This window comes from Pantoea sp. EABMAA-21 (assembly GCF_030053335.1).
In the GTDB taxonomy this organism is placed as follows: Bacteria; Pseudomonadota; Gammaproteobacteria; order Enterobacterales; family Enterobacteriaceae; genus Pantoea; species Pantoea communis.
Map to the genome: position 1 here is coordinate 57,672 of NZ_JASGBX010000021.1, position 42,607 is coordinate 100,278.

38 protein-coding genes and 3 pseudogenes (1 of these 41 running past the window's edge) are annotated in these 42,607 nt (G+C 50.3%); 19 read left to right on the plus strand and 22 right to left on the minus strand.

The annotated features are described in order from the left end of the window. The 7 genes and pseudogenes from QMZ65_RS22720 to QMZ65_RS22750 form a co-directional block, all read right to left on the minus strand. Positions 1 to 3 carry the 5' end (the start) of a sensor domain-containing diguanylate cyclase gene (locus tag QMZ65_RS22720; RefSeq protein ID WP_349306771.1) on the minus strand. The gene continues 1,569 nt to the left of window position 1, outside the view, so the window shows 3 of its 1,572 coding nt (coding positions 1–3); its start codon is at positions 1 to 3; its stop codon lies off the left edge, out of view. Positions 4 to 424: 421 nt separating this feature from the next. After that, entirely contained in the window at positions 425 to 589 is a 165-nt protein-coding gene (locus QMZ65_RS22725; protein ID WP_283216770.1) for a hypothetical protein, read from the minus strand. 90 nt (positions 590 to 679) lie between these two features. After that, positions 680 to 1,090, minus strand: a pseudogene (locus tag QMZ65_RS22730) (ATP-binding cassette domain-containing protein); the annotation flags it as partial. Between the two features lie 159 nt (positions 1,091 to 1,249). Then, positions 1,250 to 2,053: an ABC transporter ATP-binding protein gene (locus QMZ65_RS22735; protein WP_283216747.1), complete on the minus strand. Its 804-nt coding sequence runs from the start codon at positions 2,051 to 2,053 to the stop codon at positions 1,250 to 1,252. Between the two features lie 1,285 nt (positions 2,054 to 3,338). Beyond that, positions 3,339 to 4,391 carry a RepB family plasmid replication initiator protein gene (locus QMZ65_RS22740; RefSeq protein ID WP_283216748.1) on the minus strand — a complete coding sequence of 351 codons (1,053 nt, stop codon included), beginning with the start codon at positions 4,389 to 4,391 and terminating at the stop codon, positions 3,339 to 3,341. A 943-nt stretch (positions 4,392 to 5,334) separates the two neighbouring features. Then, positions 5,335 to 6,270, minus strand: coding sequence for a ParB family protein (locus QMZ65_RS22745; protein ID WP_283216769.1), 936 nt, complete (start codon positions 6,268 to 6,270; stop codon positions 5,335 to 5,337). 35 nt (positions 6,271 to 6,305) lie between these two features. Continuing rightward, positions 6,306 to 7,508: an AAA family ATPase gene (locus QMZ65_RS22750; RefSeq protein ID WP_097119789.1), complete on the minus strand. Its 1,203-nt coding sequence runs from the start codon at positions 7,506 to 7,508 to the stop codon at positions 6,306 to 6,308. A gap of 2,320 nt (positions 7,509 to 9,828) precedes the next feature. Between QMZ65_RS22750 and QMZ65_RS22755 the strand changes: the two genes are divergently transcribed. Next, a complete protein-coding gene (locus QMZ65_RS22755) occupies positions 9,829 to 11,361 on the plus strand; it encodes an FAD-dependent oxidoreductase (protein ID WP_283216749.1) in 1,533 nt (510 codons plus the stop codon). Between the two features lie 76 nt (positions 11,362 to 11,437). Here the strand turns inward: QMZ65_RS22755 and QMZ65_RS22760 are convergent, their stop codons facing one another. Both QMZ65_RS22760 and QMZ65_RS22765 read right to left on the minus strand, forming a co-directional pair. Next, on the minus strand, positions 11,438 to 12,748 hold the full coding sequence (locus QMZ65_RS22760) for a c-type cytochrome (RefSeq protein ID WP_283216750.1): 1,311 nt from the start codon (positions 12,746 to 12,748) through the stop codon (positions 11,438 to 11,440). A 10-nt stretch (positions 12,749 to 12,758) separates the two neighbouring features. Further along, positions 12,759 to 12,986, minus strand: a pseudogene (locus QMZ65_RS22765) (GMC oxidoreductase); the annotation flags it as partial. Between the two features lie 240 nt (positions 12,987 to 13,226). On the opposite strand from QMZ65_RS22765, the gene QMZ65_RS22770 reads away from it, so the two are divergent. The 9 genes from QMZ65_RS22770 (at position 13,227) to QMZ65_RS22810 (ending at position 20,285) form a co-directional block, all read left to right on the plus strand. Continuing rightward, complete coding sequence (locus QMZ65_RS22770; RefSeq protein WP_255253307.1) at positions 13,227 to 13,358, plus strand: hypothetical protein; 132 nt, start codon at positions 13,227 to 13,229, stop codon at positions 13,356 to 13,358. Positions 13,359 to 13,630: 272 nt separating this feature from the next. Continuing rightward, positions 13,631 to 14,374 carry a DeoR/GlpR family DNA-binding transcription regulator gene (locus QMZ65_RS22775; RefSeq protein ID WP_097119716.1) on the plus strand — a complete coding sequence of 248 codons (744 nt, stop codon included), beginning with the start codon at positions 13,631 to 13,633 and terminating at the stop codon, positions 14,372 to 14,374. An 18-nt stretch (positions 14,375 to 14,392) separates the two neighbouring features. After that, a complete protein-coding gene (locus QMZ65_RS22780) occupies positions 14,393 to 15,469 on the plus strand; it encodes an oxidoreductase (protein WP_283216751.1) in 1,077 nt (358 codons plus the stop codon). Positions 15,470 to 15,801: 332 nt separating this feature from the next. Further along, positions 15,802 to 16,005, plus strand: a complete 204-nt coding sequence (locus QMZ65_RS22785) for a type II toxin-antitoxin system VapB family antitoxin (RefSeq protein WP_034830833.1) — start codon at positions 15,802 to 15,804, stop codon at positions 16,003 to 16,005. Then, positions 16,005 to 16,382, plus strand: a complete 378-nt coding sequence (locus tag QMZ65_RS22790; protein ID WP_097119718.1) for a type II toxin-antitoxin system VapC family toxin — start codon at positions 16,005 to 16,007, stop codon at positions 16,380 to 16,382. The genes QMZ65_RS22785 and QMZ65_RS22790 overlap by 1 nt, the downstream gene beginning before the upstream one ends. A 46-nt stretch (positions 16,383 to 16,428) precedes the next feature. Continuing rightward, positions 16,429 to 16,914, plus strand: a complete 486-nt coding sequence (locus tag QMZ65_RS22795; RefSeq protein WP_283216752.1) for a hypothetical protein — start codon at positions 16,429 to 16,431, stop codon at positions 16,912 to 16,914. Further along, a complete protein-coding gene (locus QMZ65_RS22800; protein WP_283216753.1) occupies positions 16,901 to 17,809 on the plus strand; it encodes a TonB-dependent receptor domain-containing protein in 909 nt (302 codons plus the stop codon). Before QMZ65_RS22795 ends, QMZ65_RS22800 begins: the two co-directional genes overlap by 14 nt. A 178-nt stretch (positions 17,810 to 17,987) precedes the next feature. Continuing rightward, a complete protein-coding gene (locus QMZ65_RS22805; protein WP_283216754.1) occupies positions 17,988 to 18,575 on the plus strand; it encodes a PNPOx family protein in 588 nt (195 codons plus the stop codon). A 258-nt stretch (positions 18,576 to 18,833) separates the two neighbouring features. After that, positions 18,834 to 20,285 carry a sugar porter family MFS transporter gene (locus QMZ65_RS22810; RefSeq protein ID WP_283216755.1) on the plus strand — a complete coding sequence of 484 codons (1,452 nt, stop codon included), beginning with the start codon at positions 18,834 to 18,836 and terminating at the stop codon, positions 20,283 to 20,285. A 14-nt stretch (positions 20,286 to 20,299) separates the two neighbouring features. On the opposite strand, the gene QMZ65_RS22815 is transcribed toward QMZ65_RS22810, so the two are convergent. After that, on the minus strand, positions 20,300 to 20,470 hold the full coding sequence (locus QMZ65_RS22815) for a DUF2256 domain-containing protein (RefSeq protein ID WP_097119721.1): 171 nt from the start codon (positions 20,468 to 20,470) through the stop codon (positions 20,300 to 20,302). Positions 20,471 to 20,876: 406 nt separating this feature from the next. Here QMZ65_RS22815 and QMZ65_RS22820 point away from each other — a divergent pair, with 406 nt between their 5' ends. Continuing rightward, complete coding sequence (locus QMZ65_RS22820) at positions 20,877 to 21,968, plus strand: NADH:flavin oxidoreductase/NADH oxidase (protein WP_283216756.1); 1,092 nt, start codon at positions 20,877 to 20,879, stop codon at positions 21,966 to 21,968. A 389-nt stretch (positions 21,969 to 22,357) separates the two neighbouring features. Here the strand turns inward: QMZ65_RS22820 and QMZ65_RS22825 are convergent. Then, a pseudogene (locus QMZ65_RS22825) lies at positions 22,358 to 22,577 on the minus strand (winged helix-turn-helix domain-containing protein); the annotation flags it as partial. A 96-nt stretch (positions 22,578 to 22,673) separates the two neighbouring features. Between QMZ65_RS22825 and QMZ65_RS22830 the strand changes: the two are divergent. Next, complete coding sequence (locus QMZ65_RS22830; protein WP_283216758.1) at positions 22,674 to 23,444, plus strand: arylamine N-acetyltransferase family protein; 771 nt, start codon at positions 22,674 to 22,676, stop codon at positions 23,442 to 23,444. Positions 23,445 to 23,685: 241 nt separating this feature from the next. On the opposite strand, the gene QMZ65_RS22835 is transcribed toward QMZ65_RS22830, so the two are convergent. Continuing rightward, entirely contained in the window at positions 23,686 to 24,801 is a 1,116-nt protein-coding gene (locus QMZ65_RS22835) for a metallophosphoesterase (protein ID WP_283216759.1), read from the minus strand. A 257-nt stretch (positions 24,802 to 25,058) separates the two neighbouring features. Here QMZ65_RS22835 and QMZ65_RS22840 point away from each other — a divergent pair, with 257 nt between their 5' ends. The 3 genes from QMZ65_RS22840 to QMZ65_RS22850 are packed head-to-tail and all read left to right on the plus strand — an operon-like array spanning position 25,059 to position 28,207. Then, positions 25,059 to 26,588, plus strand: a complete 1,530-nt coding sequence (locus QMZ65_RS22840) for a Fic family protein (protein WP_097119725.1) — start codon at positions 25,059 to 25,061, stop codon at positions 26,586 to 26,588. Between the two features lie 54 nt (positions 26,589 to 26,642). Continuing rightward, on the plus strand, positions 26,643 to 27,638 hold the full coding sequence (locus tag QMZ65_RS22845) for an XdhC family protein (protein WP_097119726.1): 996 nt from the start codon (positions 26,643 to 26,645) through the stop codon (positions 27,636 to 27,638). Continuing rightward, positions 27,635 to 28,207 carry a nucleotidyltransferase family protein gene (locus QMZ65_RS22850; protein ID WP_283216760.1) on the plus strand — a complete coding sequence of 191 codons (573 nt, stop codon included), beginning with the start codon at positions 27,635 to 27,637 and terminating at the stop codon, positions 28,205 to 28,207. Before QMZ65_RS22845 ends, QMZ65_RS22850 begins: the two co-directional genes overlap by 4 nt. 69 nt (positions 28,208 to 28,276) lie before the next feature. On the opposite strand, the gene paoC is transcribed toward QMZ65_RS22850, so the two are convergent. The 10 genes from paoC to QMZ65_RS22900 form a co-directional block, all read right to left on the minus strand. After that, positions 28,277 to 30,475, minus strand: a complete 2,199-nt coding sequence (gene paoC / locus QMZ65_RS22855) for an aldehyde oxidoreductase molybdenum-binding subunit PaoC (protein WP_097119728.1) — start codon at positions 30,473 to 30,475, stop codon at positions 28,277 to 28,279. Further along, positions 30,472 to 31,428 (minus strand): FAD binding domain-containing protein, encoded by a 957-nt coding sequence (locus tag QMZ65_RS22860; RefSeq protein WP_097119729.1) that lies wholly within the window; start codon positions 31,426 to 31,428, stop codon positions 30,472 to 30,474. Before QMZ65_RS22860 ends, paoC begins: the two co-directional genes overlap by 4 nt. Continuing rightward, complete coding sequence (gene paoA, locus QMZ65_RS22865; protein WP_097119730.1) at positions 31,425 to 32,063, minus strand: aldehyde dehydrogenase iron-sulfur subunit PaoA; 639 nt, start codon at positions 32,061 to 32,063, stop codon at positions 31,425 to 31,427. The genes QMZ65_RS22860 and paoA overlap by 4 nt, the downstream gene beginning before the upstream one ends. A 287-nt stretch (positions 32,064 to 32,350) precedes the next feature. Continuing rightward, positions 32,351 to 33,046, minus strand: coding sequence for a VIT1/CCC1 transporter family protein (locus QMZ65_RS22870; protein ID WP_283216761.1), 696 nt, complete (start codon positions 33,044 to 33,046; stop codon positions 32,351 to 32,353). A 46-nt stretch (positions 33,047 to 33,092) separates the two neighbouring features. Next, the gene (locus tag QMZ65_RS22875) at positions 33,093 to 33,716 is read right to left on the minus strand and encodes a tetratricopeptide repeat protein (protein WP_283216762.1); all 624 of its coding nucleotides are present in this window, start codon (positions 33,714 to 33,716) and stop codon (positions 33,093 to 33,095) included. Beyond that, positions 33,717 to 34,523: an SDR family oxidoreductase gene (locus QMZ65_RS22880; RefSeq protein WP_211729787.1), complete on the minus strand. Its 807-nt coding sequence runs from the start codon at positions 34,521 to 34,523 to the stop codon at positions 33,717 to 33,719. It lies immediately after the preceding gene. Further along, positions 34,510 to 35,175, minus strand: coding sequence for an iron-containing redox enzyme family protein (locus QMZ65_RS22885; protein WP_283216763.1), 666 nt, complete (start codon positions 35,173 to 35,175; stop codon positions 34,510 to 34,512). Before QMZ65_RS22885 ends, QMZ65_RS22880 begins: the two co-directional genes overlap by 14 nt. Beyond that, entirely contained in the window at positions 35,176 to 36,609 is a 1,434-nt protein-coding gene (locus QMZ65_RS22890) for an AMP-binding protein (protein WP_283216764.1), read from the minus strand. Beyond that, positions 36,599 to 37,246: a thermostable hemolysin gene (locus QMZ65_RS22895; RefSeq protein WP_097119735.1), complete on the minus strand. Its 648-nt coding sequence runs from the start codon at positions 37,244 to 37,246 to the stop codon at positions 36,599 to 36,601. Before QMZ65_RS22895 ends, QMZ65_RS22890 begins: the two co-directional genes overlap by 11 nt. A gap of 49 nt (positions 37,247 to 37,295) precedes the next feature. Next, on the minus strand, positions 37,296 to 37,853 hold the full coding sequence (locus tag QMZ65_RS22900; protein ID WP_211729784.1) for a cytochrome b/b6 domain-containing protein: 558 nt from the start codon (positions 37,851 to 37,853) through the stop codon (positions 37,296 to 37,298). 189 nt (positions 37,854 to 38,042) lie between these two features. Here QMZ65_RS22900 and QMZ65_RS22905 point away from each other — a divergent pair, with 189 nt between their 5' ends. From QMZ65_RS22905 to QMZ65_RS22920, 4 genes are all read left to right on the plus strand, one after another. Then, the gene (locus tag QMZ65_RS22905) at positions 38,043 to 38,381 is read left to right on the plus strand and encodes an ArsR/SmtB family transcription factor (protein WP_249221823.1); all 339 of its coding nucleotides are present in this window, start codon (positions 38,043 to 38,045) and stop codon (positions 38,379 to 38,381) included. Continuing rightward, on the plus strand, positions 38,353 to 38,880 hold the full coding sequence (locus tag QMZ65_RS22910) for a rhodanese family protein (RefSeq protein WP_097119737.1): 528 nt from the start codon (positions 38,353 to 38,355) through the stop codon (positions 38,878 to 38,880). The genes QMZ65_RS22905 and QMZ65_RS22910 overlap by 29 nt, the downstream gene beginning before the upstream one ends. A gap of 357 nt (positions 38,881 to 39,237) precedes the next feature. Continuing rightward, positions 39,238 to 40,200: a ferrochelatase gene (gene hemH / locus QMZ65_RS22915; protein ID WP_097119738.1), complete on the plus strand. Its 963-nt coding sequence runs from the start codon at positions 39,238 to 39,240 to the stop codon at positions 40,198 to 40,200. Positions 40,201 to 40,666: 466 nt separating this feature from the next. Then, the gene (locus QMZ65_RS22920) at positions 40,667 to 42,211 is read left to right on the plus strand and encodes a methyl-accepting chemotaxis protein (protein ID WP_283216765.1); all 1,545 of its coding nucleotides are present in this window, start codon (positions 40,667 to 40,669) and stop codon (positions 42,209 to 42,211) included. Positions 42,212 to 42,607 lie beyond the last annotated feature (396 nt).

A 42,607-nucleotide genomic window follows, 5' to 3' on the forward strand; every position in this document is an offset into this window, starting at 1 on the left:
CACCCTTATCCCCATCATCTTTATCCAGCATTCAGTTAAGCAGATAAAGAGAAATGCGAAAGCTTGCCTGGCATTACCCGCTAAAAAGGCTGAACTATAGGATATTTCTTGCTGCCTGGTGTTGATAACGCTCAGGAATGATTACCATTGATATTAGTAAAAATGACGAAGGGAGTTAAACAATAACGTCTGAATAAAGATATGGATTTCTGTGATGATTTTTAGAATGCCATAATCAAATTTCTTTTATAGACGCCATGTTGAAACTGACCTGCCTGACAGGCCAGTTTCTATCGATGACAGGTTTTAAATATTTAATCCAGTGCGCCATTATGATTCAACCTTCTGAAGAAAGCATTTTGATGGCGCACCGGATTAACAGCATGAACTGGCGTCTCTCTCAAATCAGTTCCCGACGATTGCATTACGCCGATTCAGCAATGACCGATTTAAACTGAGCGTGCCACATATTATAAAACTTGCCCTGTTTACCCATCAACAGAGCAAAACTTCCGTTTTCGATCACTTTTCCCTCCGCCATGACCACGATTCTGTCGAACTCTTTGATATTTCCCTGACGTTGAGTCACGGCGATAACCGTCGTGTCGAGTGAAAGGATTTCATTAAACAGGCGATGTTCAGTTTCTGGATCGAGCGAGGATGAAAACTCATCAAAGATGAACAGATTGGCTTTACGGTATAACGCACGCGCGATCGCCAGCCTTTGCCACTGCCCGATTGAAAGTTCATCACCGCCAAACTGTTTACCCAGTCGGGTCTGCTGCGGATGAGGAAACGCGACTTTATTGAGTAAATCGTCAACCTGAGTGGAATGCGCTTATGTGTCATACTGACTCAGTGCGATATTCTCACCGACGGTAAATTCATACTTGCCGTAGTCCTGAAACACAGTTGCCACCTGCTGGCGGTAACCGTCAATCTCCAGACTTTGTAGTGGAACACCGGATACGCTGATATCACCCTGTTCATAGGCATACATCCGCAGCAGCATTTTAATCAGCGTGGTTTTACCACTTCCGTTATCCCCCAGAATCGCCACTTTCTCACCTGCCCTAATCACAAGATCAATGCCGTCTAAGGCCTTCTTGCTCCGGCCTTAATAACCAAAGCTAAGATGCTTAATACTGAGTGAGAACGGCGTGTTATCGGGGAGTAATTTTTGGACGTTGGTAACGGGCTCAATCTCCTCGGTCATAAAGGAGTGGTAACTATGAAAAAAGCTGCCCATTTATGTCAGATTGGCACCGTAATTCGCAATTTCATCCAAATGCGATTTCATCATCACAATGGACTGAAACACCATCACTAACGCGCCCACCGCGATATCACTGCTGCGCAGATTGCTCAGGAAAAGATACACCCCGGCAAATAGCATCACCAGGCTAAGCAGCATGGCGGGAATGGGCGTTATCAGCGCCCTGACGCGTTGCTGGTGCATACGTTGATAGGTATTAAATGCTGACCCTGAGAACTTTTTTAGCAGATAACTACCCAGCCCATAGAGTCGAATTTCCTGTAAAAAGCTTTTACCCATACTGACGCCATAGACGTAACGCATTGCAATTGCGTCCTTAGCGTTTTTGAATAACTCGTGCACATATTTTTTCTGGATATGGATATTAATGATAATCATCGGTAATATGGACAATGCGCAAATGGCCGCCCCAATCCCTGAATACGCTATTAGCACCAGTAGCAAGCTTCCAGCCATCACGGCGGCTCTGAAGGCGTAAATAATGCAAATGATGAAATTAAGCGGTCGATAGGCTGCTTCTTTTTTCAAAAATTCCAGCTGCTCGTAACGCTCCTTGTTATCAAACAGGCTCAGAGTAAAAGATTCATTCATTCTCCGCATAATATTTGCGCTGAAATGGCTGGTCGAAATTTCCGTCACATCACCCTGAATGAGATTCACCAGCGGGGTCATCAGTTGAATACCCAGCAAAGACAGACACCAGATGGCAACACTGAACATCAGTGCATGATCATTGATTTGAAGCGTATGGAGTGTGTTAATTATCTTTCCTGTCATGAAGACATTAAGCGCCGGTATCAGGCCCTAAAGAAGGACGATGGCGATAAGTGCAGTAATACGAGATACTCCCCCCTCATATTGACGCAGGCCAAAGCGCTCACTGAGTCTATCTATTGCCAGCCAGTCATGATGAGCGAGCGCAAACGTGAAATGAAGGGGATCTACACCTGATCAGGATCGCGTGGAGCGAGTCGATCTTGTGGAACAACCACTTTAGAGAGCAAACCACTCCTCCATACCCTAACGCGCTGCAATGATGACAATTATCCGTTCCTGTGCACTCGCGCTCATCACCTTTATGTTAGTAATTACCAACACCAGTATTGGCAAGCCTTGCGAGGTTAGTAATCACCAGGGGGGTAGATTAAACATAACCACTATAGTGAGTAGTTACTCTCTATAGTGGTTGCTTCTACTCTCTATAGTGGATGTTTGATCCTCTGCCCTGCAAATCAACGATCTTGCGATCGATATGGGATCTTCAAGTTCTTCCGATATGTGCATTGCTTAAAAGTTTACTCTCTATAGCGGTTAGCCAAAAAATCAAACATCAAAAATAAATCCTATAAATCAAACAGTTAATATAATTAAACGAAACCAAATAACCGCTATAGAGAGCAAAGTCACTCTCTATAGCGGTTATTGCAGGATGCGAAAATCCCGCAATTGAGTGCGTGTTAGCAGGATCTCAGGCTAAGCCACTCATCAATGCCATCAGCAGCGCTATCCACTGTAGTGAGTAACTCCTTCCTATAGTGGATATACAGAGAAGGAAAAGCAGTTCCCGGCAGTGAAAGAGAATAACCCTATGATAATAAAACAATAAGAGTTGAGTTTTAGGCGGTATTGAACATAAATCACACTGTTATCTGAACAAATATCCCTCAATAATCATCAAATAACTCAAAAAGATAGAAGTGATAACGTCACTTCCGTCGAATAACCACTATAGAGAGCACATACCTACTCTCTATAGTGGTTGTTAAATCTGGGGACGATCCTGGATCATTCCATGACGACTCACCACAAGCAGTCCCCTCTTCTATCACACTGAAAGCAGTCACATTGCGGGTTTTAGCTGAGAATGGTGCAAATTGTGAGCGACTTCCAGATAACCACTATAGAGAGTACAAGCCTACTCTCTATAGTGGTTACTGGGTCACAAATGTCTTGATAGCAGTGAATGTGGGAGGTGAACGACGTGGACTGCAGCAGCAAATAACCGCTATAGAGAGTAAGTGCTCTCTATAGCGGTTATCAAACGGAGGGCTAATTTAGAAGGCTACTTCACTTTAACTTTGCGGATTTCCTCGAGGATCTTCAGCTCCGCTTTTGACAACATCACCATTTCACCCTGCGGTTCGCTCGCTGCATTAACATCATTGGTCTCGATAGGATCATCCAGCTCCAGCTCATCTTCGAGAATATCCGGCAGCTTGAGTGGCAGCTCTGCAGGTTTAAGCTTTGGCCGACGATAATGAATGTGGAATACCACGGAGCTACCGCGTTTTAGCTCAGTGTAATCAAGGTAACCAATGTCTTTGAGCTGCTCCATCGCCCTGCGCACGGTCGCATTCTGCGTGATGGGACGAGAAGTCAGATTCAGACGTTGTCGCAGGCGCGCCATGGAGATGGGCGCCGGATTAGGAGGCAGGCTTTCGATGAAGGTATAAAGCGCCTGAGCGGACTCCTTACGAGCCAGTGCGTTTATGGCGCGCAGCTGCAGCAATACCTTGCGGTCAAACTGATACAGCTCGAACAGCTTTGGATCGGCCTGAAGCTCCACCGTATCCTTTTTGACACTGTATTTTGCGGATTGCACCAGATGCGTGACATAGAGTTCATCTTTGTCAGCAGTACCGAACTGGATGGTATTGGATGCAATGCGGATCAGCGAAGCTTCCAATCGCTCCCTCAGCTTGGCTGAAGATCTTGAAGAAGGAATGCCGCACAGTTTGACGAACTCGACGAAGGGTAAAACCACCTTGTCATTCGTCACGTTATACTTCGCAAACGCGTGAATGATCCCTACCCAAGTCTTAAAATCATTGTCCATATCGAGTCGCTGGCCAATGATCCTGATCCTTTCATAACCTTCTGATTTAACGAGCGACAGTAACTTAAGTTCGTTCGTGACATCAGTAACGGCTGTCGTGTCGTTTTTACGGTTATTAGTCGATTTTAACGTAGGAACGAACAGTCCCAATCGCATTAAAGCAACCGGTTGAACAGTGTTATCTCTGTTGGGGGTAAGTACAACCAGTTCGCCAGTTCGTTTATCTGTTTCTGAAAAGGCTTCAACTATCTTGTTGTTTTTTAGCTCATTTTCCGACATTTTCGAGGATCCGGTTTATACACAGGGACATCGCGCGTTTACTCTCTATAGCGGATACTAGCACTCACTTCATCGGTTAGACTACTCTCTATAGAGGATAATTTACTCTCTATAGCGGTTAGTTTACTCATTATAGCGGTTACCGATATCTCCTCAGGGCATGTGGCACAAGGCTTTAACCGTAGTGGGGATCTATTAGGAACTTATATGATCTTATGTGGATCTGTTCTTGGATCGGGTCAGTGAATAATGGGGATAACCTTTACGGGATAACGGCCGCTGAAATTCAGTCAATCGCGTCACTGGAAATCAAAGTTATGCACAGCGGGATCAGTTACACACAGCTTGCATCCTTGCCTGCTCACTACAGCGGTTATCAGTCACTCTCTTCATCGGTTGTTTCACTCATTTCATCGGTTATTTTCCTCTCCACAGCGGTTAGTTTACTCCTTATAGCGGTTATTAAGGTCCTTTCAGACCAGTCATATCAAGGCCTGCAGCGATCCGGGATCTTCTTTGATCTCAATGGGATCTCATTATGATCGAATAATTGGATCTACCCTGTGGATAAAGGGGATAAAAATCAGCGTTAAATGAGGCTGTTAAGCAGGTTTCAGCCGGAATACGGTGATTTCGTTCAATTCTGAATGTCGATCCCGAGAAAAGATCTACTTGTATAACTTGTTGGCCTGGATGAGCCCAGGTTTTGGTATAAACACAATCATCAATCAGATGTTCGTAAATTCAGCCTGTACAGGGTCTTTTGGCGGGTTGAGAGGATTAGGCTTGCCAGATACGATAATTGAACTTAAATGGCTTAGAAGGCTGCTGAAGCGCTTAGAAGCACAGATTCAAACGAGCGTGGGTTACTGAAAAGTGAGAACAATAAAAAGGACGTGAAAATCACGTCCATTTTGGATTTGCGTTGTATGAAGGAGCCGGATCAAGACTTAGAAAGGATCGCCTTAATTGCAATATCGATCTCTTCCAGCGTATTGGCAGGCAAACGGTGGAATTCATACTGTACATGGCGCTTTTCTGCGTTAGTTTTGCGCTTAGCGTAAGCGGTACGATCTGAGAAATGTCCAAACTTCTCAGTGGTGACACTCTTGTTTTTCACCGGCTTAACCAGCTGCTTTTTAGCAGTGGTGAAAAACGACAGGATCCGGGTTTTCTGATCATCGGAGGCCAGTTTGTGCAGCGCCTGATCGTCATCCATTCGCGCTTTGACCTGAGCCACAACCTCTTTAACCGCCACACCCTCTGCTTTCGCTTCTTCTGCCACATCCAGCAGTAATTTGTAGTCCGGAATGCTGAGGTCGGAAACAACCGGTATTAACTCGATAAATTCAGCAGGAACCCACGCAGCCTGAAATGCACGCGTCACTTTGGCGTTTGAGATCCCTTCTGCTTTCGCAATCTCGGTCTTGTTCATGCCCTGCGCTTCCATCATCAGGAAACGTTGACCCAGTTCACGCAGATTGTGCTCTTTTGCTGTCTGAATATCCGCAGCCAGCTGGCGGGCATCACTGATATCAATTTCATCCTCGGTCACCAGAACTTCGAGACCCGTACCGGCAAACAGACAAGCGGCACGACGACGAGAACCATCCATAATTTCAATGCGGCCATCCACCAGGCGGCCAATTGCCGGAAAGAACTGCTGCAACTCAATGGTGCGCGTAATGTCTTTTACTGATTCTTCAGTGAGCGCTGACTGGTCTCGCCCATTCACCTGCGCGTCAACAAAGGTTTTGGTTTCCACTTCACCGCTGGGAATGAGCTGGCGGCTGAATGTCGCTGTGTTACCCGACTTCAGAGTGAATACGCGTGACTGATTGCCGCTGTTGATAAAGCTCGACATCTGGGATTGGCCCATGGTGCGGCCAATTCTTTTGAGTGATTTGGGTTCGGTCACTTGGTACTCCTGATATATTCAATGCGGTCAAATACAGCGCGTGAAAAATTCTCGGCTTCCTGTTTCGCCTTTCTGAGTGCATCGGCACTGCCTGGATACGAAGTCGGATTTGCGCTGATCACCGTGTCAAATGACTCACCACAGCGCTCAAAACCATCTAAACGGGGTAATACCGCATCCAGCATCGATTTTGTGAACACCTCACGTGCATAGCTATGAGACGTAATGTGGTCATGTTTGGTGGTCATCTTCGACATAAAGCCAATATTTGCTTTCAATCTTGGCTCTATCCCCTCGTTCTCAATGCGCTCAAGCATTTCCGGCAGTCGCGTCAGGTATTTCATCGTTGAGTGAAAATCAACCTGTGCTGGCGGTGTCGGCGTAAGCAGTAAGTCACTGGCGGCAATGGCATTGAGCATAAATGCATCAAGATGCGGACCGGTGTCGATAAAGATGAAATCGTAATCTTCAGCCAGACGATCAATGACGTTGCGGCGCAGAACTTCAGAGGGTGCGATCCCAGGTAGATTCTCAGCAACCAGTGCATCCCAGTCGCTGGCGACAAAACCATCATCGATCGAAGCGGGCATCACATCAACGCCTGGCATCACAGTGGGTTTCACAAACTGCTCACGCAGCTGCTCAGTGCTGACATCGTTCAGCATCGCCTGTGCAGCCGTTTCCAGCACCGAACCGACACTGTTGGTATGGCTGAGGAACATGGTGCTGGAGGCCTGCGGATCCAAATCAATCACCAGAATTCGCAGATCATTATGCAGCAAGCCTGGGTGAGCACGTAAACCGTGTGCCAGGGTAACGGTCGTGACGGTTTTGGACACGCCACCTTTGAGATTTACAACAAAAACGACGAAGGGATCTTTATGTTTGTCGCGATATTTGGGCACCTTGCGATGCTTATAGATATCGACGACGTTTTGAATGCTCATTGCATATTGAGAAGTGCTGCCCGTCTGCTTTCTGCCGAATTCATAACCCGCCTCTTCCATCTCACTGATGGCGGCGGCAACCGCGTGTTTACTCAACAGCGGTAAGTTGGCGACGGCATTACGAGTAAAGGTATGGTAGTAGCCTTGCTGGTTAAATTCCTGACGCTGCTGCTCGATATGGCTGCTGAGTCCGTGCAGCATGCCATTCGCACGGTTGGCGATGTCAAACACGTCACCGTAATCACGCTTCATAAGCACCTCAATAATAATGATTTGTTGTATTGTACTAAAAAAGCTTCCGCATGCCAGTTTTTAGGTAAAAATCAATAAAAGTGGATTTTTTAATGATTGAGTGATTTTCGCCTTTTATAAATATTATTTAATTAAATCAATAGGTTATGTAGTTAAGGCTTTCACCCAACCAATCAATTCATGAAAGTCATGTTTCAATCAATTCCCCTACCCTATCGTACTTAGCACGATATTTAAACAAAAGGTGTTCAGCCGAGTTATTGAAAAAAACAGGGTTGATGGTCAAGCTGATTGATGAAATGGTTGGCCGGCGTTTTCATCGGCAAGATGAAGTTGACAATATGAGGCTGCACGAGCTTTGGTATAAAAATGGTTGTAGAGGCTACAGTGATTTTGCGTATTATCACCCACATGCGATTGTCATACAAAATACGCCTTCCCTTCCCTTCCCTTCCCTTCCCTTCCCTTCCTATAATTCGTTTAAATAATGACATTTAACGCTGTTCATTAAAATTATGCGCTACAAGCTGTGACCGCACTTTTAAAAAAGTAGCTAATGTTGGTACGCAGTCATTTTCACTAATTTATTCACTCGCCAAACACTGAATGAATTTTAAAAACATTATAATTTCAAAGTACATCTACTACACATTTAGCTCACATCAATGATGTGAACTTCTTCTCCGCATCATGTTTTCAAACACGCTCCTCAGAATAATTCAGTGTATGAACGTTCTAACTCATGATCTGATTAATCCAAGTAACAATAAAAATTTATTGGGTTGTGGCGTTATTATTGCCACCATTGTGGTAACGTGTGTTTCAATGTACACCACACCACACCACACCACACCACACCACACCACACCACACCACACCACGCCTTGTATGAATTAAAATCTGTCGATAAGGCTCGAGGCTTTTATTATTCGAGTTCGCGTTGATTTTGCGGTGTACAAAATAATTTGCGCACAACATTACGTAAGTACATCTAGAACTCGATTTTCAGAATCAGAAATGTTCTGTTGGTTCAAACTGGGATTGCCTTACGGTTAACTTTAATAGGATTTGATTGAAGACTTTTATCAACCCTGACACCTGACACCTGACACCTGACACCTGAATCTGAGAAGTATAATGCACGTAATCTAATTGAGAGAAGAACTGTAATAGTGAACATTTATCTAAGAATGTAGATAATTTTAGATATTTAGGTGTTAACAATTAGCTCTCGAAACTTCTGAGCTGCATGTAGCATTGAGCACGTAAAAGATATCAACCTTAGATTAGGTTGAAGCCAAGGTAGTAACACACACTATGCAGGAAAATGTTTAAATTTGGCTAACTGGATGGTGATTTTCAGCCTGAAAAAGTGTAATTATTTGTTATTATTCAACATCTTAAGTTGATTTTTCGGTGGTGTGAAAATCATTAAATTGAAGGGTTTTTACTTCACTTTAGGTTATTAATGGTAATACTGCATTGTCCAGCGTCCAGCGTCCAGCGTCCAGCGTCCAGCGTCCAGCGTCCAGCGTCCAGCGTCCAGCGTCCAGCGTCTTACTTTTGACAAATTCATCCTTTTTCAACACCCCTGACAATTCGACAAAATTTACCTATTTGACACATTTTCATTGCAGCTTTACGTGCCGGTCATCGAACCAATGTGCAACTGACTCTTACATGTAGTTATCAGATGCCATTAATCACACCTACTGGTGATATAAACGAGGAGAAATCTGGAGAAGGCTTAAATGCTGGTTTTAGCATAAAAGTCGCATTGCGCGGAAATTGGAGGATAACGAATTACCTACTGTCGCTTAGGTGTAATCGTTATCCTGGAGTTCTACCAGAATCAGCTTCAATGAGATGAACGACACGAAATGCGTTATGCAGAAATACCATCGTCATAACTCACTTGGGCATATGAAAATAGCGTCCAGACCATCCTAAGCGCCATCACTATCACTGCCTTCACCACCAATCAATAATTCATGGTGATTTTCAGCCTGAAAATTTCAGAAAATTTCTTTTAATACACTACCTTATAGCGTTTTCAGGACGGTGAAAAATCCACTTGAAAGGTGACAATGTCATTCCAAGCTTAAAGCATCAACACTCATGACAGCGAGCCCGGAAGGGCAGAGCGCCCCTCTACTGCCGGTAAGAATGCTTTACTCAGTGCGTGCGGAAGACAGTGAGCAAAAGCACGCCTAGTTCAATCAAGCACAATTATACTTTGCATTGAGCTGTGTAAATCACACTAACCTTACGCGTTCACCATGACGTTCCTTTTTAACTCACCCCACAGTCGGATAGTCCTATGAACAATATCGACGTACTCATCGTTGGAGCAGGGCCAACTGGTTTGGTGCTGGCACTCTGGCTCACCCGACAAGGCGTGTCAGTTCGAATCATCGATAAGAGTCAGGGACCGGGTGAGACATCACGAGCAATGGCCGTTCAGGCACGCACGCTGGAACTTTATCGACAGTTGGATATGGCTGAAGAGACCATCGAAGCAGGCTACAAAATGCCAGCAATGAATATGTGGGCGAAGGGAAAAACGAGGGCGCGCATTCCCCTGGATAATGCCGGAAAGGACATTTCTCCGTATCCGTTCGTGCTTGTCTTACCCCAGGACAGACATGAAAAACTGCTGGTCACCCGTCTGGAAACTGCAGGTGTTGTCGTCGAACGACAAACAGAATTCATGTCGTTCAGGGAAGAAGGCGAACAGATTGTTGCCACGATCAAAACACCTACAGGGCAAACAGAAACCTGTACTGCCACCTATCTTGCAGGCTGTGATGGTGCGCATTCCCCGGTGCGCCATCAGATTGGTAGTGACTTCGAAGGCGGTACTTACAACCATCTCTTTTACGTTGCAGATGTACTGGCCAGTGGAGTGACACCCGCGAATGAGGGACACATTGCCTTCGACAAGTCGGATTTTGTTCTGGTGATGCCCTATGGGCCGGAGCATCAATATCGTTTGATCGGCACTGTTGAAAGTGAGGAAGGGGATAAGCAGCAACACTCTTTTGACGATGTCAGCCAAAGGGCCATCAGCGGATTAGGGCTCAGTATCAAACAGGTAAACTGGTTTTCTACCTACCGTGTCCATCACAGGGTAACCAATCATTTTCGACATGGTCGTGCATTTCTGCTGGGGGATGCAGCACACGTCCATAGCCCGGCGGGAGGGCAGGGGATGAATACCGGCATTGCCGATGCGATAAACCTTGCGTGGAAATTGTCTGCGGTAATTAAAGCGCAGGCCCCTGAAACCTTGCTAGATAGTTATGAGGCGGAGCGAAAAGGCTTCGCTCACCAACTGGTAAAAACCACAGACCGGGTCTTCACTTTCATCACTGCCGCTGGCGGGTTTGCAGATTTCGTGCGCACACACATTGCACCGTCGATCGCCAGTCAGACCTATCGATATGAACGTGTACGCGAATACCTTTTCCGCGTCATCTCACAAACGACGATGAGCTATCCGGACAGTCCTTTAAGTGAGGGAAAAGCGGGAGAGATAAGTGCGGGCGATCGCTTACCGTATATCGCTATGGGTGAGACAGACAATTATGCATTACTGAGAAAGATAGTCTGGCAATTACACATCTACGGTACAGCCACTGAAGAAGTCAGGAACTGGTGCGATCGCCATGGCGTGGAATGGCATGTCTTCCCCTGGCAGGATGTATTTGAGAAAAAAGGATTTAAACAGGACACCGCTTACCTGATTCGACCGGATGGCTATATCGGCCTGGTGGTCACTGAAAGACATGCGGAGCGTCTTTCAGCTTATGTCAGTCGCACTGGAATACAGCGAGCCCTGTTATTGAGATGATGATCATTATCACCCAGCGATTTATAGACCATATTCCAAAAAAAACGCCTTGCCATAACATGGCAAGGCGTTGGTATTACTGCGACTGACTTCCTCCTGCCCATGATTTAGCCTGCAAATTCGCTCGTGCCTTCGCCACCATATCACTGGTGACTGGCGCGGCAGCATTGCCCCAGCTATTGCGGGTGTAAGTCATCACATCGGGAATATTGCTGTCTGACAACTTCCAGGCAAAGTCCGGCATCCCGGCGGCCGTTGGATTGGCATGGGTCAGCGGTCCCTGACTCCCTTTAAGCACAACATTCAGCAGGCTGGAGGGATCAGCAGAATTCATCTGCGGATTATTCGCCAGTGTCGGAATCATTTTTCGGATGCCTGAGCCATTGGAAACGTGGCAGGCATTGCACTGCGATTCATATACCTTTTTGCCGACGATCATTGCAGTATCAGATGCTGCAACAGGAGCGGGTTGCACACCTGATGATGCTGGCAAGGATTGCAGATAACTGGCAATCGCTCGGAGATCATCATCGGTCATGTACTGAGTGGAGTTTTCAACCGCTTCCGTCATTGGACCGGATGAAGCGGTGAAACGGTTCGTACCGGATTTCAGATAGCTGACGATATCACCTTGATTCCAGCTGCCCAGGCCGACATGCGGATTGGGCGTCAGATCAGGCGCATGCCAGCCTTCCAGCGTGCCGCCTTGCAAGTAACTGTTGCTATCGCCGCCGAGCAGATTCTTAGACGTATGGCAAGCGGCACAGTGTCCCGGGCCATCAACCAGATAGGCACCCCGATTAATTTCCGCACTTTTATTAAGTGTAGGTTTAAACACGGCATCATCAAATAACATCAGATTCCAACCCGCCAGCGTCCAGCGTTGGTTGAATGGGAAGGGCAGTTGGTTCTTGACCACCTCGTTCTTCACTGCCGGAATCGTGCGGATGTAAGCCCACAGGTCTGTCAGATCGCGATCGGTTAATTTCGCATAGGCGTTGTAAGGCATCGCGGCGTACAGATATCCATGCGACCCCACCCCATGACGAACCGCCCGATCAAACTGTTCCTGCGTCCAGTTGCCGATACCGGTTTCTTTATCCAAAGTGATGTTAGATGAAAGAATGGCACCAAACAGTGTTTCAAGTCGATAGCCTCCGGCAAAAGCCTGACCACCTTGTGCAGTATGGCATGCTGTGCAGTCGGATAAGCGTGCAACATATTCCCCGCGTTTAATTTGATCCTGTAAAGCCGCGCCACTCTCTGGCTGCAATGCCTGCGGATACGATTTATGCAGTCCATACTGCACCAGCGCGGTATAGCCGATAGCGCCCATAACTACGATAGCGCCAAGCGTTAATCCGGCACGACGTAATGTTTTTGCCATGATTTTCTCCTTAGCGTACCAGTGAACCTGGATTTTTCAGGTAGTCATTGACGATGGCGTGCGCGGTCCACAGCGTTAACGCACTCAAGGTGATAGTGGCGTTATAGCCGCCGTTGTTGGGATACGACGATGCACCCAGTACAAACAGGTTGTGCGCGTCCCAGTGTTGCTGTTAGCGGTTAAGCACCGACGTATTTGGGTCGAGCCCCATGACAGCACCACCGATAGTGTGTGAGCTGTCATAGGCGCGGAACGGGGAGTTGTGTTTATCCGGGAAGGCTTCGGTCTCCCAGCTTTTGGCACCCGTAAAACGGTAATGATGGCGAATGGGCATCTGGTATGCATTCAGAGACGGGTGCAAGAGTGACCGAATCCGGCGTTTGGTCGTGCGTTCTCGTTGCATGAAGTGGCGCTCGGCGCGCTGCACCAGCATGGTAATGCACAGCAATGGCAAAGACTCACGCGGCAGGGAGAACAGATGCTGAGGCAGATTGCGCAGGGCACATTGCAAAGCGAGTCGTTACTGCACTTCGCATGCGAACAGCTACCGGCGCAACTGCTGGCTCTGCAGCATCGCAATTTCAGTGGTAAGCAGGTCATTCTGCTTTAGTTGAGAAAAGCGAAAATACACTCGCTTGTCTGCACAATATCGATAGCCGGATTATGTCACTCGTAACACGGCTAATTGTTTTTAATCATTTCTCACGGCAGTGGAAGACATTACAGCATCCTAACATCCCCCCTGTCGGGTGCTATATCTCGGCACCGTTCTTCAGTTCAGGTAATGCATTGCTTGTATCCACTCAAAGAAAGCGGTATTCATTGCACCCGTCATGCTGTATTATGCTGCATATTGCAATATTTTGCGGCTTTGAGACCGACATGCATAAAACAGCCAGACAAAAATTATTGATGGAATTGCTGCTTGAACAAGGGCAGGTGGGAATTGGGCAGCTTGTTGAAAAGTTGCAGGTTTCTGCGGATACCGTGCGTCGCGACCTGGCCGATCTGGAAAAACAGGGTCTGGCGCAGAAAAACCATGGTGGAGCCGTGGCACTGGATCTGTCAGTGATGAATCGCCACCAGCGCAGCGCACTGATTCCCGATGTCAAAATTGAACTTGGCAGGCAGGTAGCGGAAAAAATACCGGCAGGTGCCACGCTGTTTCTGGATGCGGGCAGCACAGTGCTGGCGGTCGCCACGTTGCTAAAAGGCCCAGCAACGGTCATCACTACGTCACTGGATATTGCCCATCACCTCAGTGATAAGCCGGATGTCGAACTCATTCTTCTGGGCGGCAAATGGGACAAGCAACAACGGCTTTTTTCCGGCAGCGCCACGCTATCTCTGCTTGAAAAGTATCGTGCCGACATCGCCATTCTGGGGGCTTGTGCGCTGCATGCCCGGTTTGGATTGAGTGCCAGCCAGGAGGGTGACGCTGAGGTAAAGCGCGCCATGCTGGCGGCAAGCAGCGAACACTGGGTGGTGGCCGATCATATGAAGCTCAACCGTTGTGAACCCTATCTGGTCGCACCGCTCACCGATATCCATCAACTTTTCCTTGATGCGCCCTGGAGCGAGTTTGACGTCACCGATGCTACACAGGTCAACATCACACATTCTTAATGGCAAGAGGAGTCAGAAATGAGTATTCAGAAAGAGATTCGCGTCGCCCTCATCGGCTACGGATTTGTCGGTAAAACATTTCATGCACCTTTAATTCAATCCGTTCCCGGTTTGAAGCTGCATGTTGTTTCGTCTGGCAGTGAGGAGAAGGTCAAAAAGGACCTGCCTGACGTCATCGTTCTCGACTCCCCGGAAGCGGCCATCCAGCATGCTGATATTGATTTGGTGGTGATCGCCTCGCCCAATGCGACTCATGCACCTCTGGCGAAGCTGGCGCTGAATGCCGGTAAGCATGTGGTGGTGGATAAACCCTTTACGCTGGATTTGGCAGAGGCCAGAGAACTGGCGGCACTGGCCAGCGAGAAGAGATTACTGCTCTCAGTATTTCAGAACCGCCGCTGGGATACCGATTACCTGGGGGTGAAAAAGGTCATCGATTCTGGCGCAATCGGCCATGTCAAACATTTCGAGTCTCATATAGACCGATTCCGCCCGGAAGTGCGCGACCGCTGGAGAGAACACGATATTCCTGGCAGCGGCTTATGGTTCGACATTGGGCCTCATATCATCGATCAGGTTCTGCAACTTTTCGGACTGCCAGAAACCGTTTCTGGTGACATCGCCGTTCTGCGTCATGGTGGGAAAAGCAATGACTGGGCACACGTCACGCTCAGCTACCCGGAGCATAAAGTGATCCTGCATGCCAGCATGCTCGCCGCGGGTGGCGTGTCACGCTTTACCGTTCACGGGGACAAAGGCAGCGTGGTTAAACCCAAAGCCGACCAGCAGGAAGCGCAACTGATTGCTGGCATCGAACCGGGTTACGCGACCTGGGGCGAAGATCAGGATGATTTGATGGTGTTTGACAGTAATCTGCAGGTCACGTCACTCAAAACGCCAAAAGGCGACCAGCGTCAGTACTACATCCAGGTGCGTGATGCGCTGGCGGGCAAGCAGGCTAATCCAGTTTCTCCCGCTCAGGCGATTGCCGTCATGGCGGTGATTGAAGCGGCAGTGCGCTCATCAGAGACCGGTACGGTGCAGAAACTCGCGCTGAGTGAAGCCGAAGCTGGTGCGTTTTATCAACGGAGTTAGCCGGCCGGGGCGGACAAGCTTTTATACGCTGGTAGAAGCCTGCCAGCGGATTAGAAGCCTCTGGCAAGCCTGTCATACATGGAATCAATCGTGCCGCAATGGAATCTCACATCTCCGATAGCAGCGCGATTGATGTCCTGATCGTCTTCGCAAGATTTTATCCAGGGCAATGAAGGATGAAATTTGGTGAAATGCATGCACGCTTAGCTACGATCATCATTGCCATCGATGTTGCTCGCTTCTTACCCAAGTCATCATCGCGGTGAGAAATTGACCTGATTCATATTTTGATGCATGATGACATCAGTTTGTGAATCATATGAGGTGGCGAGATGCGTACTACAGTGACGATTGATGATGTGCTGTATGCTCAGGCTCTGGATATGGCCGATCCAGATATGGACAAGGCTGATATTTTCCGTGAAGCGATGAAAACGTTTGTTCGGGTACAAGCGGCAAAGCGCCTTGCTTCATTGGGTGGCGCCGCGCCTGAAATGGAAAGCATTCCCCGCCGTCGCGAGGAACCGTCTGCATAATGTCCATTCTGGTTGATACATCTGTCTGGGTAGATCATTTCAAAAAAAGAAATGAAGAGTTAGTGCGGTTACTGAGCGGGGACCTGGTATTGATTCATCCAATGGTGATTGGAGAACTTGCCTGCGGCACTCCGCCAGCGCCCCGCGTGCGCACACTCCGTGACCTGAATCTGTTACCGCAATGCCACCAAGCCAGCATGAGTGAGGTAATGGCCTTTATTGAAAATAAAATGCTGTACGGACACGGGTGTGGCCTGGTGGATATCACCTTGCTTGCATCTGCTCTCATTACCCCCGGAGCAACGCTCTGGACGCTTGATAAACGGCTCGTCAAGTTAGCCAATCATCTTAATGTAGGTTATCAGCCTGTTCACTAACGTTAACTTCATCGTTAAGTTATCCCGCCCGCACAATCATAGCGAGATGAACCCGCCTTCGGCGTCGCTAACAACATCATATCCAACACCAACCAAACGCGTTCCGATAGACTCCCGCAGTACCAACCTCGCACCTGATTGGGCCTACAACAACAGCGATTCCAAAAAGGTGTTCGCCAGCCTGAAGCAGACGTTTAATAACGGCTGGGAGCTGAACCTGAGCGGCTCGCACACTGAAGCCATCATGGACAGTAAGTTGCTGTATATCGACGGTTACTTTGATAAATCGACCGGTATCGGTATCGGTATCGGCCCTCATGAGGGCTATGACTTGTTAGGCGGCACCGGCTACAACACCGCAAAACGCAAAGAAGATACCGCAGACGCCTATGTCACCGGTCCGTATGAGCGGTTTGGCCGCCAGCATGAGTTAATGGCGGGTGTCACTTATATCTGCCAGCACGATCGCTACGTCAGTGCCTCCACCAGCTTCACCTCGTCAGACGTGGGTGATTTCAATGACTGGGGGTAATTATCCAGAACCGGATTGGGACGATCAGGCGCTGTCGCAGGATAATGTGATCCGTCAGAAATCCGCTTACTTAGCCACGCGCATTTCACTGGCCGATCCGCTGCATCTGATCCTTGGCGCGCGTTACACGCAATACAACGCCAACACGCTGACGCAGAATATGGAGAAGAACAACATCACGCCGTATGCAGGCCTGGTGTATGACATCAACGATACCTACTCCGCCTACGCCAGCTATACCTCGATTTTCAAACCGCAGACCTATCGTAATGCGCAGGGTGCTTATCTCTCTCCTGTCACCGGTAAAAGCTATGAAACCGGGATCAAGGGCGACTGGATGAACAGCCGCATCACCGCATCGCTGGCGGTGTTCCGTATCGAGCAGGATCACCTGGGCGCGACGGATTATGCGCTGGTGCCAGGCAGTACCGATTACGCTTACTACGAGCAGAACGGCACGGTGAGTAAAGGTGTTGAATTTGAAATCAACGGTGCGGTGACCGATAACCTGCAGATGACCTTGGGTGCAACGCGCTATGTGGCGAAAGATGGCGAAGATGCCGCGCTGAACCCAACCCAGCCGCGTACTTCACTGAAGCTGTTCACCAGCTATCGCCTGCCGATGCTGCAGGATCTTACTGTGGGCGGCGGTGTGAACTGGCAGACGCACACCTGGGATAACGTAGCGGGACCTGGCGGAACTTCAACGCTGTATGCAGAGCAGGGCAGCTACGCGCTGGTGGATCTGTTCGGTCGTTATCAGGTCACCAAACAACTCTCCGTGCAGGCCAACCTGAACAACCTGTTCGACAAGATGTATAACATCAATGTGGGCAGAAACACGGTGTACGGCGAACCGCGTAACGTTTCTATCTCCTCGAACTACCGATTCTGATTTGGCTGAATTCTCCACGGAGAAAGGCCCTGTCATAATCTGATTGCTGGAACCTTCACGCCTGGTGTGCGGAGGTTCCAGCGTCACACCCTTCAGGTAAAGTTAATCCCGCAACACCTCAATGAATAATCACAAGTCTCTATACTTAACGTCATTCGTTACATTGAGGGCGTAAGTTTTGACACCAGAATCTGAACATATTGATGCCATGGCCTGGCAGGAACTGCATAACGCAGCAAACGACCCTCACGCCGGGTTTCGTTATCTGAACGTTTGCACTATCGACACTGAATCAAAGCCACAGGCTCGCATGATGGTGTTAAGACGAACGGACAGTGCCCAGCGGCTTTTGGAGTTTCACACCGATATCCGCAGTGCAAAATGGCAGGAGTTAGCCATCAACCCCGCCGCAATGGTATTGGGTTTTTGCTCGCAATCGCGCCTGCAATTACGCTTGCAGGGGTATTTTAAACGACATGATCCGGCAAGCGCTCTCGCCGGGCAAACGTGGCAAGGGCTGTCAGTCTGGACGCGCAGGAGTTATTCAGGCGGGCCGCCGGGAGAAGAATTGTTATTTCCGCACGATCAAAACCGGGATGCTGAAAGCGAGGAGAGCGGAGAAGGCGGTCAGCGCCATTTTGGTGTGCTGGTTTTTCAGGCTGAGTCGCTCGACTGGTTTCAACTTCAGCGCAATGACAACCGCAGGGCACGACTGATTTATTCCGCAACGGGAAGTCTGACTTCATTCTCCTGGGTTAACCCTTAACGGTCCTGTATCGTTTTATTCCAGCGTAATAACAGCCCCGTTTTACTCCTTGTGCACCGAAAATAATACTTTGCAATTAATGAGGATGCCTGTGAAGGCAGACCTACGATATGAATTCGACAATCATAAGACTGCTGCACGAACCTCTCAGGCCCAACGAATTACCGTGACCCAGATCTCATTCTTCAAATCCTGACTATACTCCTACCTTTCTTTACACAGTTTTGGCTGTGTTTTTAGCAACCCATGGAAGATCAAATGCAAAACTCTTCTCCGGCCCCATCGGATGATGGCGCCTCGCTCAATTTAACCGTGCAGCAACGTCTGTTCTTTGTGGTGTTGGTGGCCACCATGGGCGCGCTGGCGTTCGGTTATGACACGGGCATCATTTCCGGGGCGCTGCCCTACATGACACTGCCGACCTCGCAAGGCGGACTTGACCTCACCCCCTTTACTGAAGGGCTGGTCACTTCTGCGCTCACATTCGGTTCAGCATTCGGAGCCTTCGTTAGCGGGTTTGTCTCAGATCGCTTTGGCCGCCGAATCACGCTGCGCAGCCTGGCCGTGTTATTTGTTGCTGGCGCGTTAGGCACTACCATCGCGCCGAATCTTGAAATTATGGTGGTGATGCGATTTATCCTCGGATTCGCCGTGGGTGGGGGATCTTCCACGGTGCCAGTGTTCATCGCTGAGATTGCGGGGCCGAATCGTCGCGCACCCTTGGTCAGCCGCAACGAGTTAATGATTGTGTCAGGCCAGTTGCTGGCTTACATCGTCAGTGCGGCCATGAGTCTGTTACTGCATGATCCGAGTATGTGGCGCTATATGCTGTCGCTGGCGATGATTCCGGGCGTGCTGCTGTTTATTGGCACCTTTTTTGTGCCGGCCTCACCGCACTGGATGGTGGCCGAAGGGCGCATAAACGAGGCGTTACGTATTCTGCGTAAATTGCGTGAGAATCCGCGCGAAATCAAAAAAGAGATGGCAGAGATGCGCCAGAACGCACGAGAAGCCCGTCAGGGGCCGCCCGCTCGTGAGCTGCTGAAGGAAAAATGGGTAGTACGATTGCTGCTGCTGGGCTGCGGTATGGGGATCGTGGCGCAGTTCACCGGTGTGAATGCCTTTATGTATTACACGCCCATCATTCTGAAAAGTACCGGTCTCGGAACCAGCGCGTCGATCGCCGCCACGATAGGCAACGGCCTGGTATCAGTGCTCGCGACTTTTGCCGGCATCAAAGCCATCAGCCATTTTGGTCGCCGCCCAATGCTGATCACCGGGTTATCGGTGGTGATCGCCATGCAGCTGGCGCTGGGGGCGGTGCTAATACTGATGCCGCACAGTTTAGTACAAAGCCTGCTGGCGCTGGCCTGCATCCTGGTGTTTCTCTTCTTTATGCAGATGTGCATTTCGCCCGTGTATTGGCTGCTGATGTCTGAGCTGTTTCCGATGAAAGTACGTGGCGTACTGACCGGTTCAGCGGTGGCTTTTCAGTGGATATGTAACGCCATCGTTGCGTTAGCTTTCCCACCACTGCTGTCGCTGGTGGGAAATAATGCGTTCTTTATCTTCGCTGCGATCAACGTGGCTTCCCTGGTGTTTGTCGCGGTGATGTTGCCGGAAACCCGCGGCAAATCGCTGGAAGAGATCGAATCACACATGCGTGAACACTTTGGCGAGAGCACGACTGAAACGGTGGCTTCAGCGTAGTGGTTGAAATCGTATTATGACCCGCTGCCGACCCTGTGGCTTTTGGCTGCACGGCGGCAGCGTTCCGAGCAATACTGCACTTCATCCCAGCAATTTTCCCACTTTTTACGCCAGGTCATCGGCTTATGGCACTGCTTGCAATAGCGGACGGGCAGGGATTTTTTGTTTCCTTTGAAGTCTTTCATATCGTTTGAATGGGGCTTTTCCCAATAATTGGACTGCTGACATAGAGTTGGACACCAGGGCAATGAGATTGACGATTCTTCTGACAGAATTGTGCATAACCGCTTAAGGCCAGGTATCTGTCGAGTTCAATCGTGACGGTTAAGATTTCTTTTTGGTCCCACTGACATTGCCTATCGCACGCCATTTGAGCGGGACGGTAAGGAGTGCTTCGAGCAGATCAGGAGTCAAACAATAGTAGATCATTTGGTGAGGATGGTCGTTTCATGTTGCCAGGGTTGTTATTCAGGTATGACGCGCTGATGGTTCGCGCTACTGGCATTAATCATTAATAACTGAACGAATAAAACGGTTTAACCTTGAGTCAAACCTGTGCAGCGCTGCTGCTAACAACGTTAAGGGATAAAGATGAGTCAACTATTTAGTGCCGCAAAGATTGGAGAGCTTGAGCTGGAGAACCGCATCGTGATCGCCCCGATGTGCCAATACTCCGCCGATGCAGGATGCGCCAGCAGTTGGCACCGCATCCATTTAGGTTCACTGGCGCTTTCTGGCGCAGGATTGCTGATTCTGGAAGCCACCGCCGTTGAAGCGCAAGGTCGTATCTCGCCGGGAGATCTCGGGCTGTGGGATGACAAAACAGAAGCCGCGTTACACAGCGTGCTGTCTGACATTCGCGCCTGGTCACCCATCCGTCTGGGTATCCAGCTGGGCCACGCCGGGCGTAAAGCCTCATGCCGTGCGCCATGGCAGGGAGGGCATCAACTGCCGGAGAGTGAAGGTGGCTGGCAAACGGTGGCTCCTTCAGCGATCAGCTTTGCAGAGCAAGATCATGCACCGACCGCACTGGATGAAGCGGGGCTGGTGCGCATCAAACAGGCATTTGTAGAGAGCGCGCAGCGTGCGGTATGTCTGGGTATTCAGTTGATTGAAATCCACGCGGCACACGGTTACCTGCTGCACCAGTTCCTGTCGCCACTGAGCAACCAACGTCAGGACCAATACGGTGGTTCGCTGGAGAATCGTTTACGTTTCCCACTCGAGGTGTTTGCGGCGGTACGTGCTGCCGTGCCTGCTTCGATTCCGGTTGGCGTGCGACTCTCCGCCAGCGATTGGGTTGAGGGTGGCTGGGATGTTGAGCAATCCATTGTGTTTAGCCAGCAACTTGAAGCGCAGGGCTGCGATTATGTGCATGTGTCGAGCGGTGGGCTATCACCACAGCAAAGCATCACTGTGGGGCCCGGTTATCAGCTGCCGTTCGCACGCGATATCCGCCAGCAGGTGAAGATTCCGGTTATCGGCGTGGGTTTGATCACCGATCCGCAGCAGGCTGAAGCGGTGGTGGAACAGGGCGACGCCGACCTGGTCGCATTGGGTCGTGCCGTGCTCTACAACCCGCACTGGCCATGGCAGGCTGCTGCCGCGCTGAATGCGCAGGTCAAGGTTCCGTCACAGTATTTGCGTTCTGAACCGCATGGCGTGAAGGGCACGCTGGTTTAGTTTTAATTAGCCAGGCGGCTCTACTGGAGTGACCCGATTTATAAAATGTTCTACAACCCGCCGGCGATGCTGGAAGGACGAGGTTTTAACTTTGGGCACGCGTCGAGTTCTGATATGAACCGGGCCAGAAGGCCCGGCATTTATTTCTAATGCGCCATATAAAACTCAGGCCATCAATTCGTAACAAATCGCACCTATCTGGTCCACGGCATTGAGCAGCTGTGCCGTCGGTTCGTTGGCACAGTTTAACCGCAGGAAGCTCTGTAACTCCGCTCCCAGTGAAAACAGCGGTCCAGGGCTAACCCCAGCGCGCGACGATGCACTTCCAGCGCATTGACCGGATGCGGAAGTTCAACCCACAGCAAAAAACCGGCTTCCGGTGCAGGAATGACGAAGTAGCCCGAGCGCGGACCGCGCCATAATCAATCCTTCCGCTTCCAGACAACGCAGCGCTTCCAGAGTGGTGGGCAAACTTACCTGTTCGCGTTCGGCCAGTTTGCATTCGGAGATCATACGATCGCCGGGTCGCAGCGCACCGGAGGCGAGGGTGTGTCGCAGACTCTCAGCAATGCGGCGGTAATGTGGGGACGATAATGACGAGGCGGGCATGTCGATCTGTGCAGTCTGATTTTCATTGAATCTGACTATACAGACGATGATGAGTGCCATCTATAGTGTCGGGCATGAACCAGACAAGGAGGCACTATGCATTGCGATATCTTCGACCTTTCCCGCTATTTCCGCCGCATCAATTACACCTGCCCTGCAGCCGCCGATTCCACCACGCTGCACGCCATTATGCGTCATCAACTTTTCTCCGTGCCGTTTGAGAATCTCGACGTTCAGGCAGGAAAAGTTGTCTCGCTGGTGCCTGAAGAGATCAGTGACAAGATTCTGCATCAGGGGCGAGGGGGCTACTGTTATGAGGTCAACGGGCTGTTTGCCATGGCGCTGGAAGCGTTAGGTATTCCCTACCGTTTTGTGGCAGCAAGGCCGATGTTCTACCCGGTACGCCGTCCTAAAACCCATATGGCGCTGGTGGCGGAAGTCGATGGACGTCAATGGTTGTGCGATCTCGGGTTTGGTCGCTACGGCATCCGCGCACCCATAGCTTTAGATCAGCTCAATAGCGATATTAAACAGGATTTCGATACGTTCAAACTCACCTGTGACGCGCATGGCGAGTATCTGCTGCAGGCGAAGGTAGAAGGGGAGTGGTGTAACCAATACGGCTTTGACCTGTCACCGCAAGAGTGGATTGATTTTGCCCCGGCGAATTATCTCAACTCGACGCATCCTGATGCGATTTTTGTGCAGAAACGACTCATTGTGCAGCATTGTCCGGAGGGACGGATGATCCTGCTGGGAGATATGTTGAAAACGGTGACGGCGAATGGCGTGGAAAAGCAGCAGCTGGCGGAAGAGGAAATTGATGCTGTGCTGCAAAGCCGCTTTGGGTTAGTTAGCCGTACATAGGAACGTCAAAAGAACGAGGCAGGAAATTTTTGGGGATGAATATCCTAATAAGCCAGAACCTTTGTGCGGCCTTAACTGAGCATATTTTGACGATGGTTATGGCTCCAACGAAATTTTTGATTTCCATGTGATCAAACGTTTTTAGTCCTTGTTGGCTCAATACAAGCCATGAGCCTCACATAACAGGCTCATGGCTATGCACATTCTTCTCAACGTTTTTTAAAAGATATGGCTCAATTCTTCACTCTTTCCGCTGCAACGTAATCCGCGTCAGTTCCGAGGGACGCCCCAATCGTATTGCCATGCCCGGCCAGAGCGCAGTGCCGTTATTCACATAAAGTTGCATACCATCCACTTGATAAAGTCCCGAAACAAAGCCCGCGTTGGGTTTTGCAAACAAGCGGTCAAAACCGACGATCAGTCCGCCGTGGGTGTGACCAGATAGCTGCAAATCGACTTTGTGCGTTGCGTTCTGGCGCGCATTACGCGGTTGATGATCCATCAAGATTACCGGAGCGTCAGCAGGAACACCCTCCAGCGCCAGCTCAAGGTTAGGGCCAGTGGCTTCTCTGCGGGAGGCTGAAACATCGGGCAGACCGGCGATCGCTAGCTCCGCGCCGCCGCGTTTAATGAGGGTATGGCTGTTGAGCAAAGGTTGCAGTCCTAACGTCGCAAGATGTTCGGTCCAGCGTTGCTGTTCAAAGAAATACTCATGGTTGCCAGTGATGGCATAAACGCCGTCCGGCGCATGTAACCCTCGCAGCGGCTCCACGTCATTTCTGCGATTTTCCAGGGTGCCATCTATAACATCGCCCGTTACCAGGATCAGGTCAGCATCCAGCGTCATGGCCTTTTTCACCATGGCTGCGGTCCATGCGGCGTTGAACACTTTGGTGATATGCAGGTCGGTGAGCTGAAGCAGCTGGTAGCCTTCGAACTCGCGCGGCAGGTTATCGATTTTGATCGTCACTTCTTTTACGGGCGGCACACGTATGGCCTGATTGACGCCCACCGCCGACATCACCATGGCAAAGAGTGCAGCAACATAACGTACGCCAGGCGCCATCTGCAGCGGGTGTCTTAGCAGCAGGGAAATGACTGTTACTACATCAAATAGTATTTGGGTGAACGCGAGGAGTAACACCGTGCCAAAGGCCCAGCTGAACAGGATGGTGACGGCGCGCGGCATTTCAGGTGAGATTATACCGCCCGGCGTAAATCGGCTAATTAAAAGATATTGAGAAGCCAGCAAAACCACCAAAGATAGGATGACTTTCAACACTAACGGCATGGCTAATGGAAAAACGAATCGCGCAATAACATACCAACTCGGTATGCTGAATATCAGATGAAACATCACTCTCTTCCCTGTTTTTAAAGCGCTGAATCAGCGCGAAAATCAAACTTATCATCGTAAGTGATGACTATAGCAAAAGTTTATTTAGAGACAGTCGTGTTGTTGTTCTTGCGTGGGCATTATCGTTTTCATCAGAAATGGCGTTTATATTAGTGTTTTTGGTCTCGAATTAAAGGGGTTGCCTCGCGTAATTATTATTTTCGCGGTATAATACGTATAAATTATCGTTTTCACCTGGATGTTAAAGGATTCAGCCGATGCTGGTGGGATTTAAGGCGCTCTGCAAGCGCTATCACATTGAACTGGTTCAGCCACTTCGCGTGGAATCGGCTATTGGCACGGTTCGCGCCACCCATGAGAACCAGGGACACATCGAAAAGCGCTATCCTCCGAGCTATCAACCTGAGGATAGCTTCTCAGGCCATTTTGCGTTTGGCCTCAAATATGAAGAGTTCCATCTGGAGTTTTTTGCCCGGCTCTTCGCTGCCACCGGACCAAAACCGATCGAAAGCTGGTGCCTGCGAGAACCTTTTGGCCAATATGCACGCCGTACCGGCTTTCTCTATGAATGGCTAACAGGCAACACGCTCACCAACGTACCCGATGTCGCTAATGGCGGGTATATTGCGGCGATCTCCGCGAAGGACTATCTGACGCGAACTTTAGCAATCAAGAATAAACGCTGGCGTATCAATGATAACTTACCCGGCTCGCCAGACTTTTGTCCTGTTATTCGCCGCACGCCTGAGATTGAGAGTGCCATTTCCTTCGATGTCACGGCCGCGCTACACGAACTGGATGATACTTTCGGCGCAGATGTTCTGCTGCGAACCGCCAGTTGGTTAACCTTCAAAGAATCCCGCGCCAGCTTTTTGATTGAGAAAGAGGCGGAGCAGGCCGATCGTATTCAGCGCTTCGCCCATGTGATCGCACAATATTGCGGCCAAATTGACGATCCACTCAGTGATGAAAGCCTGCATATTCTGCAAAGAGGCATTCTCGGTCACGATGCGTTGGGACTGGGGCTGCGTCGCTCGCCGGTGTTTGTCGGACAGGCGACCATGCGCGAAGATATCGTTCACTACGTCGCACCGCAGTTTGAAGATTTGCCGCAGTTTATGCGCGGATTGCAGGAGTTTGAGATCGCCACCCGTGGCGCCGAGCCTCTGGCCAGAGCGGGCGTGATTGCTTTCGGCTTTGTCTATATTCATCCGATGCGCGACGGCAATGGCCGTATTCATCGCTTCCTGATTAATGACTCGTTAATTCGCGACGGCGCCATTCCTGAAGGCGTTATTCTGCCGGTCTCTGCCAGTATTACCAGCTCGCTGGATTTCCGTGTTGGCTATGATCGCACGCTGGAAGTGTTCTCGAAACGTCTGATGCGCCGCTACGCCACCTCATGCCATTTTGGTGAGATTGTGACGTATGGCGACGGTACACCGAGCAATTTCTATTTCACTGATTATGAAGATGCGCGTTACGCCTGGCGTTACCCTGATTTAACTTCTCACGTGCTTTATACCGCTAAAGTGATTGAGCACACCGTGCGCGTGGAAATGGCCGATGAAGCCAGAGTGCTGACGATATTCCAGAAGGCACAGGAGAGGCTGAAGGAAGTGCTGGAGATGCCGGATCAGGATGCGAATCGGATAATTCGATCATTGAAAGAGAATGGCTGGCAGGTGTCAGGGAAGTTGAGAAAGGAGTACCCGCCGCTAGAGGATACGGCAAGGGCGGATAAGATCGTTGAGGCGGTCAAGTCAGCGTTTGAAGAGAGGAGTTAAGATCAGTTGGGTTGGACGCAATTCTGAACATAAACGCCCTTACAGGAGAACGGCATGCATCATCTTGATGTGCAAGTGTTGAACGCAGCACTGGCATGGGCTGAGGAGCATCCGGTGTGGCTATGTACGGTGCTCAGTACCTTTGGTTCGTCCCCGCGCCCGCCAGGCGCAATGATGGTTATCAGAAGCGATGGTCGCTATTACGGCTCGCTGTCGGGCGGGTGCGTGGAAGAGAGCTTTATCGCCCGAATTGGCGACAATATTTTTTCCTCGCCCAGCCAGATTGTGCGTTATGGAGACGGTGGCTTTGAGCCGGACCAGGCGCTGCCATGCGGAGGCGCGCTGGACATCCTGGTGGAAAAGTTGATGCCGGGTAACGCGTCGCTCGACTACCTGCGACAGATGATGTCAGCGTTGACGGGGCCGCATTCCGTGGTAAAAGCGCTGACCATACCCGAACCGTGCCGTTCGCTGCTACCTGGGGGGTATCTGAGCCGGACGCATACTCAGGTACAGGGCGCGAACATCGTGCTGACGTTGTGCGCCCCTCCCAGGGTGGTCATTGCGGGCCTCTCCAGCGTCGCACTCTACTGCGCTAACTTTGCTCAGGCTTTAGGGTTTGAAACACTGGTGTGTGAGCACCGCGAGGATGTACTGCTGAATCTGGCCGATCAACTTGATGACACTGTGAAGTTAATCAAGCAGTTTCCCGCCAGCTACCTTGAACGTGAAGGGTGTCACTCAGGCACCGCGATTCTTTCCCTTACCCATGACCCTCGCATCGACGATCTCACGATGATGGAGGCTGTAAATCTGCCTGCTTTCTATATCGGCGCCATGGGATCGCAGAACAACAGTCTGAGGCGAAAAGAGCGGTTAGTCAGGATTGGCGAACTGAATCCCGAAGAAATTAACCGGATTCATGCCCCAATTGGGATGGATATTGGCAGCAAAACACCCGCGGAGATCGCGCTATCCATTATGGCCGATGTCGTTAGCCACAAAAATGGTTTGATGGGCTTACCGCAGGACAAGGATGGCGCATCGTGAATATTGCCATTCTGGTCATGGCCGCTGGGCACAGCCGTCGCTTCAGGCAATCCGGTCAGGGAAATAAACTCGCTGCGATAATGCAGGGTAAGCCAGTGCTTCAGCATACGCTGGATAATGTGCGGGATTCCGGTCTTGACTGCTATATAGTGGCTCGACCTGAGGACAGGCAACTGCATGAGTTAATGTCTAAGGAGCGTATCGTCCGCTGTTCAAGTGAGGGGCTGGGGGAATCTATCGCGGCGGGCGTTAACGCCACAGCAGATTATGACGGATGGTTAATTACCCTCGCGGATATGCCTTTTATCCAGCCCTCCAGCTATCGGGCAGTCAGTGAAGCGCTGCGCAACTCCCGATCGGTACGCGCACAAGTCGATGGAATACAAGGTCATCCCGTCGGTTTTCAGCGATCTTTTTACTCTCAGCTTTGTGCATTACAGGGAGACAAAGGGGCGAGGGAATTGCTGAACGCTGATGCTGTGACGTTTGTTGACTTAACCGATCGCGGTTGTATCACGGATATTGATACTATTGAGGATATGACGCGGGCTAATCAGGCTGAATGTTGATGTGGCTAAGAGACTGACCCGCTGCACGGACTTGCAGACCGCACAGCGGGTAAATTTATTTGGCGAGCATTAAGCGGTCTGGGGTAAAGCGGCTAAAAGTTTATCCAGCGTAACCGGATAATCTCTGACCCTGACACCCGTCGCGTTGTAAATCGCGTTCACAATGGCTGCACCGACACCGCATAATCCCAGTTCACCCACGCCTTTGGCTTTCATCGGTGAAGAGACCGGATCGGTATCATCAAGGAAGATGACTTCCTGCTCGGGAACATCCGCATGAACGGGCACCTCATAGCTTGCCATATCGTGATTCACAAACAATCCCAATCGGGTATCCACCGCCAGTTCCTCCATCAGCGCGCCACCTAATCCCATTGTCATCGCGCCAATGACCTGACTTCGCGCGGTTTTGGGATTGAGTATTCGACCTGCCGCGCAGACGGCCAACATGCGGCGTACCCGCACTTCCCCTGTGTAAACATCCACGGCCACCTCAGCAAAATGCCCGGCAAACGTGGATTGCTGATACTGCTGGTCGAGGTCGCCAAACTCAATCGTGTCTTCTGCCGTCAGAGTGCCGTTAGCCGCTGCCGCAGAAAGCAGGACGCTGCGATGACCTGAGCGAACTTCGCCCTCCACGAACTCGGCTTCATCCGGGTTGATGCCGAGTGCTGTTGCTACCTGTTCTCGAAGCTTGACGCAGGCGGCATAAACGCCTGCCGTCGACGTGTTCGCACCCCACTGACCACCGGACCCCGCGGAGACCGGGAAAGCGGAATCTCCCAGTTTCACTGCTACTTGTTCAAGGGGCACGCCCATCATTTCTGCCGCCGTCTGGGCGATGATGGTGTAGCTCCCAGTGCCAATATCTGTCATGTCGGTTTCGACGGTGACGATGCCATGCGCATCCAGGTGCACCCGTGCGCCAGAGGGGGCGAGGAGATTGTTGCGGAATCCAGCGGCTACGCCTAAGCCCACCAGCCAGCGCCCGTCTCTTACCTGGGCAGGTAACGGATGGCGCTTTTGCCAGCCGAATTTATCTGCACCGGTGCGCAGACACTCAATCAGCTGGCGGCGTGAGAAGGGGCGTTGGGTATCGGCGGGATCAACCTGAGTATCATTCAGTATGCGGAATTGCACCGGATCGATGCCCGCTTTTTCTGCCATCTCATCAATGGCAATTTCCAGCGCCATTAATCCCGGCGCTTCACCCGGAGCCCGCATCGCATTGCCTTCCGGCAGATCAAGCGTTGCCAGACGCAGGCCGGTCAGACGGTTAGCACCTGCATAGAGGAGTTCCGTCTGTTGCACGGCGGTCTCTGGCGTGCCGTTCGGCAAGTTACCCGACCAGCTAATATGCGAGATGCCCGTGATATGCCCGGATTTGTCGGTACCGATGCGAATATGCTGGTGCGTCGCGGGACGATGGGTGGTGTTATTAGGGATCATTGGCCGTGGGAGCATCACTTTTACCGGACGTTTCACCACGCGAGCACCCAACGCTGCCAGCAGGGCATCACTGCGCAGAAACAACTTCCCGCCAAAACCCCCGCCAATATAAGGCGACAGCACCCGCACTTTTTCCAGCGGCAGGTTCAGCGTCTTCGCAAGATCGGATCGGCACCAGTTTATCATCTGGTTCGACGTCCACACCGTGACCTTGTCCTTGTCCCACATGGCCATAGAAGCATGCGGTTCCATGGCCATGTGACTCTGATCCGGCGTGCTATAGGTTTCATCCAGCACAAACGCCGCTTCGCTCAGGGCACGATCCACATCACCCACGGTTTTATCCGGCGTATCTTCCGGTGGCGTCGTCACGGTGGGTATTTCATGATCAAGGCTGTAAGCGCCTTCTTCTTGCTGATAGCTGACCTGCACCAACTGGGCCGCCGCTCGCGCCTGTTCAAACGTTTCCGCGACAACCAATGCAACGGCCTGATGGTAATGTTCAATACGGTATTCAGCCAGCAACGTTGCCGTGTTCATTTCTCCCTTGCTGAGTTTGCCCGCATTTTTGGCGGTAACAACGCCTAACACGCCCGGTGCGCTTTCTGCGGCTTCGGTATTCAGTGAGGTAATTTTACCTTTGGCAATGGGGCTGCCCACCACATACCCATACGTGACGTCAGGCGCCTCATCATGCCATTCATAGGCGTAAGGCGCGCTGCCGGTTGTTTTTAATGGCCCATCAATGCGATCAAGCGGACGGCCAACGTATCTGAGCTGGTCGATGGGATTCAACCCGGCGGGTTTATCAAATTTCATGCTTTTGCCCTCGCTTCTGCCAGCACTGAAGCCAGAGTGCGCTTCGCCAGTACCAGCTTGAATTGGTTATCCGCCGTAGGTTGTGCATCCTCAAACAACTTATCGAAAACAGGCTGAGTACCATTGGGCAATTCGCTGTCTGCCAACGCCCGTCGCCAGGGTTGATGCGCCACACCCCCGACGGCGATCCTTCCTGTGTGATCGCGCTGAACGATGGCCGCTACGGAAACCAGTGCAAATGCATAAGAGGCGCGATCGCGAACCTTACGGTAGATATGTGTGCCTTCCACGGGCGGCGGCAGGACCACCGCGGTGATAAATTCGCCCGCTTTAAGCACCGTCTCAAGATGAGGCGTCTGACCCGGCGCGCGGTAGAAATCATTGATAGGAATCGCGCGCTCGCTGCCATCCGGGCTAACCGTTTCGATGGTGGCATCCAGCAAACGCATTGCCACGGCCATGTCGCTGGGATGGGTCGCGATACAATCGTTACTGACACCTATCACGGCATGCTGACGGCTGTAACCGCCGATCGCCGCACAGCCGCTGCCGGGCTGACGTTTATTGCAGGCCTGATGGGTGTCATAGAAGTAAGGGCAGCGCGTGCGCTGGAGCAGATTTCCTGCGGTCGTGGCCTGGTTACGTAACTGACCGGACGCCCCCGCGAGCAATGCGCGTGAGAGAACCGCGTAGTCCCTGCGCACGCGCATGTCTGCGGCAAGATCGGTGTTACGCACCAGCGCACCGATACGCAGTCCACCTTGCTGGGTCGGCTCAACCTTATCCAGCGCTAATCCGTTTACATCAATAAGATGAGCGGGCGTTTCTATCTCCAGCTTCATTAAATCCAGCAGGTTGGTGCCGCCAGCAATAAACTTTGCGCCGGGGTTTTGCTGTACGCGCCTGGCGGCTTCCAGAGGAGAGGTGACTTTTTCATAGCTGAAAGCTTTCATGAAATGTGACCCTCCGCGTAGTCTTCAATCGCGGCAAGGATATTAGCGTAGGCCCCGCAGCGGCAGATATTACCGCTCATGCGCTCGCGAATTTCATCTGCATGCCGCGTTGGCTGTTCCAGCAGATCTGAGGAAACGTGGCTGGGGATGCCATCTGTAATCTCATTCAATACGGCCACGGAAGAGCATATTTGTCCCGGCGTGCAGTAACCGCACTGATAGCCATCATGTTTGATGAATGCAGCCTGAAGCGGGTGCAGATTGTCAGGCGTACCCAGGCCTTCAATAGTGGTGACCTCAGCGTGCTGCTGCATCACCGCCAACGTGAGGCATGCATTAATGCGTCGCCCATCCACGATAACGGTACAGGCACCGCACTGGCCATGATCGCAGCCCTTTTTGGTCCCGGTGAGATGGAGATGTTCGCGCAGGGCATCCAGCAGCGTAGTGCGGGTATCCAGATGCAGGGACCGCTCTTGACCGTTAACTTTCAAGGTTACGGGCATCATGGCGGGTGGGGGTGTGGAGGCAAATGCGCAATGATTCGACTTAGTGAAAGATGAGTCGCTGTTGACAGTTGCAGCGCTTGCCGGTTTGTTATCCTGCGGGTGGTTCATATCGTGAGGGGTGCTCATACCAGGCCTCCAGTGACAAAAAATAGGGTGCCTAAGGCACCTCTGTTTATAGGGTTTTTTGGAAACACTAAGCATAGTTGTCATTTCGGCATTGCGCGTCAGCAGGCGGTTAATCCATAAAAGAAGTGAAGCGAAGATGCGTACTATAAGGGGTCACAAGGCGACTGAATTGAATGTTGAGTCGTTACACGGAATTTCAGGGCCATCAGCAAAAAGCTGTAACCCCCTGTGACTGTAAGAAAATGCCGCTCGTTTTTGCGCGAGAACAATGTCACCTGTCTGCAGCATCACGTGCCGACGAGATGGCCAAACAGAGTGCCAGTCAGACCGGATGCGATCATCGCCAGGCTGCTCCAAAAGCTGACGCGACAAACGCTGCGTAAAACAGGTGCGCCCCCTGTACGAGCGGCCAGCGCGCCCAGCAAGGTCAACGATAACAGTGCAGATAGGGCGATGAATCCAATCCCATTTTTCCCAGGGACAGTCATTGCCGCCATCAGGGGTATCACCGCGCCAGCGGCAAAACTGCCTGCTGAAAATAACGCTGCCTGTAATGGCCTGGCGGTGCTTATTTCAGTTATACCCAGCTCATCACGAGCATGCGCATCAAGGGCATCGTGCTGCATAAGCGCCTGTGCAACCTTATGGGCCAGTTCGGGACTCAGTCCTCTGTTGATATAGAGGGCGGCCAGCTCGTATGTTTCTGCCACAAAGTTTTCATCCAGCTCGGCCTGCTCCTCCGCGAGAGCGGCTATTTCGGTATCGGCCTGTGAGGATACAGAGACATATTCACCGGTTGCCATAGACATTGCACCGGCAATGACACCTGCCAATCCGGCCAGCATCACGCTTTGATGGCTGGTACTGGCCGCCGCAACGCCGGTAAGCAGACTGGCCGTTGAGACGATCCCGTCATTAGCGCCCAGAACCGCAGCACGAAGCCAACCAGAACGGGCAATTTTATGCGATTCTCCATGAAGCATGCTAATTGTCTCCTGTGGTCTTCAAGGTACTCACCTTAAAAGTGAATCAACGTATCTTATTCAGATCTCGCTGGATATCGGCTCGCCGCCCTGTATCGGCTATTTCTCTGCCTGCTCTGGGAGGAGCCTGCATGGCTTTTTCAAGATATTGGCGAGCTCTGCTGGCGTCTCCCTGTTTCAGCAGGTAATCGCCATAAAAATAGTTTGCATCAATGCCGTCCGGATTCATGTTCAATGCCTGTTTCAGGAGGGTTTCGGCTTTCTTATTGTCACCAAAACCAATCGGCCAGCCCGGCACCTGATAGTAAAGGGCGCCCAGACTGGTGAATGCAGAGCCTTGCAACGCTCGAGGATCAAGAGCAAGCGCTTTCTCCAGACTGGTTTTGGCTTGTTTGACCAGCGTCAGTGCACCCAGGCCTCCTTTTGCTCCAGCCCAGCTGCTGTCAATGATCCCGGACCATATCAGCAGCTCTGGGTCGCGATCGGCCTGTTTTACAGCAGCGTGAGCTTGCGTACTCAGCGTGCTGAAACAGGATGTTTTTTGCTGTTCCATCGTCCGGTACTGGCACCGGGCCCACTCTGACTGCAAATCAGACAGCTTATCCTTGGCAGTAGCCAATGCGGGCAACGCCATCAGCATCACGATGAATAACCTGAGGGATTGCTTCATCTATTGATCTCCACTGTGTGTTTCAGAATGAAGAAAGCGTGAAATGACGGGCATTTTTTTGCGCAGCGCGTTGTCTACCCTCCCAGGCAACAGGGCGTTTATCATGATGAAAAAGCGTTCAGCGCGGCCAATATAGTGACGCGTTTTTTCCCGCTCCAGCACCGAAACAATCTGTTGTGCCACGGTTTCAGGTTCATCCTGGCTGTTGCCCAGCGCTTTATTCATCGCATTAACGGCAGGGGAATTCAGGCGAGTGTGTGTTGCCCTGGGCGCCACATAAAACACCGATAGACTGGTGTTAGAAAGTTCACGGTTCAGCGCTTCTGAAAACCGTCGTAATGCCGATTTTGTCGCACAATAGACGCTGTATCCCGGATGCCCCAAATCCCCCAGAATGGAACCGACATTAAGTATGATCCCACGTGCGCTGAACTGGTGAACACAGGCCCGGGAGAGCAGTAGCGGGATCTCAATATTTGCCCTGAGCTGAGTGCGGATGTCATCAAAAGTTTGCTGCTCGAGCAGGGCAAAACGGCTGTTTCCTGCATTATTGATCAATACATCCAGTCGCTGAGCCGCGTGAAAATTGTCCGCCAGTGCAAGGATCTCCTCATCGGTGTATTGAGAAACCGGAAACAGAGTATGGCGCTCAGGGTGAAGCATGCTGCGGCGCAATGTTTCGAGTTCGGCCTGATGCCGGCCAACCAGCCACACCCGGGCACCCTTCTGGGCAAGAAGCCTGGCAAGCGGCTGACCAATGCCGCCGCTTGCCCCCGTCAGAAGAATATTTTTATCACGCAGTTGCATAAGTGGCCTCTGTCAGGCTGTCCAGCATCTCACCATAAAGGGCATAGACCTCACGGGCGGTATAAATAATATCCTGCTGATCTTGCGGGTCAGTGACTTTGTCCATCAGCGAAGCAAAGAATTTAAGATGTTCAAGATCCAGTGCCCCGTGCGATCGCAGATAGGTTGTGCAGGTTTCTTCAAGTGAAAGCGACTGCTGCAAAGATTCAGCGATAGGCGTGGCAATCATCACGCTGGTGCCTTCAAGTACGTGTACCATGCCAAAAATGCACATGGGATTGACCCGTTCAATCCGGTAATAGAGCCATGCGAGCATCAGATCTACAGGACGGTCAGGCTCACCCGTACGAACAGCTTCTGCATCCCCTCCGCTGGCGCGTATATCATTCAGGATCCACTCATGGTGACCGTACTCCTCTTCGATATATTCAACCAGTGCGGCTCTTACCCACTCTTTCTCTGTCGGTAAACGGCTTCCCGCGCACATCAGCAGTGGAACGGTATGCCTGACGTGATGGTAAGCCTGGGCCAGAAACGCCGTGTACATATCCCGCGTGACTTCCCCGCGTGAGCATTGTGCAATGACCGGGCGAGACAGCATTCGCTCACGGGCCGCCAGCGTCTCATTCTGGAGTTTTTGGTAGAATGACATTTATCTGATCTCCTCAATATTGAGTATCTGTGTTTTCATCAGGGCCCATACGCGTTCACGACGGGGGCGACCATTCGCGGTCAACACCTCGGGTGAGGAGATGAGCGGGGTAAAAATGAGATGATGGGGGCGGGCATAATCCGGAAGCCTGTCCGACAGTGCTCTGAGTTGCTCACGTGCAGATGCTTCCATCCCTTCAAATGTGTGCACCAGTGCCACGTTTTTTTTCAAACCTTCGCCGAAGATCACCAGACGACGCACGGCTGTGCAGTTCATGGCCTCAGCTTCAACCCATTCCGGTGAAAAATTACGACCAAAAGCATTTATCTGAACATTTTTCCGTCTGCCACGAATGTGTATAAAGCCGGATGTGTCTTGCTCTGCTAAATCTCCGGTCGCAATGCTGCCGGTAAAAGGAGCTTCTCCAAGATAACCCAGGGCGTTGCCGGGGCTTCTTACGTGTAGCTCGGCGTCATGAAAAGTCAGCGATACTCCCTCTAAAGGCTTTCCTGCGCTCCCTGCCATTTCATGATGTTGATGATTAAGTGCCACGACAGAGCCACACTCTGACAAGCCGTATCCTTCAAATATCGGCAGCCCGGCAGATCGCGCAGTACTAATCAGCTGCTGAGACACGCGGGCACCTCCTACCGCAACGTAGCGCAGCGGGGCGGTTACTTCCGGTGATCGACGATGGATGATCATTAATGCCCTGAGAAGTTCTGGCACCAGAACCAGTGTTTGCGGATGCCAGCGGCGCAGGGCTTCAGCGAAAATTTCTGGGCTGAACTGATTCGAACCGCTAAATCCGAGTGCCTTAAGGTCAGGCACACAGGCGGTTACTCCCAGCAGCAAAGGAACATAGCTGCCGCAAATGTTTTCCAGTAGCGTACTGAGCGGAAGTGTTACCAGATGGCGCTGTAATGACAGGGGCTTCATCAGGCCTGCCAGCGCGCCGGCAGTCCACTCTAGCCCTGTAGCCGACAGGCAAACGCCTTTAGGGGTGCCGGTGGTACCCGATGTATAGGTAATTTTCACGGTGCCAGAATGCAGTAAGGGTAGCCCCTCCTTTCTGCAAATATGCAGCATTCCCTGAGCCGTAGACATGAGGGCCAAGCCTGAAATGTGTGTCGGGGCCAGAATGGCGTCTGCGCCGGAGCTGTTCATTAACCATTCACGTTGCTGATCGGAGAAGAAAGGCGGTACCGGAATGCAAACCACACCGGCTTTCAGGCAAGCAAGATCCGCGATAATCCAGGCCGGAGTGTTGCCCAGCGCCAGCGCCAGTCGATGAACTTTCGCCTGTCTGAGTGTTTCAGCAAAAGCCGACACATCCTGATGAAAGTCAGCCCAGCTCCAGCTACGCTCGTTGCTGATCAGCGCAGTGGCAAATGGCTGTTGTCGGGCATGGAATTCGAGCGCATTAATGAGCATGCTGTACCTCCGGTATCCGGTGCCACGGGGAATCAGGTAAAACTTCTATCCACCCGTTGAGAATGTCGTTGTTTGCAAGCGCAAGCTGACCGCCAGCCAGCTCCCCGGCCATAATCTTGGGCGCATTTAGGTAATAACTGCCCCATTGCGCTTTTTCGCTTCCCAGCCGTTCGCCTTCAGCATCGGCGAGTACGACCGGATGCAAGTTCATTCGGCAGAAGGTGTTACGGATTTTTCGTGTGCCGGTAAACACAATGTGGCTGTACCCGTAATGGTTGAGTAACCTGCAGATGGCGGCATAAAACACACGCACTGCCAGACCATCCGTCGCGGCAAAATTACCGATTTCAACGATACTGCTGCGGAAAATTTGACCCTTAAAAATGTCACTCAGCATCCCTTCCGCAGGCCTGTCCAGATAACGCTCCAGATACATCATGCCTGCGGAGGCGGGTGCCATGCCGCACGCGGCGATCAGACATCCGCGCCCGTCTTCCAGGGTAAGAATATCGGGCAGCAGTGAGCTGAGTTCAGCACCATAACGGCGGAAATAGTGCTCACGAATAAAGTTGCCGGCGGTGGAGGATTCATTGCCACCTAAACGCCATATCAACTTACAGGGAAAATGGATGAGCATTTCAGGTCCCCTTTTTGATCAGTGACAATTCAACATGTTTGCCCAAATATTATTTATTTCTTGCCAGGTAAATATGGAGAATGCCCATGGCACCATGCGCATAAAAATAAAGTTCAACAAAGGTTGTCAAAAACTTGTGCCAGTGCATAAAAATGCGCGCCATCTCTGCCGTCACGCCGGTCATCCGCTGGGTTAAAAACCAGAGACCGCCTGAAAATGCAACCAGAAGCAGTGAAACCACGCCGAGACCTTGTATCGTGGCCGCGATCCCGCCTTGCGTAGCTTCGGGCAATCTGCGTTTTTTTAACAGTAATAAATCCTGTTTAATCCCTTTTAAATCAATAGTAAGCCACGCGAAGTACCAGCGAACTCCTCGTTGGGTGAGCATCCAGCACAAGAGCACAATACCGAGAAAAATCAGGGTAAATCCTGAAATAATATGAAACCACGTGATAAAAGCCTCGATGTTATTTTCACCCATCGCTTCACGTTCGGTTAAATTTGAATTAATAATCTGCGAAAGTATTAGCAACGCAATGGCAATGTGTAATCCGCGAAAAAAAGGGGCGTCATTGTGAGGAAGATGGCTCAATAATTTACTTTTCATTGTTTCACCAGGATTCAGGGGTAATGTGGCCATCTTCACCTGGAAATATTAAATCAACCTTAACAAAGGAAAGGCTATACACTATTTTTTAAATGAGAATGTGTTTCAATAAAGATAAGTGTTTTTTATTCACACATTGACGTTCATCTCTGATAGTTTAGATTTATCTAAACTATCAGAGATAGCGTGATGATGGCGAACAATCTGGACTTGCCGATGCAGGCAGCAAAAGCAGCACGTCTGCTCAAGACGTTAGCGCATACACAGCGTTTGATGATCTTATGCACGCTGATCAAAGCTCCCTTAACGGATGCGGGCGCGCTGAGTCGTATGACCGGCCTGAGTCCTTCAGCAACATCACAGCATCTACGAATCATGAAAACACAAGGTTTGATTGTTTCGTCCAAAACCTCACGTTTCAGGCACTACCGTCTGGCTGATCCTTCTGTGATTGCCGTGATGGAAGTGCTTCACCGACTGTATTGCCAGGAGAATGAGAATGAACACCCCGCTACTCACCCCGATTGAAGTCAAACAAAGGCTTAAGAACGGCGCGCGCCTGATAGATATACGTGGGCGTGATGAATGGGAGTATGAACACATACCGGAGGCATTGTCTGTTCCGATCGGTGAGATCGAGCCGGAAAAACCGCTCTCGTTGCGACAGAAGAGCGAAGATTGCATCATATTTCACTGCCAAACGGGTATGCGCACTGATGCAAACCAAGCCCAATGTGCCACATTAGGCGCGCCGGCAAAGATTTACCTGCTAAAGGGTGGGATGAATGCGTGGAAGTCGGCAGGCTATGCAACAGTAAAAGCGAAAGGAGGCGTGCTCCCCTTAATGCGGCAGGTGCAGATTGCCGCCGGTACATTAGTGTTAACCGGCGTCCTCGCCGGCGCTACGGTGTCTGAGTGGTGCTATCTTGTGTCCGGTATTGTCGGATGTGGACTCATTTTCGCTGGCATCACCGGCTGGTGTGGGATGGCGAAGGTATTAAGTCGACTGCCCTGGAATCGGACATAACGTTTTTCAAAGGGATTGCGTCTGTTTAATTCAAAATTGGCAGCAAGCCATATCGATGGACAAACAAAAGATTGTTCACAATGTTTAAGTTAAACCCGTCAGGTGTTATCGCCGTTTGTCAGCAGCATCTGATCGTAGGGTATTTAAACACGATCAGATGGGCGGAATAATGACGATGAATTCCTCCAGGCGTCACTGTAATTGGATTAAAACTTAATATTAATTAATGATTTTCACCATAGAATGTGTATACAAGGTTGAATAAGCGAAAGATTTTCTGCGAGGACTTTAATGTCAAACATACTATGCTACATTTACTCAGCACTGATTTAATCTTTATGTTTGAGGCTTCTGATAATGGATGATAAGCACGGTGTATTAATCGTGAATTTGGGAACGCCTGCTGCGCCCACGCCGGTTGCGGTGAAAAAATTTCTTTCAAAATTCTTACATGATTACCGGGTCGTTGATTTACCCAGGATTCTATGGTGTCCGATACTTCACGGCATCATTATCCCACTACGTTCCAGACGCGTGGCAAAGTTATACGCTTCAATCTGGATGGAAGAGGGATCTCCGCTCATGGTTTACAGCAAACGACAAGCCACTGCTCTTGCGCAGGTGACAGGATTGCCCGTTGCTCTTGGCATGAGTTACGGTGAACCGTCAATCAGCAGCGCTATTGATGAATTAATTGAGAAAGGTGTGACTAAAATGACAGTCATTCCATTGTATCCGCAATTTTCATCGTCAACGGTTTCATCAGTCTGGGATAGCGTCAGTCGTCATTTACAGACGACCAAAATTCGATATACACCTGCGGTCAATTTTATAAATGATTATGCAGCCCATCCGGCCTATATTGAAGCGCTCAGGTTGTCAGTTGAAAATTCTTTCAACCTGCACGGTGTTCCGGATGCCTTGCTCATTTCATACCATGGTATCCCTGTCAGATTTTCAGCCGAAGGAGACAGGTATAAAGAGCGATGCGAACTCACCACAAAACGGCTGACTGAAGCGCTGGGTCATGAATCTCTGCAGGTATTAATGACTTTTCAATCCCGATTCGGCAGAGAACCCTGGTTAGAACCCTATACTGATGAAACGATTAAGGGACTTCCAGCCAAAGGCATTAAGAAGATACATGTGATCAGTCCGGGGTTTGCGTCAGATTGTCTTGAAACCCTTGAAGAACTTGATGAGCAGAACCGGGAATTATTTATGCATGCAGGTGGGACGGCATTTACCTACATACCCGCTCTTAATGACAATCCCGAACATATTGAACTGCTCCGACAGCTTGCTGTGGGAGAAAGTTAACAGATAAATATTATCTCCGGGTATACGAAAGAAAGCCCAATAAGGGATGCTTATTTTGACTACGCATTAAGTATTTTTTATCAGGCTTATTGTTTTGATAAGTCTGTTTTTTTTTGACCAATTCATCATTTCTCAATACGTCTGTATTAATTTTCAATCCTGCCATTAAAGATAAGTGGCATGAGTTTCCTGGCAGCATTCCTTAAGGGTTCATTAAGCAGATGTGATAAGCGAGCACATCATAACGACGAATTTTATTAATGCTCGCATAAATAAATAGTTGAGTGCGCGTGTCTTCTTTAATGTTCCAATCATTAAATTGATGGAAAGGGCAGTAATGTAAAAAATGATTGAGTAGCTTAGGATTTTGGTATGTCAAATCCACCGATTGATAAAAAAGTATATTTATTTATAAAGTCTAAATATTTGCATCCGATAACTCTTTTTTAACCATGGGAGTTTAAATATGAAAGTTTCCACCCGTCTTATGTTGAGCTTTGGCTTGCTCATTGTTCTTTTTATGCTAAGCATTTCGATTGCGTATAAAGGCTTGTCTGATTCCCGAGATGAACTGGATAAGACGGTTAACGTCAACATGCAGAAATATCAACTGGGTATGGCGCTCTACGGTAACATTAGAGACATGGGTATTGCCGTACGCAATATTGCGTTGCTGACTAATAATGAAGAAATGGAAGTTGAAAAAAAGCGTCTTGAATCTCAGCAGTTGCAGTTTGACGAGACGCTGAAGAAACTCGACTCGCTCCAGGCAAAATATGCTACCGAAAGGGGGCAGGCTTTTTTTAATAAAGTCACCGCACTCAGAGCTGAAACTTTTTCTGTTCTCAGTCAGGCAGCTTCATTAGGGTTGCAGAATAAGCAGCAGGAGACTATTCGGTATCTCATGCAGACGGTCAGACCGATCCAGGGACAGTTATTAACGGCGTTAAAAGAACTGACGGTTGTTCAGCTCGAGGAAAGCGATGCCGCGGTAAAAAATGCGGGAAGTTATGTCAGCAAACTCATGTTTATTCTCGGGGTACTGGGTGCAATGACATTAATTATCTCTCTCCTGGCCGCGTGGTTAATCATGCGCAGTCTGATGAAGCAACTCGGTGGTGAACCCTCGCAGGCTCAGGCCATAACGGCAGCGATTGCTGCTGGTGATCTTACCACAACGGTCACGCTAAGGCCGGGAGATCAAACCAGCCTGCTTGCTTCTCTTTCTGCCATGCAGACTGACCTCCGCCAGTTGGTCAGTGACATTAAAAACAGCGCCGGTTCGGTTGCGATGGCGGCAGGTGAAATAGCGGAAGGAAATACCGAACTCTCTTCACGTACTGAGGAACAAGCAGCTGCATTACAGGAAACCGCCGCCAGCATGGAACAGATGACCGTGACGGTGAAAAATAATACAACCAGTGCGCAGCTCACAGCAGAACTCGCTCGTGATGTTGCTAAGCTTGCGCATGTGGGTGAAAAGGATGTGCAACGTATGTCCACTACCATGGATGAAATTACCTCCAGCGCCACAAAAGTCAGAGATATTACCTCTGTCATTGAAAGTATCGCATTTCAGACCAATATCCTGGCGCTCAATGCTGCCGTAGAGGCGGCGCGTGCAGGTGAAGAGGGACGAGGATTTGCCGTTGTCGCAGGTGAGGTGAGAACCCTTGCTCAACGAAGTGCCACTGCTGCTAAGGAAATAAAAACGTTAATTGAGCAAGCGGTAGAGCAGGTTGAGAGCGGTGTCGTGGTCGCAAACGGAACGGGACAGAGCATACTGAAAGTCGTCAATATGGTCGGTGAACTGGCATCATCCATGGACGATATTTCCAGGGCTTCAGCTGAACAGATGCAGGGTATCACGCAAATTGGCATTGCGGTTACCCAGATGGACTCAGTGACGCAAAGTAATGCAGCTTTAGTCGAAGAGTCTTCTTCTGCCTCGCAATCACTGGCAGGACAAGCCCTTGTGTTACGTGGAACGGTGGAAATGTTTAAAGTTTAAAGCGCATTCTTTGTTGTCACTCATGGTCAGGCTCACGCATTGAGCCTGACTTTTTTATCCTTAAGGGTATAAAAACCGGTGTCTCTTTTTGCTCAGCAGTCTTAAACGGTGTAAGCCAGTTAAAGACTACGCTATTCTGCGAAATTTCGTATCTTTCAGCAGGATCTAACCAATTTCCTTCTGTCGCGCTTATCCTTAGCGAGTCCGTTAACCAGAAGGAAGATAAGATGAAATGGCAGCATTATTTACTGGGTGGCGCGCTGGGTGTGATAAGTGCGACCGGCTTTGCCGCAGAAATGAAAAATCCGCTCAGCGTGCATGTAATAGCCCCCGTTTAAACCGGACACTTCACCAGTAAGACATAGTCATAGAGCTATGTTTAAGGAGTGTCCTGTG

Coding starts and splice junctions, on each gene's coding strand:
- QMZ65_RS22735 (WP_283216747.1), bottom strand. CDS start 2,053: ATGACAGGAAAGATAATTAACACACTCCATACGCTTCAAATCAATGAT.
- QMZ65_RS22740 (WP_283216748.1), bottom strand. CDS start 4,391: ATGTCGGAAAATGAGCTAAAAAACAACAAGATAGTTGAAGCCTTTTCA.
- QMZ65_RS22745 (WP_283216769.1), bottom strand. CDS start 6,270: ATGGGCCAATCCCAGATGTCGAGCTTTATCAACAGCGGCAATCAGTCA.
- QMZ65_RS22750 (WP_097119789.1), bottom strand. CDS start 7,508: ATGAAGCGTGATTACGGTGACGTGTTTGACATCGCCAACCGTGCGAAT.
- QMZ65_RS22755 (WP_283216749.1), top strand. CDS start 9,829: ATGAACAATATCGACGTACTCATCGTTGGAGCAGGGCCAACTGGTTTG.
- QMZ65_RS22760 (WP_283216750.1), bottom strand. CDS start 12,748: ATGGCAAAAACATTACGTCGTGCCGGATTAACGCTTGGCGCTATCGTA.
- QMZ65_RS22770 (WP_255253307.1), top strand. CDS start 13,227: ATGCTGAGGCAGATTGCGCAGGGCACATTGCAAAGCGAGTCGTTACTG.
- QMZ65_RS22775 (WP_097119716.1), top strand. CDS start 13,631: ATGCATAAAACAGCCAGACAAAAATTATTGATGGAATTGCTGCTTGAA.
- QMZ65_RS22780 (WP_283216751.1), top strand. CDS start 14,393: ATGAGTATTCAGAAAGAGATTCGCGTCGCCCTCATCGGCTACGGATTT.
- QMZ65_RS22785 (WP_034830833.1), top strand. CDS start 15,802: ATGCGTACTACAGTGACGATTGATGATGTGCTGTATGCTCAGGCTCTG.
- QMZ65_RS22790 (WP_097119718.1), top strand. CDS start 16,005: ATGTCCATTCTGGTTGATACATCTGTCTGGGTAGATCATTTCAAAAAA.
- QMZ65_RS22795 (WP_283216752.1), top strand. CDS start 16,429: ATGAACCCGCCTTCGGCGTCGCTAACAACATCATATCCAACACCAACC.
- QMZ65_RS22800 (WP_283216753.1), top strand. CDS start 16,901: ATGACTGGGGGTAATTATCCAGAACCGGATTGGGACGATCAGGCGCTG.
- QMZ65_RS22810 (WP_283216755.1), top strand. CDS start 18,834: ATGCAAAACTCTTCTCCGGCCCCATCGGATGATGGCGCCTCGCTCAAT.
- QMZ65_RS22815 (WP_097119721.1), bottom strand. CDS start 20,470: ATGAAAGACTTCAAAGGAAACAAAAAATCCCTGCCCGTCCGCTATTGC.
- QMZ65_RS22820 (WP_283216756.1), top strand. CDS start 20,877: ATGAGTCAACTATTTAGTGCCGCAAAGATTGGAGAGCTTGAGCTGGAG.
- QMZ65_RS22830 (WP_283216758.1), top strand. CDS start 22,674: ATGCATTGCGATATCTTCGACCTTTCCCGCTATTTCCGCCGCATCAAT.
- QMZ65_RS22835 (WP_283216759.1), bottom strand. CDS start 24,801: ATGTTTCATCTGATATTCAGCATACCGAGTTGGTATGTTATTGCGCGA.
- QMZ65_RS22840 (WP_097119725.1), top strand. CDS start 25,059: ATGCTGGTGGGATTTAAGGCGCTCTGCAAGCGCTATCACATTGAACTG.
- QMZ65_RS22845 (WP_097119726.1), top strand. CDS start 26,643: ATGCATCATCTTGATGTGCAAGTGTTGAACGCAGCACTGGCATGGGCT.
- paoC (WP_097119728.1), bottom strand. CDS start 30,475: ATGAAATTTGATAAACCCGCCGGGTTGAATCCCATCGACCAGCTCAGA.
- QMZ65_RS22860 (WP_097119729.1), bottom strand. CDS start 31,428: ATGAAAGCTTTCAGCTATGAAAAAGTCACCTCTCCTCTGGAAGCCGCC.
- paoA (WP_097119730.1), bottom strand. CDS start 32,063: ATGAGCACCCCTCACGATATGAACCACCCGCAGGATAACAAACCGGCA.
- QMZ65_RS22870 (WP_283216761.1), bottom strand. CDS start 33,046: ATGCTTCATGGAGAATCGCATAAAATTGCCCGTTCTGGTTGGCTTCGT.
- QMZ65_RS22875 (WP_283216762.1), bottom strand. CDS start 33,716: ATGAAGCAATCCCTCAGGTTATTCATCGTGATGCTGATGGCGTTGCCC.
- QMZ65_RS22880 (WP_211729787.1), bottom strand. CDS start 34,523: ATGCAACTGCGTGATAAAAATATTCTTCTGACGGGGGCAAGCGGCGGC.
- QMZ65_RS22885 (WP_283216763.1), bottom strand. CDS start 35,175: ATGTCATTCTACCAAAAACTCCAGAATGAGACGCTGGCGGCCCGTGAG.
- QMZ65_RS22890 (WP_283216764.1), bottom strand. CDS start 36,609: ATGCTCATTAATGCGCTCGAATTCCATGCCCGACAACAGCCATTTGCC.
- QMZ65_RS22895 (WP_097119735.1), bottom strand. CDS start 37,246: ATGCTCATCCATTTTCCCTGTAAGTTGATATGGCGTTTAGGTGGCAAT.
- QMZ65_RS22900 (WP_211729784.1), bottom strand. CDS start 37,853: ATGAAAAGTAAATTATTGAGCCATCTTCCTCACAATGACGCCCCTTTT.
- QMZ65_RS22905 (WP_249221823.1), top strand. CDS start 38,043: ATGATGGCGAACAATCTGGACTTGCCGATGCAGGCAGCAAAAGCAGCA.
- QMZ65_RS22910 (WP_097119737.1), top strand. CDS start 38,353: ATGAACACCCCGCTACTCACCCCGATTGAAGTCAAACAAAGGCTTAAG.
- hemH (WP_097119738.1), top strand. CDS start 39,238: ATGGATGATAAGCACGGTGTATTAATCGTGAATTTGGGAACGCCTGCT.
- QMZ65_RS22920 (WP_283216765.1), top strand. CDS start 40,667: ATGAAAGTTTCCACCCGTCTTATGTTGAGCTTTGGCTTGCTCATTGTT.